We start from the raw sequence: 55,209 nt of genomic DNA, 5'->3' as shown, positions 1-55,209 counted from the left end.
CCGCGCGTGCCGAGGCGGAAAGCACCGCCGCGGAGGCTCTGGCCGCGCGCAGCCGGTTCCTGGCCACGGTGAACCACGAATTGCGCACGCCGCTCAACGCGATTCTCGGCTTCTCCGACCTGATGCGCGGCCTGCCCGAGCGCAGCCTCGACGCGCGGCGGGTCGGCGACTACGCCACATTGATCCACCAGTCGGGCCGACACCTGCTGACACTCGTCGACGACATGCTCGACATGGCGCGCCTCGAGGGCGGAGCGATGAGCATCGCGCCGGAAGCCTTCGACCTGCGCACCTGCCTGGAAAGCTGCCGTCGCATGATGGAGCCGGAGGCCGCGCGCCTCGGTGTGACGCTGACCGCCGACCTGCCGCTGGGCATCGGCGAGATCAGCGCCGACCCGCGCGCCTGCCGGCAGATCGCGCTCAACCTCATGTCGAACGCGCTGAAGTTCACGCCCTCTGGCGGCCGTGCGGTGGTCTTCGCGCGCAAGGAAGGAAGCGGCGTCGTCTTCGGCGTGCATGATACCGGGATCGGTATCGCCGATCGCGACCGGGAGCGCATCCTGCTTCCCTTCGTCCGTCTGCCGGTCGATCCGCCGCGCGAGGGCGCCGGCATCGGCCTGTCGGTGGTCAAGGGGCTGGCCGAACTTCATGGCGGCCGGGTCGAGATCGAGAGCCGGCCGGGCGAGGGCGCCTGTGTGAGCGTGCGCCTGCCGCGTCGTGCCATGGCCGCGCGTGATACAGGGCAGGCCGGTGCCGGCGCGACCGCCGAACCGATCCGCGAACCGGGTCCCGCCGCGAAGCTCGCGGAAGTCGCGGCGACGGTGGCGGAGGATGCGCGTGCGGCCGGTCTCGCGGCCCGCCCCTTCGCCCGCAAGCCGGAGGCAACCCGCGCGCCGGCCCGGCTGAGCGCGTGAGGAGGCGAGTGTCATGAGCCGCAATCGATCCTCGGCCCCACCGGCGCGCGGCCAGCGCGCCACCGGCAAGAGCCGCAAGGCCGCGCCACCCGAGCCGGAGCACGGGTCGGGCGGTCTCGGCGCGGCCGCGCTGGACAACCCCGTTGCCGCCGGCGGCTCTCTGGTGATGGCGCTGACGGCCTCGCTGATCGTGGCGAACGCAACCTTTTTCCAGACAACGCCGCATCCGGCGCCGCTGATGGAGACGCGTCAGGACGCTGGCGGTCCGGCCGGAACCACGGAGGAACGGCCGGATCCGGCCGCCCTTCGTCGGCAGAAGCTGGTGCTCGACGCGCAGGTCGAACTGCGCCGCCTCGGCATGTACGAAGGCTCCCTCGACGGGCTGACCGGTCCGGCGACGGAACGCGCCGTCAGGGCGTGGGAGCGCGCGCGGGGCCTCGCCGAGACCGGCGTCGTCGACGAGAAGCTGCTTGGCCGTCTCGCCATGGACCGGGGCGGAGCGCTTTACGGCGTGCCGGTGCCGCCTCCCTCTCCCGTGTCGCCCGATACGGGTTCTGTCACGCCTCGCGCGACCGCCGGCGTTCCGGCTCCGGCCACGGCACCGCGTCCGCCCACGAGCGCGCCGACGCCCGCGCGAAACACGTCAAGCGCCGGCATCGGCGATCTGATCGCGCGCGAAACGGGCATCCCGGTGCCGCCTGCCGACGTCGGCGGATCATCCGTGGACCGCGCGCGCGTTCGCGCCATCCAGGCGGGCCTCAGGGACCTCGGCTACGGCCCCATCGACGTGGACGGACTGATGGGCGAACAGACCGCCAATGCGGTCCGTCGCTTCGAGCTCGATCGCGGCCTTGCCATTACCGGCGAAATTTCCGACACCGTGTTGCAGGAAATCGACCGCGCCCTGCGCCGCTGACGCGTCTCCTCAAGGTGCCGCGCGCCAGTGTCTGGCCGGGCGGGAGAGGGAGCGATCCATGCGTCTCACATCGGAATTCTGGGTGGCCGCGCTCGTGCGCCGCTGTTTCGGCGAAAACGCCTTCGCGGCCGTCGTGTCGAAGGGCTCGGAACAGGCGGGAGCGATCTATATCGTTCTCGACCGGCTCGACGGCACCCTCGACCTTTTCGGCCCCGCCCCGCAGAGCGCCTTCGACGACGACAACGCCGGTACGCGTCTTTTCGAGCGACTGCTCGAGCGCGTCGAGCGCGAGGCCATCCAGGCGCGCCTCGCCTCCGAAGCGCGCATGGATCCCGACATCTGGGTGGTGGAGATCGAGGACCGTGAGGCGCGGATCTTCTGGGATCTCGCCGAGGACTGATATTTTCTGCATTCTGTGAAGGGATATATTGTCAGGAATTACTATTATAGTTGTTATTTACAGTAGGTCTGACTGCGTATCATCGATGAAATAAAGAATAGATCATGTATAGATTCAGTCCGCATTAACCGGCGAAGGTCAGCTTCCGTAGAGGTCCTTTTGGGTGTGGAGTGATCTCAATGAACGTACGGATGCGAATTTGGGCGGGTTTCGCCGCTGTTGCCGCGCTGACCGCGCTGCTTGGAGCTTTCTCGGTTGCCGGGTTCATGTCGTCGTCGAAGGCGCTGAACGAACTCGCCGAAATGAACGGCGACGCGCAGCTCGCCGCTGAAATCAACGCCGACATGGCCAAGGCGATGGCGGCGACCAATCTCTATCTTGCCTCGCGGGACCCGTCCCAGGTTGCCGAGGCACAGCGCTGGCTTGGCCAGGTGGATGAGGATCTCGGCATTGCAAGGCGCGAGATCGAAAACCCTGCAAGGGTTGCCAATCGCGAGGTCATCGAGGCCGGCGCGGGGGTCTTCTCCGGCGCGCTTGCCGATGTGGTTGGTCTCTACAAGGAGCGGGATGCGTTGGTGAAGGACTCGCTCTATGTCATCGGGTCGGATGTGCGCAAGATCCTGACCGAGGTCAACCGCAAGGCCACCGCCGACGGTGCCTACCAGGTCGCCAACAATGCGGCTCAGGCGCAGGAGTTCCTGCTGCTGGGGCGCCTTCGCATGATGAAGTTCCTCAGTGACAACCAGGCCGCGGACTTCGCGGAGGTCGAGGCGAACCTGAGCCGCTTCGAGGCAAAGGTCGGTGAGCTGCGCGAGGAAATCGAGGACCCGAACCTCAAAAAGCTCATCGGTGAGATCGGACCCCTTGCCACGACCTACATCGGGAATGCCCGGCGCGTGCGCGATATCATCGGTGAGCGCAACGTCCTGCGCGACGAGAAGCTCATCGGGAACGGGCTGACGATCGTCGATGAAGCGGGGGAGATGAAGAACAGCGCCGGCGACGATGCCAGGGAGTTGAGCAAGGCGACGGTCGCGGCCATGTCCAAAACCATCCTGGGGTCCATCGGGGCGTCGGTGGTTGCGCTTGTCCTTGCAGCCCTTTGCGGCTTCCTGATCGCGCGGGGGATTACCGGGCCGCTCGCGCGCCTTGTGGCCGACGCCGAGGAACTGGCGGAGGGAAACACCTCGGTTGCCTTTGCCGAGGCGGAGCGCAAGGACGAGATCGGCGACGTGGCCCGCTCCGTGGCGGGCTTCCGTGACGGTGTCGTGGAGCGTCAGCGGCTGGAGGCTGAACAGAAGGCGGAAACCTCCAGGCGAGAGGCGCGCAACACGCGTGTCGCGGCCGCCCTCAAGGAGTTCGAGACGGACGTGCAGCGTTCCCTGTCCGAGGTGTCGTCCGCCGCGCAGAACCTGCAGTCCACGGCGACGATGCTGACCGAGACCGCCCGCGACACCAACCATCAGTCGACCACGGTCGCAACCGCCTCAGAGCAGGCGTCCGCGAACGTGCAGACCGTCGCGGCGGCCACCGAGGAGCTTGCGGCCTCGCTTCAGGAGGTCAGCTCGCAGGTTACCCATTCGGCGACCATCGCGGGCAGTGCCGCCACCGAGGCCTCGCGCACCAACACCCAGATCTCGGGTCTGGCGAGCGTGGCCGAGGATATCGGCGAGGTCATCGCTCTGATCTCCAGCATTGCGGAGCAGACGAACCTGCTGGCGCTCAACGCCACCATCGAGGCGGCGCGTGCCGGCGAGGCCGGCAAGGGCTTCGCGGTCGTGGCGGCCGAGGTGAAGGAACTCGCCAGCCAGACCTCCAAGGCGACCGAGGAAATCTCGACCAAGATCTCCGCGATCCAGAACGAGACCCGGGAAGCGGTCGGCGGAATCCAGTCCATCTCCAGGATCGTGGAGGAGATGAACGCGGTTTCGTCGGCAATCGCCTCTTCGGTGGAGGAGCAGACGGCGGCCACGTCCGAGATCTCGACCAACGTGGACCAGGCGTCCCAGGGGACGGCGGATGTGAGCCGGTCGATCATCCGCGTGTCGGCGGCTGCCGGCGAGACGGATCAGGCGGCGACCTCGGTCGTCGGCGCGGCCGAGCAGCTTACCGCCCAGGCGGAAACCATGCGGCGGCTGGTCGAAGGCTTCCTTGGCGAGGTGCGTGCGGCCTGACCCGGCTGCCAACCTGGCTGGCGGATCGTTCGTGAACCGTGAGGGCGGCGCCATGCGCCGCCCTTGGCCTATCCGCAGCGCGACCTTTTCCTTCGTTCCGCAACTGCAGGTATGCGCCTGACGCGGGAGTATACGCAGTTTTCGTGACCTGAACGCTTCGGAACCTCGTAAGTCTATGTTCATAAATCCCTGTAAAATTCGCCTAGTATCTGGCCTCCTTTTGGCGTTGACCTGCTCGTAAAATTTCTTGCGCGATCGAACGCGGGGCTCCGGGTTGGTGTGTTCCGGGAGAAGAGCGGGCTGGCTTGTGGCGACCGCGTCAGCGGAAACAGGGAAGACGTTATGTTCAAGCGCATGAAGTCCAGGAGCGACGAGCTCATCGAGGTTTTGGGAAATTTCTGCGGTGTCGGTCTGTGGGACGCCGTTCTCGTCGATGAAGATGCGCTCCACCCGCGAAGCCAGTGGACCTGGACGAACGAGTTCCGCCGCCTGGTGGGCTATACCTCCGAAGCGGACTTCCCCAACAAGTGCCAGAGCTGGTCGGACAAGCTCCATCCGGACGATGTGGCATCGACCTTCGCCGCCTTCGGCGAGGCGCTGAAGAAGAAGCCCGGCCAGAAGTCGTTCTATGACGTCACCTACCGCCTGAAGTGTGCCGACGGTGCCTACCGCTGGTTCCGGGCCACGGGCGGCGTCGTTCACGATGCCGCCGGCAAGGCGGTTCGCGCCTGCGGCTCCCTGGTCGATGTGCACGAGGCGACCATCGCCGCCGAGGCCACCAGGGAGCGCGCGAGCGAACTGGCGCGCATCAGCGCCGAGTTCAACAGCCAGATGGAAGACCTGACCGGGGCGCTGTCGGGGGCCGCCGGCGAACTGGAGAACACCGCGCGCCAGCTCACCGATTCCGCGACGCTCACCTCCAGCCGTTCGGAAGCGGCCGCGAATGCCGCCGAAGAGGCGAGCGACAACGTGACCTCCGTGTCCAGCGCCTCCGAGGAACTCAGCCAGTCGATCTCGGAGATCGGCCGGCAGGTGCACCAGTCCGCCGATCTTTCCAAGGGCGCCGTGCGCGAGGCGGAGACCACCGCCGGCATCGTGTCGGACCTGAGCAACTTTGCCGCGTCCATCGGCGGGGTCGTGGAACTGATCTCCGGTCTTGCGGCCCAGACAAACCTTCTTGCGCTCAACGCCACCATCGAGGCGGCGCGCGCCGGCGAGGCCGGCAAGGGGTTCGCCGTCGTTGCCGCCGAGGTGAAGCAGCTTGCGGACCAGACCGCGCGCGCGACGGCCGACATCTCCGACAAGGTCGCGGCCATCCAGAACTCCACCGAGCGCGCCGTGGAGGTGATCGGCGGAATTTCCGAGACCATCCGGCACATCGACGAGTCCTCGTCCTCGATCTCCTCCGCCGTTGAGCAGCAGACCGCCTCGACCCGCGAGATCGCCACCGCCGTGGCGCGGGCCTCGTCCAGCACGGGCGAGGTGGCGACGAACATTTCCGACATGACGCGGGTTGCCGCCGATACGGGCGAGGCGGCCGGCAAGGTGCTGACCGCTTCCGGCGACGTCGCGGCGCAGGCCGCGCGGATGCGGGACCAGGTCTCGCAGTTCGTGCAGCGCGTCAGCGCGGCCTGAGCCGGGGCAGCCGGACCGACAGGCAACAGGAACAGACGCAACAGAAAAGGGGCGGTGCCATGCACCGCCCCTTTTGCCGTTCAGCTGTTTCAGCGGCGCGTCAGGGTGAGAAGGGGGCGCCCGCCACGCCCGGTGAAGGTCACCGTGTTGCCCCGCCGTTCGACCCGGTTGGCGTTGGAGAGAGCGGTCAGGACATTCGCCTCCGCCACCTGCTGGGCCCGCACCCGGCAGAACATCTTGGTGCTCATGCCGGGGCCGCGCTGGTTCACCCGGCTGTCGCGGATCGCCAGCTGGCTGGAAAGCCTGTTGCAGCCGACCGTGGCGCTGACGCGGCCCGAGCGGTCGAGCGAGAAGCTGGCCTGACGGGCGAGATCGCGGCCAAGGCGCACCAGATAGCCGTTGTCGGCGGCCACATGGGTGATGCGGTACTGTCCGGCGATGTCGGCGGCGTCGATGCCGCCGGGCCGCTGCTGTCCGCCCTGGTGGGACCCGGGGCGCCCGCCGGAGGGAGGCGTGTTCACCCGCGCCGGCAGGATGCGGAACTCCGTGGCCGCGCCCGGACGTTCGGCACGGGCCGCGAGACGGGCCTTGCGGCCCTGGTTGACCCGCACGTACTTGCCGTTCTGGACCGAGCGCAGCGCGATCTTGTCGCCGCGCAACCGGATCTGCTCGAAGGTTTCCCAGCCCCGGATATGCGGGCTTGCAACCGACAGAAGCGTCTTCTCGCCGACACCGGCGCGCAGGAAGCGACCGCTGCGGGGATCGCGGAAGGCGACCCGGCCGCGCTGCAGCTTCACCGTATCGAGCCGCACCGCACGCCTCACGTCGGGGGTGGCGGCGGCCAGAACGCCGCCGACCTCGGTGACGTAGAGACCGTTTTGCGCCGACTGGAGGTAAACCTCGCGGGTGAAGGCGACGGATGACAGCGAGGTCAGCGCGACGAGCGCGCAGGCCGCGCCAATGGCAACGCGTCGCAGGCGGGGAAGGGCGGAAACGGAAGGGATCAGGCGAAGCATGGTCGGACCTCTTAAGGGTTGCCGTGAAAAGCGTTTCGATGGGAAAGGCTTAGCGAACCGCCGCTGATCGGGTCTTGAACGCGGCGTTCAGGAGGCGTTCATGTGGCCCGGGCAAGGCGCGCGTCGAACCACGCCGCCCGCGCCTCGGCGATGAGTCGCGCGTCGAAAGCGCTGGCGCGGGCCTTCACCTCCAGATAGGCGCTGACCGCGCGGACCTGGGCGTCATCCAGCATGGACAGGCGGTGGCGGGCATTGTCGCCCCAGGTGCGCTCGCCGTAGAGGCGGGGATTGATCCGCCGCTCCCGATTCTCGTCGGTGAGCCCGTCGACGATGTTGTAAAGCGGCAGCGCGTGGGAAAGCTCCCCGCGCAGGTCGGCGATCAGGAAGGCTGGGAGGTAGAAGCGCCAGGCGGCATCCGAAAGAAAGGAGAGGGCGGAACCCTGGCCGTCCGGTGCACGGTCGAGAAAGGCGCTGTCGAGCGTGCGCCAGTCGGTCTTGTCGGCGAAGACCTCGGCCACCCGGCGCGGCTCGTCGGTGACGGGCCCGCCGGCCGAAAGGGTCCAGTGTCCGGGAAAGGCGACGTCGGCAAAGGCATAGCGGATCAGCGCTTCCGCCCCTGCGGCGTCTATGCCGTCCGCCCGGGGAAGCGGATCCCCGTTGTCGTCATAGGCCTCCCACCACCTGTCCTGCGTCATGATCGCTCCCTGTCGCCGAAAGCGGCATCATGCACCCCGGATCGTCCCGGGCCTGTGTCGCGGATTACGGATCGTGCCTGTCACTTCTGCGGAGGTGGACGCTCGGTGCCCCAGTTGGAATAGATGCGGGACCGTCTGGCCGGAGCGTCCTGGTCGTAGCGGTTGCCGTCCTGGCAGCCCTTCTCCAGGGCGACCACCTCGGCGGCCAGCCGCTTCCAGGCGACGTTGGCGTCCCACACCCGGTTGTGCGACGGGGTCTCGATCTCCAGCTTGTCGATCGCTTCGCGGTAGGACACCAGCCGGTAGCGCAAGGCCTGCCCGGCCCAGTCGATGTAACGCCGGTTTTCCCAGACCCGCGCCTGTGCGCCGGCGAGATCCTCCTCGGAGGAGATGTCGCGCCGCCCGAGCGCGCGCAGCCGCTCGGTGTCCGCCGCGCTCACCCGCTCCGCCACCTCGCAGAAGGGCTCGACAAGGGCCGCGTCCGCCAGCGCATCGGCGGCGACGCGGTCGTAGCGCGCCTCGCTTGAGCGGTAGCGGTCGGAACTCAGATAGGCGTAGTAGCGTCCCGGATCGGCGGACCCGGCCTCGGGCAGGATGCGCGTGCGCATCAGTTCGGTGCGCGTGCCCTCGATCCAGTCCTGCGACGACGGCGGGCGGATCAGCGTCCAGCCCCGGTCGCGCAGTTCGCGCTCGTCGTCCGTCAGGTTGAAGCGCGAGACGGGTTCGCCACGGTTCGCGGCGAGTTCCGCGCCGGCTGCCGGCATCACCTTGTCGTGGATCACGGAGGGCGCGGCCCGTCCGAAATCGCCCGTCGGGCGCTGGCACGCGGCGGCGAGCGCGGTCACGAGCACCAGTCCGGCGAGCGACGCGAGGCGCGTGCCGGTCCTGCGCCCGATGCGCGGACGCGCGTGACAGGGGCGAGAGGCGATGATCACCCGTCGGTCTTTCCGGTCAGGGCCCGTGTCGAACGCCGGCCGGCATGGCCGGACGCCGCGCGGGCGGGAAGAGCCGCCTTGCGCGATGCGGATCCTGGGGGGCGAACGGTGTCAGTGACGCCGGCCCGGCTTCGGATCCACGCCGCAATAGGGCGACCCATCCTGTTTGCGCCCGATTCGTGCGGCCAGATCAAGGCCGCAGGCGCTCTCGCCGTGGCGTTCGATGCGCACGCCGGGAAAGATGACGATCTCGCCCCAGGTGCCCGAGCGTGCCGCGCCGGCGCGCATGTGCGGGCGGACAGGGCGATTGCCGCGATGGAAGTCCAGAACCGTACCCATTGCATCCTCCTTGGATCGCGGGGAGGGGGATCGCTTCCGATCCCGTTCCCCCAACCCGGACAGGCGACGCCATACAAATGCTGCCGTAGGGTTAGCTGAACCCTGAGTAGGAACGAGTCACAGTTAACAAGTCGCTAACGCTTTTCTGCCAATTTGAGCAAACGTGCCGGCCCGCGCTCCGGCGCGCGTGTATCCTGCGTAACGCGTGACAAGTCCGGCCGTGTCGAACCAACCGAAGAACCATCCCGCCGTGCCTCAGGCCGGCACCCCGAGACCTCAGATGGATGGCGTCGTGGATCTTCCCCTGGAACCCGATCGCGAGCGCAAGGCGCATGTGCTGCTCGCCGCCAGCGAGCTCTATGTCGCGCGCGGGTACCATGATGCGGGCGAGGCACGCATCTTCGAGGAATTGTTCCGCCAGCTTCTGCCCGAGACACCCGCCTCCCAGCGGCTCGCCATCGCGCGCCTTCTCGCGGCCTACGAGCATCCGCCCGAGGGCTGCCTGGAGACGCTCGCCGCGGACAGCGACGAGGCGGTCGCGGCCGCAGCCCTCGCCGGCCCCGCGCCGCTTTGCGAGGCCGCGCTCATCGCGGCCGTCGGCCGGGGGCCGGAACGCGCGCGCGCGGCCGTTGCGGCGCGCGCGGACCTTGCCGCGCCCGTGCGTCTCGCACTTGCCCGTCACGCCGCGCCCTCGACCCTCAAGCGTCTGCTCGCGATGGCGCCGTCCGGGCCCGACGACGATGTTCTGGATGTGCTGTTTACCCGCCCCGAGGTGATTGGCGAACTAGCCGTTCCGCTGGCACGGCGTCACGTGCTGCCGGCCTCGCTGCTCTTCGCGCTGTTCCTCGATCTCGACGAGGCGGGACGCATGGAGGCGCTTGCGGCGGCCGAAACCAGGGCACTTGCCGATTTCGCGCGACGCGGCGATCCGCGCGTGCTGCACGCCTCCTTCAAGCCGGACGTGCTGAAGCACCTTGTCGATGCGGCGCTGTCCGGCGGCGCGGCGGCCTTTGCCGCCCACCTCGCCTACACGCTGGATCTGGACGGCGAGACGGCGGCGCGCATCGTGGAAGACCGGGGCGGCGAGGCGCTCATGGTGGCCCTGCGCGCGCTCGGCACCAGCGATACCGAAAGCGGACGCATCGCCGTGCGCCTGCTCGGCCAGCGCCTGCCGCTGGAACGGCTGCGCGCGCTGCTCGCGCTGCATGACCGCATCACGCCCCATGCCACCCATCACCTGATACGCGGGCTCTCCGCCGGGCTCGCGGCCGCCCTTCGCGAGGCGCGTGAGGCCGCGAGCGTGCGGGCGGTCGCGGGAGAAACACTGCCGCTGGCAGCCGGTGGCGAGGGGCAGCACCACATGCCGCTGTTCTCCGGCCAGGCGCGCGGCGAGGCCCGGGCGTCGGACCCGCGCGGCACGGATGCGCAGCGCCAGCCAGCGGCCCGTCCGCTGCCGAGACGCGACCGCGACGCGGGCTAGTCCCCTAAACGAGACGTGGTTTATGGGTCCACACCCTAGCCTTGGCCGTCCGAATCGAGCGGCCGGCAGGTGGCCGCGTCCATGGCCTCCACGAGCGCCTGATGGGCCAGCGGGTCACCGTCGAAGGCACGCAGAAGGGCGTAGCCGCTCGTCTCGTCCGTCTCGATCACGATCATGTCCTCGAGCCCGATCGGCGGGTTCTCGCGCAGGATGGCAAGCTGCTCGCTGGAGAGCACCAGCGCCTCGAGCCGTCCGCCGTTGCCGGACGTGCGGTCATTGAGCGAATAGATCGCCTCGCCCTTGGCATTGAAAAGCGCGAACGACCAGAACGGAGGCGGCAGCGCGGCCTCGATCATCAAGGGACCGTCGGCGAGGGCGAAGCGGCAGGTGGCATGAAGCATGGTCGGGTCGAGCATGGGCAGGGGCTCGGCACCGGCCCGCGAGGCGGGCAGCATGTTGAACCGCCCGTCCGGCCCGAAGGCGGCGATCCGCGCGTGCGCCGACTGCGGCACCTGCCCGGGGATTCCCATCACCGTCGCGATATGGATGATGCCGCCGAGGAACAGGCCGGCCAGCATCACGAGCGCGAACCGGGACAGATGCAGGGTCTTGAGCCTCGCGCGGATCATCGGCATTGCCCCCGCGTGATCTCGGGCATGGGCACGTTGGCGACCCCCGTGCCGGTGGTCAGCGGCGTGTCGTAGAGCCTGAGTGCCAGCACCAGACCGTTGGCATCGCGCGAGGTCGGCAGCCAGTTGCCCGGGCGCGCCCGGGCCGCCGCGGTCGCGACGAAGGATCCGTCCGGACGGCGCAGGATCTGGCGGCTGGAAAGCCCCTGGCGAGCATCGCCCGTCTCGACCAGACGCAGCCCGGAGTCGAGGGGAACCAGCGTCCACATGCGCGCCGGCGCGGCCTGGCCCGAGATCGTGTAGTCGCAGGCCGGCGAGAGTGAACGTCCGAGCGAATCCGTGTCGGCGAGGAAAAGAAGACCCTCGCCGCCGGCCAGCGGAACCCGGCCCGTGCGCGCATGGGTGGCGGCGGAATAGGGATCGGCCTCGCGTGTGCCCTCGCTTGGCCGCGCCTCCCAGACGCCGAGCCGGAGATGGTCGAACCCCGGCCCCCGTTCCACCGCGAGATAGGCGGTGGTGAAACCGGATACGGCGCCGATGAGCACGACAAGGAACACGGTCAGCCAGAGACTGCCGCGCCGGTCCGACAGGATCGCCGGCACCTTGTCGGGAAACTGGCCGTCCGTCTCCGGATTGACGACATGACTGGCGGTCACGCGCATACCCCGATCACTCGACTGCCCTTGTCATTCGGTTGCCCCGTCACTCGGCTGTCCTGTCACTCGGCTGTCCCGTCACTCGATCGATCCGGTCGCGCCATCGGCGGGCGCCAGGGCCGCACGCTTGCCGATCGCCTCGAGCCGCGCCCCGATCCCGGTGAGAACCTCCATCGACGGTTCGCGCAGCAGGCGTGGCCTGTCCCCGCTGCGGGTCGCGCCGGCCACGAGGGCGGGGTCGGTGCCGCCGGGCGCCGCGTCGACACCGGGCATCGGCTTCAGCTCGATGCCGTTGTGGGCATATTCCATGATCGACTGCCAGGTCATGGCCGGAAGGCTGCCGCCGGTCATGCGGCCGGTGGAGGTGAAATCGTCGTTGCCGAACCAGACGGCGGCCGCGTAGTTGCCCGTGTAGCCCACGAACCATGCATCGCGATAGGCTTGGGTCGTGCCCGTCTTGCCGGCCGCCGTGACACCGGGCACGCGGGCCCGGCGGCCGGTGCCGTGCTCGATCACGTTGACGAGGACATCGTTCATCTCCTCGGACGCCTCCCTGGTGATGACGCGCTCGGGCACCGGGCGATCGCGGGAGAGGTCGTAGATCGTCTCGCCGTTGGAATCGCGCACCTCGAGGATCGGCGTGGGCGGCACCCGCAGGCCGTCGTTGGCGAAGACCGAATAGGCGGACGCCATGTCCAGCACGCGCACCTCGGCGACGCCGAGCGGCAGCGCGCGGGTGATCGGCAGCTCGGAGGTAAGGCCCATGTGATGGGCATTGTCGACGATCTTGTCGCGTCCCAGTGCCTGGGCGAGGCGCACCGGCACCGTGTTGATCGACTTTGTGAGCGCCGTCTTCAGCGTGACCGCGCCGGCGTAGCTGCGTCCGTAGTTGCGCGGGCTCCATCCGCCGATGGTGATCGGGGCGTCTGGCACCACGGAGGAGGGCTTGTAGCCGTTCATGAAGGCGGTGATGTAGACGAAGGGCTTGAAGGACGAGCCGGGCTGGCGCAGGGCGTCGACGGCACGGTTGAACTGGCTGGCGCCGTAGTCCTTTCCGCCGACCATGGCCCGCACGGCGCCCGTTTCCGGCACGACAACGGCAACCGCGGCCTCCTCCACCCGATAGCGCGCGCCGTACTGGCGCAGCGTGTCCAGCGTCGCGCGCTCGGCCTGGCGCTGCAGGCCGGGGTCGAGCGTGGTGCGCACGGTCACGATCCGGTCGTTGGCAAGGCGCGGATGCGTGCGTGCCAGCTCCTTGAGCTGGTTGAAGGCATAGTCGAGGAAATAGTCGGGCGACCGCTCCTTGGACCGGTCGATGGCGACCGCCGGGTTGCGTCTGGCGCCGATAACCTGGCCCTCGGTCATGAAGCCGGCCTGCACCATGTTGGTGAGCACCTCGTTGGCGCGCGCCCGGGCCGCCGGAAGATTGACGTGCGGGGCGTATTTCGTCGGAGCCTTGAAGAGGCCCGCAAGCATCGCCGCCTCGGCAAGGGACAGCTCGCGCACGTTCTTTCCGAAGTAGAATTCGGACGCCGCCGCGACGCCGAAGGTGCCGCCGCCCATGTAGGCGCGGTCGAGATAGAGTTTCAGGATCTCGCGCTTGGACAGGTTCATCTCCAGCCACAGCGCGAGAAACGCCTCGTTGATCTTGCGTTTCAGCGTCCGCTCGTTGGACAGGAACAGGTTCTTGGCGAGCTGCTGGGTGAGGGAGGAGCCGCCCTGCACGACCGTGCGCGCGCGCAGGTTCTCCACCATGGCGCGGAAGGTGCCCATCACGTCGATGCCGAAATGGGAGAAGAAGCGTCGGTCCTCGGTCGCAAGCGTCGCCTTGACCAGATAGTCGGGGATCTCCTCGAGCGGCACGGTGTCGTTGAGCAGGATGCCGCGATGGCCGACCTCGTTGCCGAACCGGTCGAGGAAGGTGACGGAAAAGTCCTCGGTCGTGCGCCAGTCGGCGCGCTCCGTCTGCTCGAAGGCGTCCTGGGCGAGCACCAGCATCAGCACGAGGCCGACAAGCCCGAAGGTCAGTCCGTCCGAGCCGAGTTCGGCCGCCACGCGCCCGAAACCGCGTGCCCGGAAGCGCCTCAGCCAGGCGGAATATCCCTCAAGGCCCGTGCGCAGGCCGGTGAGGCCCCGCCACAGCATGGTATCGACCCAGGCATCGACGGACAGCATCCATGCCCGGATCCTGCCGTGCCGGGGCGCGCTGTCGTGCCGCGTGGAAACGGTGTCGTCCCTGTCGCCGTCGCCGGATCGCTGGTTCACCTTGGCCGTCCGTTTTGGTATGCCCGGTCCGTGGTGCGGGTGCACCGCTGGCGGGTCATGCCGCCGCGTTTCCTTTTACCCCTGATCGCGCCGCCGTTTCAAGAAACGCGAACGGCCCGCGCGCCCGAGAACCGGCAAGGCCAGATGACCATCTCCGACAAGGATGCAGCTCCCGGCGCGGCAGCGACGGAAACCGGGGCGGATGCGCCGTTCTGGCGCGTGAAGGGCCTCGGCGAGTTGAGTACCCGCGAGTGGGAGTCGCTTTGCGACGGCTGCGGGCGCTGTTGCCTCAACAAGCTGGAGGACTGGGACACCGGCGAGATCGTCTGGACGTCGCTTGCCTGCACGCTGTTCGACGGCGAAAGCTGCCGTTGCCGCGACTATCCCAACCGCTTCGCCACCGTGCCCGACTGCCTGCCGCTGACGCCGGAGACCGTGCCGGGCCTGACCTGGCTGCCGCCGACCTGCGGCTATCGCCTGATCGCCGAGGGGCGCGACCTCTACTGGTGGCATCCGCTCGTCTCCGGCGATCCCGACACGGTGCACCAGGCCGGCATTTCCGTGCGCGGGCGCTGTCTGTCCGAGGATGGCGTGGAACTTGAGGAATACGAGCATTTCCTCGTCGACTGGCCGGGCGAGAACCCGATGGAGGAAAAGCCTCCGGTGGGCTTCATCAGCTTTCCGCGCAAGGATGACGCCTGACGGTCTCGTGCCCGGGGCCGGGTCACTCGGCCGGACTGACGACCTCGGCCTTCTCGCGGCGCGCGTCCTCGGCGAAGGCGACATAATACTTGTAGATGTTGCCGACGTAGCGCACCGGCTCGCGGCTGACGCGCGCGCGAACGATCCACTCCACGTTGCCGAACCACTCGTTGGGATCGTAGCCCTTCGTCTCCGCCTCCTTGCGCAGCCGCGCGAAGCGGCTCGGCCCCGCGTTGTAGGCGGCGAGCGCGAAGAACGCCTGGTTCACCGGATCGTCCGCCAGATCCTGGAAATAGCTGTCCGCGAGAAAGCGCAGGTATTTCACGCCGGCTTCCACGTTGCGGTCCGGGCTCTCGGCAACCCCCTTGATGCCGACGTTCGGATCGGCCGCCGTGGACGGCTTGATCTGCATGAGGCCGACCGCGCCGGCCCGGCTGCGCACGGACTGGTCCCAGCGGCTTTCCTGGAACGACTGCGCGGAGACCAGAAGCCAGTCGATGTCATAGGACCCGCCGTAGCGGGCGAAGAGCTCGCGCACGGCCTCGTGGCGCCGGACGTGCTCGGGATCGTCCAGCTTTTCCAGGTACGTCGTGTCCTTGAGGTAGCGCTTGAGGATCACGTTGCCGATGAGCGTGCCCTGCCGCGCCGTCTTCACGAAGGCATTGAGCTCGGCGGCAAGCTTCGGCGCGTCCTTGCGCAGCGCGATGGCGATCTCGCCGCCCTCGCGCAAGGGAGCCTTGTCGTGAACCCGGAGGCCGTCGAGCACGCCCGCCCAGAAGGCCGCCTTGTGGCTGTCCATGACGATGAGGTCGATGCCGCCGGCGGCGACGATTTCGGCAAGATCCTCGTCCTCGAGCGCGTCGTCCACCTCGACGATCTCCACCAGCGGGCGTCCCGCCTTCGCGAGGCGCTCGTTCAGGGCGCTCAGGCTGGAGAAGTAGCTGGAGGAGCGGCGCACGTGGACGGTGCGGCCCGAAAGCGCCTCGGCGCTCTCGAGCGCCGGCATGTCCGTGCGGCTGACCGGCACCTCGGAGATGCCGGTGTAGAGCGGATCGCTGAAGGCCGTAAGCGCCTTGCGGTCGTCGGTGACGGTCAGATTGCCCATGGCGATGTCGCCCCGTCCGGCCGCGAGATCCGAAAACAGCCGCTCGCGCGGGGTCGGCAGGAAGACGATGTGCCCGTCCCGGGCCGCCTTGCCGTGCCGCTTGACCAGGAACTTGCCGAACTCGCCCATCATGTCGACCGTGGTGCCGCGCTGGGTGCCGCCGTCGATGAAGTAGAAGGTGCGCGAGAAGGGCACGAGCACGCGCAGGAAGCCACGCTCCAGGATCGCGTCGAAATCGCCCTTGAACGGCGCGCGCATCGTCTCGCTGAGCCGGTCCGAGAGGTCCGGTGTCATGGCGCGTGCCATCGGGGAGGCGGCGAGCAGGAGCAGCACCGGCAGGACGACTGCAACGAGGCGGGGAAAGCGTCGGGAAGCGTTCATGTTCGGGTCCGGGACGGGAGGCGTTCGGCGCGCAGTTTGCGCATCTTCGCCGTGCGTCGCAAGGCGGAAGCCCCGGATATGCGCGACAGTGTCGCGGGAGGTCGGCCGAACCAGCCATTTTGAAAAAGAGAAAGCGTTCACAAGGTGTTGGAAGGTCGAGCCGTGTCGCGGACCGTCACACGGATGAGACATGTCTCTGGAAAGAGACGGGCTCACGCATTCCGCGAGAGGTTCCCATGACATCCTTCACGAGACGCCGTTTCCTGTCTTCCGCCGCGAGCCTTGGCGCGCTGGCGGCCCTGTCGCCGGTGCTGGTGCGCCGCGCCAACGCCCGGCCCGGCGCGGGCGAGTTGCAGATGGTCTCCGTCACGCCCAATCCCGCCGGCTCCGCCGAGCGCGTCTTCCTGCTCAAGGGGGATCCGCTCGCCGGTCCCGTGACGACCATCGTCGCCGAGGACGGCGCGCCGGTGCCCGAGCGCCGTCTTGCCGACGGCGAGCGCCACGTGCTGCGGCTGATGCATTTCAACGACATGCACAACCACATGACGGACATGCACCCCAGGCGCGGCGACACCCACCGCATGGCCCAGATGGTCAAGCGGGTGAAGGAGACGCGCGCGGCCGCCGGCGACGACGAGACTGTGCTGCTGCTGTCGGGCGGCGACGACCACACCGGCTCGATCTTCGACGAGCTGCTCGGCTGGAACGAGGCCGAATACGTGGTCGACGCCGGCTACAGGGCGGCTTCGGCCGCCGGCGTCGACATCGCCGTGCTCGGCAACCACGAGTTCGACCGCGGCGCGGCCCAGCTCAGGCTCGGCATCGAGCGGGACGCGGCCTTTCCCGTGCTCTCGGCGAATGTGGCGGAGTCCGCCCATCTCGCCCGCGACCGCGACTATGTGGCGGCGGCGGTCATCGAGGCCAACCGGCTGCGCGTCGGCGTGATCGGCCTGACCACCAACGTCGACATCCGCACCGGCATGAAGGCGGATCCGTCCATGCGGGTCGCCAGCCCGGTCGAGGCGGTGACCAACGTCTACAAGGCGGTGGAGGCCGTGTCCGACGTGGTCGTGGTGCTCTCCCACTGCGGCTACGGCAAGGGAATGCACAAGTCCGGCAAGGCCGGCTCCCTGCGCGAGATCGGCGAGGGCGACTTCACCATCGCCGAGGCGGTCGGTCCGCTGGCCGAGAAGCCGGTCGTCCTGATCGGTGGCCATTCGCACACCGAGCTCAACACGGACGGCATCGATCCGGACAACATGGTCTCGGGCGTGCTGCTCACCCAGGCCAAGGCCAATGGCGCCTTCCTCGGCGAGATCGCCATGTCGATCGCCGCCGGCGAGGGCCGCGACAAGTGGTTCTCCAGCGTGTCGCTGCATCCGGTGAAGAAGCGGGACGACACGGTTGCCGCAGGGGCGGAAGGCTATGACGCGCTCGAGCACGAGGGCGATTACGACGCGGCCTTCGAGACCGAGGTCATGGTGCCGATGATCGCGGCCCTCGACGACAAGCTGGCCGAGGTGATCGGCGATGTCGCGGCCGATGCGCCGGTGTCGACGGAAGAGACCCGGGCGACCCGCTACATCGGCGAGACCGCGCTTGCCAACTTCATGAACGACACGCTGGTGCGCCAGTCGGCGACCTTCCCCGGCGGGGCGGTCGATTTCGCCCTGTTCAACGCGACGGGCCTTGCGAAGGGCATCGCACCGGGTGAGCCGCTGAGCTTCCGTGCCTGGTTCGACGTCATGCCTTATGCGGACCAGGTCGAGATCGCGACCATGACCGGCGCGCAGATCCGCGACATGCTGACCTCCAACGCCAAGCGCCTGCTGCGCCCGGACGAGGTCGCCTCCACGGACCTGTCGGCGTTCGTGTCGCGCGGGCTGCTGCATTTCTCCTCCGGCATCCGCTACCGGATCGAGCTGGGCGAGACGGCGGCCGACGCGCGCGCGGTCGACATCACGCTCGCCGGCAAGCCGGTGGAAGAGGTGCTCGACGCGCCCTTCCGCTTCGCCTTCAACACCTATGTGATGCTGGGCGCCTTCTCGGAAGCCTGGAACGGCAAGGCGATCGGCGGCGGCGTGGCTGGCGACATCGCAACGCCGGACCTGCGCAAGCTGCCGTTCGAGAATACCGGCCTCGTCTACCGCAACGAACTCATCAGCGCGATCCGCGAGATGGGCACCGTGACCCGGGCCGGGGGCGCGGACCTCGACGGCCGCCTTGTTGTCACGGGGTGAGGGCAGGGTCTGGAAAATAGTCCTAGGAAAAAAATCCTTGACAGCGTGACGCTGGTTCGCTAGTGTTCGGTCATGGTCGCAGAGTTGCGGCTGAACGGCGGCGGGTCGAAAGGCCCTGCCGCCGTTTGCGTTTCAGGTGCCGTGTCATTGCCGCCCCCTCCGGGGCCTCTCCATCCCGGCCGAGATTGCCAATGGGCCCCGGGTCGCGGGCTTGCGCCCTTGCCCGGGGTGACGGCGGAGGGTGGGGCGACGACGGGGGGCAGCAGGCACGGCGCGCGCACTCTTGTTTTTGTCGCACCAGTCGGCAACTCTCGGGTGTGGAGTTCTTTGTCTACATTCTCGCGAACCGAACGCGCGGAACACTCTATGTGGGTGTGACCAACGACCTCGCGCGGCGGGTTTTCGAACACCGTTGCGGAAAGGCGGCGGGGTTCACGCAGAGGCATGGCGCGACGAGACTGGTCTACTACGAGACGTTGGCGTCCATCGTCGATGCCATCGCGCGCGAGAAGCAACTGAAGCGCTGGCACCGCAGCTGGAAAATTCAGGCAATCGAGGCGTTCAATCCCGACTGGAGGGATCTCTACGAAGATCTCAATCAGTAACACCGGCCTTTGGGACGGCCTTTTCTATGCCGCATCCTCCGGGGCCTCACCGTCCCGGCCGAGGTTGCCAATGGGCCCCGGGTCGCGGGCTTGCGCCCTTGCCCGGGGTGACGGCGGAGGGTGGGGTGATGTTGGAGTGCGTGGGCTGGCGATGTGCCGAGGAGGGCGATGTGATGTGCCGAGGAGGCAGGGTCCTCCTTCGGCGTCACCCCGGACGAGCCCCGCAGGGGCGATGATCCGGGGCCCAATCCACGTATCCTCTCGAGACACCGGTCCTTGGGACGACCGTTTCTCTGCCGGTCCCTCCGGGGCCTTTCCGTCCCGACCGGGGTTGCCAATGGGCCCCGGGTCGCGGGCTGGCGCCCTTGCCCGGGGTGACGGCGGAGAGTGGGGTGATGGTGGAGTGGGCGGGCTGGCGATGTGCTGAAGAGGGGGATGTGATGTGCCGAGGCGGTGCGATCCTCCTTCGGCGTCACCCCGGACGAGCCCCGCAGGGGTGATGATCCGGTGCCCAGTCCACGTATCCAGGCGCGACGCCGATCCTTGGGACGACCGTTTCTCTGCCGCATCCTCGGGGGCCTCACCGTCCCGGCCAAGGTTGCCAATGGGCCCCGGGTCGCGGGCTGATGCCCTTGCCCGGGGTGAGGGTGGAGAGTGGGCGAGCGGACAGTCACGCAAAAGGAGATCCGTATGACCGGGGCAAGCGGGCAACCGGACAGGCAAGCCCTGTCCGGGGCGCGGGCCGTGCCGGCGCGCAAGCAGCCGGTCCATCTGGGGACCGATGCCTGGCGCGAGGCGCGCCACCTGTATGAGGAAGGGGGCTGCGGAGCGGAGGAACTCGGCCAACGGTTCGGCGTCACGCGCCAGACCGTCGAACGGCGCATCCGCGTCGAGGGCTGGGTCCGTCAGGGGCATCTGCGCGAACTGATGGAAAAGGGCGACACGCGCGGTCTCGCCCGCATGGTCGCCCGGCTGATCGCCGCCTTCGAGGCGCAGATCCGTGCGGTCGAGGCGCAGTTTCTCGGCGGCGATGCGGTGGAAATCGCCACCGATCCCACGTCGGTGGAGCGCAACGCGCGAACCCTCGGCAGCCTGGCAAAGACGCTCGACATTCTCATCGAGCTGCGGGGCGGGCTTTCGGGCAGCGAGACACAGGCGGAAAGGGATGCCGATGGCCTCAGGCGAGAGCTTGAAAAGCGCCTTGAGCGCCTGTGCCGGGAAGCGCCTGCTGCCGCAGTTCCTGGCGGCACTCGGACCGGGCGAACTTGAGTTCCTGCGTCACGACTGGGACCTGTGGGCCCACGATCACCAGCGCCCGCCTCCCGGCGACTGGCGGGTGTGGATGCTGCTCGGAGGACGCGGCGCGGGAAAGACGCGGGCGGGCTCCGAATGGCTGCGGGCCCGCACCGGCGGACAAGGACCACGAGCCGGGCGCATCGCGCTGGTGGGCGAGACGCTGCAGGACGCGCGCGAGGTGATGGTGGAGGGTGTTTCGGGCCTTCTGGCGGTGTATCCGCCACGCGACAGGCCCCAGTGGCTGCCCTCGCGGCGGCGGCTGGAATGGCAGAATGGCGCGGTGGCGCAGGTGTTCTCCTCCGAGGACCCGGACGCGCTGCGCGGTCCCCAGTTCGATCTCGCCTGGTGCGATGAACTCGCCAAATGGCGGCACCCGCAGGAGACCTGGGACATGCTGCAGTTCGCGCTGCGCCTGGGCGACAGCCCGCGCCAGCTCGTGACAACGACACCGCGCCCGATTCCGCTGGTGAAACGCCTGCTCGCGGACCCGGAAACGCGCGTCGTTCGCGCGGCGACGGAGGCCAATGCCGCTCACCTGGCCAGGGGCTTCGTCAGCGCGATCCGCGCCCGCTACGCGGGAACGCGGCTCGGACGGCAGGAACTCGACGGCGAACTCGTCGACGACCGGCCGGGCGCGCTGTGGACCCGCGAGATGATCGAGAGCGCCAGGGCGGAGCGGATGCCGGAGCTTGAACGCATCGTCATCGCGATCGATCCGCCGGCCTCCTCCGGCAGGCGGTCCGACGCCTGCGGCATCGTGGTGGCGGGGCTCTCGGGCGAGGGCATCGCCTATGTGCTCGCCGACGCGAGCATGGAGCGGGCCCGTCCGGCGGACTGGGCGGCGCGGGCGGCGCGTCTCTGGCACACCCACGAGGCCGACTGCCTGGTGGCGGAGGTGAACCAGGGTGGCGAGATGGTCAGCGCGGTGATCGGTGGCGTCGATCCCGGCATTCCGGTGAAGGCGGTGCACGCTTCGCGCGGCAAGCTCGCCCGCGCCGAGCCGGTGGCGCTTTTCTATGAGCAAGGCCGGGTGCGGCACGCGGGCGCGTTTCCCGAACTCGAGGACGAGATGGCCGACTTCGGCCCCGGCGGGCTCTCGAGCGGCCGGTCGCCTGACCGGCTCGACGCGCTGGTCTGGGCGTTGGGCGAACTGCTTCTGGCCCGGCGCGGCGAGCCGCGACTGCGCAACCTGTGAGGCGGTGACCCCGGTGCGGAGCGCTTCCGGCGGCGCGGGATAATTCAGCGTGTGAAGAGCTTGAATCACTGTCTCAAGACGGACGAAAAGGTGTTTCCGATCATGGCATTGAGAGGGTTTCTCGAATCGGTTCGCAAGGGCTTCCGCCCGGCCGAGGCGAAGGCGTCGCGCACCGGTCCGCTGATCGCGCTGTCGGGCAGCGGGCGCCCGGTCTGGACCCCGCGCGACTATGCGGCCCTGGCCCGCGAGGGCTATGCACGCAATCCGGTGGTGCACCGGGCGGTGCGTATGATCGCGGAAGCCGCGGCAAGCGTTCCCTTCACCCTGTTCGACGGTGAACGCGAGCTCGACCGTCATCCGCTGCTCGCGCTGCTGGCGCGGCCCAACCCCGGGGCTTCGGGCAAGGGCTTCCTGGAAGAGGTCTACGGTCACCTTCTGGTGGCGGGAAACGCTTATGTGGAGATGGTGTCGATCGAGGGCGAGCCGCGCGAGCTGTTCGCCCTGCGGCCCGATCGGGTCCGGGTGGTGCCGGGCCGTGACGGCTGGCCCGAGGCGCATGACTACACCGTCGCCGGGCGCACGGTGCGCCTTGCCGCGCGCGAACCCGGCGGTCGCCCGCCCGTGCTGCATCTGAAGATCTTCCACCCGCTCGACGACCACTACGGCTTCGCGCCCATCGAGGCGGCGCAGGTGAGCCTCGACCTGCACAATGCGGCGGGCGCCTGGAACAAGGCCCTGCTCGACAACTCCGCAAGGCCCTCCGGCGCGCTGGTCTATGGCGCCGACGGGGCGAACCTGTCGGAGGAGCAGTTCGACCGGCTGAAGGCCGAACTCGAGGAGGGATACCAGGGCGCGCGCAACGCCGGGCGGCCGCTGCTTCTGGAAGGCGGGCTCGACTGGAAGCCCATGGGGCTGACCCCGAAGGACATGGATTTCGTCGGCGCGAAGAACCAGGCGGCGCGCGAGATCGCGCTCGCCTTCGGCGTGCCGCCCATGCTGCTGGCCATTCCCGGCGACAACACCTTCGCCAACTATCAGGAAGCCAACCGGGCCTTCTGGCGCCAGACCGTTCTGCCGCTGGCCGCGCGCACGGGAGAGGCTCTGGCGCGCTTTCTCGCGCCAGGCTTCGCGACGGAGGGGCGGGAGGCATCCCTGCGGCTCGAGCCCGACGGCGATGCGGTCGAGGCGCTGTCGAGCGAACGGGCCGCCCTCTGGCAGCGGGTCGAGGGGGCGAGCTTCCTGACGCGGGACGAAAAGCGTGCCGCCGTCGGCTATGGCGCGGGCGACGACGCCGGGGAGGGGGAGGCCTCGTGATGGTCGACCCGCACATGCTGGAGCCACACATGCTCGAACCCATGGCCCGCATCCTCGGCGGTGCGGGCGATCTTGCCCATCTCGTGCTCTTTCTCTGGGCGAGTTCCGCGACCAGCCTGCTTGTCTGGTCCCTGCGCGAGATGGCCCGCGCCAACAGGCGCTTCGACGACTTCGTCGCGGCCATCGCCCGGCTGAACCGCATCTTCGCGGATTTCGACGACGACTGACCGCTTTCCGGTCCGCTTCCACAAGGCAACGGAGACCTTCATGACGCGATCCCGACATCCGGGCCCGTGCGCGACCGTGCGCGCGTGGCCACCCCGTTCGTCCGGCGGCGGGCGTGACGCGCAGGGCTGCCACCGCGTGGTGTTTCGCCGTTTCGCGAACCGCCTCGGGCATCTGCTCACGCGCCGGCGCGCGGCGGACGCGCCCGCATGAGCGCGGTGACCCTGGCCCCCGGGCGCAATCCGGGCGAGGGCGCGCGCATCTCCGGCTACGCCAGCGTGTTCGGCATTCCCGACGAGGCGCATGACGTGGTGGTGCGTGGCGCCTTCCGCCGCTCGCTGAAGGAGCGCGGCGCGGCAGGTATCCGGATGCTCTGGCAGCACGACCCGGGAAAGCCCATCGGCATCTGGGACGAAGCGCATGAGGACCGGCTGGGCCTGCGGCTCGCCGGACGGCTGCTGACCGCCACGGCGGCGGGGCGCGAGGCGGCGCTTCTGGTCGCCGCCGGGGCGCTCGACGGCCTCTCCATCGGCTTTCGCGCCCGTTCCGCCCGTCGCGATCCGGCAAGCGGCATGAGGCGGATCTTCGACATCGACCTCTGGGAGGTCTCGCTCGTGACCTTCCCCCTGCATCCCGCCGCCCGCCTCGACGCCATCGCCGGGGCCGCGCCGCGCGCGACGTCTCGCTGAGGCGTTCCCTCCCTTCCCACGACGGCCCGAGGGCCGAAACCCTGGAGACTGCCCATGACCAGATCCGCCTGCGAACAGCGTTCTGCCGCCGATCCGCGCGAGCATGCCGCCCCGGCCAGCGGGGCGCCCGAAACCAAGGCGCCGGCTCCCCCCGCGACGCCGAGGCCCGCGCCCGAAACCAAGTCCGGGTCCGCCGGCGAGGGCCATGCCGACACCCGGCGCGAGCTCGACGACATGCGCGCCACCTTCGCCGCCTACCGGGAGGTGAACGAGGAGCGGCTTGGCGAGCTTGAAACGCGCGGCAACGCCGATCCGCTGGTGTCGGAGAAGCTGGCGCGCATCGATGCCGCCCTCGATCGCCAGCAGGCGCGTCTCGACCAGATGGCGCTGAAGGCGGCCCGTCCGGCACGTGAGCCCGCCGCATCGGGCCGTCACGGGACAGGGGCGGCCGATCCGGCGGTGCTCGAGCACCGCGAGGCGTTTTCCGGCTACATGCGCAAGGGCCATGAGGAGGGCCTGCGCACCATCGAGCAGAAGGCGCTTTCGGTCGGGTCCGACCCCGACGGCGGCTATCTGGTGCCCGAGCAGACCGAGAGCGAAATCCTGACCCGCATGGCGTCGGTCTCGCCGATCCGTGCCATCGCCGGATCGCGCCAGGTCACGGCGAGCGTCTTCAAGAAGCCGTTCTCCGTGACCGGTCCGCAGTCGGGCTGGGTGGCGGAGACTTCGGCACGCCCGCAGACCGGCGCTCCGACGCTGGCCGAACTCGCCTTCCCGACCATGGAGCTCTACGCCATGCCGGCGGCGACGCCCTCGCTTCTGGAGGATGCCGCCGTCGACGTGGAGGCATGGATCGCCGGCGAGGTGGAGATGGCCTTCGCCGAGCAGGAGGGCGCGGCCTTCGTGAACGGCGACGGGACCAACCGGCCGCGCGGGTTCCTCGACTATCCGCGGGTGGCCGAAGCCTCGTGGAGCTGGGGCAGCCTCGGCAAGCTGGCGAGTGGCGTCGACGGAGCCTTTCCGGCGAGCGCGCCCGCCGACGTGCTGATCGATCTCGTCCATGCGCTGAAGGCCGGCTATCGCCAGAACGCCCGCTTCGTCATGAACCGGCGCACGCAGGCGGTGGTGCGCAAGATGAAGGACGCGGACGGCAACTATCTCTGGCAGCCGCCGGCCTCCGTCGGCGCGCCGGCGACCCTGATGAGCTTCCCGCTCACCGAGGCCGAGGACATGCCCGACATCGGCATCGAGGCGGCGGCGATTGCCTTCGGCGACTTCCGCCGGGGCTACCTTGTGGTCGACCGGGCCGGCGTGCGCATCCTGCGCGATCCCTATTCCGCCAAGCCCTACGTGCTCTTCTACACCACCAAGCGCGTCGGCGGCGGGGTGCAGGATTTCGACGCGATCAAGCTGCTCTCCTTCGAGGCCTGACGGCTGGACAGCCGGTCGGTGGCGCGGGCAGGACCGCGCCGCCGGAACGCCTCTCCCCGACAAGGAAACCCGCATGACCGCACTCGTGACCTCGCCGCCGGCGCTGGAGCCGGTGACGCTGGCGGAGGCGCGCGCCCATCTGCGCGTGACCGCGACCGCCGAGGATGCCCTGATCGAACGCCTTGTCGCCGCCGCGCGCGCCGAGGTGGAACGCCTGACCCGCCGTGCGCTGATCCGCCAGGGCTGGCGGCTGTATCTCGACGGATGGCCGCCGGGGCGGGCGGTGCGCTTTCCCGTCGCGCCCGTGGTCTCGGTGGAAAGTCTCACCGTCTACGACGACGACGGGATGCCCGTCGTGCTGCCCGTGGGCGCCTACACGCAGCGCCTGAACAGCGAGCCGCCCGGCCTTTCGGTCGCGGTGGGCGCCGGCGGTCTCGCGCCCAACGGCATCGAGATCGATTTCACTGCCGGCTACGGCGCGGCGGCGGACGACGTGCCGGAACCCTTGCGCCAGGCGGTGCTGCTGCTTGCCGGCTTCTGGTTCGAGCGTCGCGAGGGGCTGGCGGAGGCGGGATCGCCGCAAGGGCTCGGCCTGCCGGGCGCGCTTGCCGCGCTGATTTCCGGATACCGCAGGGTGCGGCTGTGACGGGCGGCGGAGCGGGTGGGCTCGACCGCGTGATGCGGCTCGAACGGCCCGACCGGATCGTTGCCGTCAACGGCGAGACGGTCACGCAGTTCGCCGACGAGGGATCCCATTTCGTGGCGCTCGCGCCCGCCTCCCTGGCCGAACGGGTGGCGGGCGAACGCCTGGGCGGCACGGCCACCCACAAGGCGCGGCTGCGTGCGCCGAACCCGGTTCGCGCGGGGTTTCGTCTCGTGGACGAGGACGAGCGCGTCTTCCGCGTGCTCGGTGTCGATGACAGCGCCAGGCGGAGCGGCTTTCTCACCTGCCTGCTGGAGGAGGAGGCATGACGGACGCAAGTCTTGCCTTGCGCGGAGCGGCCTTCGCCCTTCTGTCCGGCGATGCGGACCTTGCCGCACTGGCCGGAGCGCAGCGGATCCACGATGGCGCCCCGCGCGGCGCGCCGTTCCCCCACCTCGTCATCGGGGCGATCGAAAGCCGCCCGCTCCTCGCTCTGGCGGAGGACGGCGAGGAGCACCGGCTGGACCTGGCGGTCTTCTCGCGCGCGGACTCCCGTGACGAGGCGGGCCGGATCCTGTCGCGCGCCGTCACCCTGCTTGCCGACAGGGCGGGCGTTGTGGCCGCGTTGGCCGCACAGGCGTCCGGCCAGACCCTCGTCGCAACGCGTCTCGTCGAGCGGCGAACCGAACGGCTGCCGCAGGCGCGCCTGTGGCGGGCACGCGCAAGGCTGCGGCTCGTCACCGAACCGCTCGGCTGACGGCCGAACCCTCTGAAACCCAAGGAGACCCGAAATGGCGGCCCAGGCTGGCAAGGACCTTCTTCTCAAATGCGACACCGCCGCAGCGGGCAGCTTCGTCACCGTGGCGGGCCTGCGTGCCCGGCGCATCGCCCTCAACCAGGCAAGTGTCGATGTAACCGACGCGGAGAGCGTCGGGCGCTGGCGCGAGCTGCTGGAGGGCGCGGGTACCCGTTCGGCCAGCCTGTCCGGCAGCGGCCTTTTCAAGGACGCGGCGGCGGACGAAAGCGTGCGCGGGCTGTTCTTCGACGGGCTGATCCGGCCCTGGCAGGTGGTGATTCCCGATTTCGGCACGATCATCGGGCCGTTCCAGATCACCGGCCTCGACTACGCGGGCAATCACGATGGCGAGGTGACCTACGAGTTGGCGCTGGAATCGGCCGGCGCGCTTGTCTTCGCCGCAAGCTGAGGAGAAACGGCATGGTCAACCGGCACCGTGGCGAAGTGGGTGCGGTCCTGGATGGCAGGCCGCGCGTTCTGGTGTTGACGCTGGGCGCGCTCGCCGAGCTGGAGGCGGCCTTCGGCGTGGGGGATCTCGCGGGGCTCGCCGCGCGCTTCGAGCGCGGACGGCTGTCGGCCCATGACCTGTCGCGCATTCTGGGCGCTGGCCTGCGTGGAGCGGGTGAAACGGTCTCGGACGCGGAGGTCGCGGGTTTCGCGATGGAAGGCGGGGTGCCGGCCATGGCCCGGCTCGTCGCCGATCTGCTGGCCGTGACCTTCGCACCGGAGACGGGCGACGAGCGCGGGGAGGGCGCGGGCGAACCTGCCGGCCCTTTCCCTGGCGGCTCGTGATCCACCTCTGTCTTGCCCGGCTCGGATGGTCGCCGGAAACCCTGTGGCGGGCGACCCCCCGGGAGGTCGCGCTTGCCCTTGGTCCGCCACCGGGCACCGGCGCGGCCGGACCGCTTGGCCGTCAACGGCTGGGCGAGCTGATGCGCCGGTTTCCCGATTGAACCCATGACAGGAGATGCAAGGCATGGCGGATGAACGCGGTGGTGAGACGGCCGGCGGGCTGGACGGGGGGTTGGACGGCGGACTGGCTGAGGGATTGGGAGACGCACGCGCGGAGGCGGCCGAACTGGACCGGCTGATGCGCGGCGTCGGCGTGAGTGCGCGGGCGGTCTCCTCCTCCCTTTCGGGAGGCCTGAAACGCGCGCTGGTCGACGGGCGCTCGCTGGAGCAGGTGTTTCGCCAGATCGCCCTGTCGCTGTCGAGCCGGGCGCTTTCGGCAGCGCTTGCCCCGCTGGAAGCGGGCATTGCCGGCGGGATCACGCAGCTTGTCGGCGGCCTGACGACCGGTTTGGCATCCGGTCTGTCGGGAGGTCTTGGCGGCGGGCCGGTGAGGGCCTTCGCCAAGGGGGGCGTCGTGGCATCGCCGAGCTATTTTCCGCTTGGCGGCGGCACGGGACTGATGGGGGAGGCGGGGGCGGAAGCGATCCTGCCGCTGGCACGCGATGCACGCGGGCGGCTCGGCGTTGCCGCAGGCGGCACGGGCGAAGCGGGTGTTCCGGCGGTCGTCTTCAATGTGCAGGCGAGGGATGCGGAAAGTTTCGCCCGATCCGAAACCCAGATCGCGACGATGGTAGCCCGCGCCGTCGGACGGGGACGGCGCGGGCTCTGACGTCGGGCCTGAAGAGGAGGGGCTCAGGCACCGGCGCTTCTGTCTCCGGCGGGCCGGAGAAGCAGGTCAGTCGGCTGCGAGAATGGCCGCGATCTGGTCCTTGAGCTGGAGCCGGGTCTTCTTGAGCTCCTCCAGCGCCTCATCGGAAGCGGGGGCGACCTCGGTCTCGATGCGGTGAATCTCGCGGTTCACCTCGTGATACTCGTCTGCAAGCTTTGCGAAGTGGGCATTGCTGGTCTTCAGCGCGTGCAGCGCGTCCGCCTTCCCGGGGAATTCCTCGTGAAGCTCGTGCGGAACATGGCTCATGTCTTGGCGTCCTCCGTTTGTTGTCCCGACCATGCGCGAGGCCGGAGCGTCGCGCCTTGAGGGAAATCAAACCGACGGCGTCTTCGCGTCTCCCGCGTCGCTTTTTCACCTCTCCCTGTCGATGTCCTGTTCTGGAGGCCCGCATGGCGGCAAGCTTCATCGAGGAGCGGTTTCCGCTCTCCGTTTCCTTCGGCGCCAGCGGAGGTCCCGAGTGGCGGACGGAAGTCGTCACGCTCGCCTCCGGCGCCGAGGCGCGAAACGCGCGCTGGGCGCGGGCGCGCCGCCGCTATGACGCGGGAACGGGCGTGCGCTCGCTGGCCGATCTCGCCGCCGTCGCCGCCTTCTTCGAACGCATGGGCGGACGGCTCACGGGGTTCCGCTTCCGCGACCCCTTCGACAACACGTCGGCCCCTCCCGGCGCGGAGGTGTCCCCGCTCGACCGGGAAATCGGCGAGGGCGACGGGACACGCACGGCCTTCCGCCTCGTTCGTGCCGCCGGCGCGGGGCGTATGCGCGAGATCACCAAGCCCGTGGCCGGAACGGTGCGCATTGCCGTCGGCGGCGAGGAACAGGATGAAGGGGCGGGCTTTTCGCTCGATGCGACGACCGGGCTCGTGACCCTGGCCGCGCCGCCCGGCCCGGGTGTTCCGGTCACGGCGGGCTTTCGCTTCGACGTTCCCGTGCGCTTCGACACCGACCGGCTCGACATGAGCCTGACCCACTTCGAGGCCGGGCGTGTGCCGACGATCCCGCTCATCGAGATCGATCCGGCTACCTGACGGGCAGGCCGGCCCCCTTGCGGAGGTTTTCATGAAGACAATCGATCCGGATACGCTGGCGCGTCTTGGCGCGCCGGCGGCGACCAGTGCGACCTGCTGGAAGGTGACCCGCCGCGATGGGGCCGTCATCGGCTTCACGGATCACGATCGCGCGCTTGCCTTCGATGGCGTCACCTTCGCCCCCGATCTGGGACTGGAGACCAGTGTCACCACGCTGGAGCCGGAGTTCGCCTCGGGAAGCGCCGAGACCGCCGGTATCCTGTCCTCCAAGGCGGTCGCTGAGGCGGACCTCGCGGCGGGGCTTTGGGACGGCGCCGAGGTCGAGATCCATGCGGTGGACTGGGAGGATCCGGCCCACCGGGTGCTGATACGGCGTGCGGTCATCGGCGAGGTCACGCGGGCGGGGGCAGCCTTTCGCGCGGAACTGCGCGGGCTCGCCCATCTGCTCGACGTGCCGCAGGGGCGTGTCTTCTCCCACCTGTGTGACGCCGTGCTCGGCGACGTGCGCTGCCGGGTCGATCTCGTCGCTGGCGGCTTTCAGGCAAGTGCGAGCGTGGTCGAGGCGGGCGCCGCCGACCGTCTTGTCGTGGACGGCGTGCCGGACCACCCGGCGGAATGGTTCTCCGGCGGCCGGCTCGAGGTGCTCTCGGGCCCCTTGTCGGGGGCGGTCGGCGACATCGTCTCGGACCGCAAGGATCGGGACATGCGCCGCCTTGCCCTGCGCGATCCGCTGGGTGGCATTCCGGTGGCGGAAACGGTGCTGCGCCTGTCGGCGGGATGCGACAAGCGGTTTGCGACCTGCCGGGCGAAATTCGCCAATGCGCTGAACTTCCAGGGCTTCCCGCACATGCCGGGCGCGGATCACGCGCTTGCCTACCCGAGCCGCGGGGCCGCCGAGAACGACGGCGGCGCGCTGGTCGGCTGAGGCGGGCTTCGAAGAGGAACTCCATGGTCACGCGAAACGACATTCTCGCCGAGGCGCGGGGCTGGATCGGCACGCCCTATCGCCATCAGGCAAGCTGCAGGGGCGCGGGCGCCGATTGCCTGGGCTTGGTGCGCGGCGTCTGGCGCGCGCTTTACGGCGTCGAGCCCGAACCCCTGCCGCCCTATACCCGCGACTGGGCCGAAGCCGGGGCCGGCGAGACGCTGCTCTCCGCCGCGCGCCGGCACATGCGCGAGGTCGCCCCGGAGCGGGCCGGGCCGGGCGACCTGCTGCTCTTCCGCTGGCGGGACGGCGCGCCGGTCAAGCACGCGGGGCTTCTCGGAACGGTCTTCGCCGAGCGCTGCCCGAGTTTCATTCATGCCTATGAGGGGCTGTCGGTCACCGAAAGCCCGCTCATCGCGCCCTGGCGCCGCCGGATCGCGGCGGCCTTCCTCTTTCCCGGGATCGATCCATGGCAACCCTGATCCTCGCCGCCGCCGGAAAGGCGCTCGGCGCGGCCGCTTTCGGCGGGTTCGGCGCGATTTTCGGTCAGGCCGCCGGCGCAATCGCGGGTTCGCTCGTCGACCAGCGGCTCTTCGGCGGCAGCCGGACCGTGGAGGGGCACCGGCTCGGTGACCTCTCCGTCCAGTCCTCGACGGAAGGCGCCGCGCTGCCACGGGTCTACGGACGCGTGCGCCTTGCCGGCCAGGTCATCTGGGCGACCCGCTTCGAGGAGGAGGTGCGCGAGGAAAGCGCAGGCGGCAAGGGCGGCGGGGGCGGCGGCACCACCGTACGCAGCTATGCCTATTTCGCCAGCTTCGCCGTGGCGCTGGCCGAAGGACCTGTGGCGCGCATCGGCGCGGTCTGGGCGGATGGCAAGCCGATGGATCTCGACGGCGTCACCTGGCGCATTCACCACGGCACCGCCGACCAGCTTCCCGACCCGCTGATCCTCGCGCGCCAGGACGATGCGCCCGCCTATCGTGGCACGGCCTATGTCGTTTTCGAGCGCCTGCCGCTGGCCGCGTTCGGCGATCGCCTGCCGCAGCTCACCTTCGAGGTGATCCGCCCGGTCGAGCCGCTGGAGGAAATGGTGAGCGCGGTGACCGTTATTCCGGGCGCGGGGGAGTTCGTCTACCACACCCGCCCGGTCACCTGGACTGTGCGCCCGGGCGTGTCGGAGACCGCGAACCGGCAGGTCTCCCATGCGGCCAGCAATTTCACCGCCGCGATGGACGAATTGCAGGCGCTGTGCCCGAACCTGGAACAGGTGGCGCTCGTCGTCGGCTGGTTCGGCGACAGTCTCGACTGTTCGGCGTGCACGATCCGGCCGAAGGTGGAAACACGTGGCCGGCAGACCGCCGGCGCGCAATGGGCCGTCTCGGGTCTGAACGTCTCCAGCGCCGGGGAGGTCTCGCGCCACGAGGGGCGCCCGGCCTACGGCGGCACACCGTCCGACGAGAGCGTGCTCGCCGCCATCGCCGACCTCAAGGCGCGCGGTCTCAAGGTTGCGCTCTATCCCTTCCTCATGATGGACGTTCCGGCGGACAACACCCTCGTCGATCCGTATTCGGGCGCGACCGGCCAGCCGCCCTATCCCTGGCGCGGGCGCATCACGGCATCGCGTGCGCCGGGCGTTCCCGGGTCGCCCGACGGAACGGCAGCGGCGACGGCGGAGGTCGTTTCATTCCTCGGCGCGGCGGTGCCGGCGCAGTTCGTCACCTTCGGGACCAGAATTCTCTACACCGGCCCGTCCGAGTGGAGCTATCGCCGCTTCATCCTTCATCATGCAAGGCTTGCCGAGGCCGCCGGTGGGGTGGACGCGTTTCTCCTCGGCTCGGAGATGCGCGGGCTGACGCGCCTTTATGATGAGACGGCGGCCGCGCCCTTCGTCGCGGGGCTGAGGCAACTGGCGGGCGAGGTGCGCGCGATGTTGCCGGGCGCGGCGCTCACCTATGCCGCCGACTGGTCCGAATATGGCGCGCATCAGCGCGGGGAGGGCGAGTTGCGCTTTCCCCTCGATCCGCTGTGGGCCGATCCGGCCATCGATGCGGTGGGGATCGACGCGTATTTTCCGCTCGCCGACCAGCGCGAGGACGGCGATCCGGACGGCAACGCCAATCCCTACGCGCTTGCTCCCCTGGCAGAGGCCGTCGCCGGGGGTGAGGATTTCGACTGGTACTACGCGAGCGAGGAGGACCGGCGCGCGGGTTTTCGCACGCCGATCACCGATGGCGCATATGCCAAGCCGTTCGTCTACCGCGCCAAGGATCTCGCCGGATGGTGGGGCAATGTCCATGTGGAACGCGTGGGTGGGGCGGAGCTTGAGGCGCAAAGCCCCTGGGTGCCGGCGTCAAAGCCTGTCTGGCTGACCGAACTCGGGGTTCCGGCGGTCACGTTCGGGGCCAACGAGCCCAATGTCTTCGTGGACGCGAAGTCGGCTGAAAGTCGCATTCCGCGTTTTTCGGACGGCGCGCGCGACGATCTGGTCCAGCGGCGCGCGCTGGAGGCGGTGCTTGGATACTGGTCGGGCGAGCATCCGCATCTGGAGCAGGGGGAAAACCCGGTCTCGCCGGTCTATGGCGGGCCGATGCTCGATCCGGGCCGCGTCCATCTGTGGGCGTGGGACGCGCGGCCGTTTCCGGCCTTTCCCGCTCATGAGGACCTTTGGTCGGATGGGGCCAACTGGCACAGGGGGCACTGGCTGAACGGCCGGCTGGGCAGCGTTTCGCTGGCCGGCCTCGTTGACGCGCTTGCCCGCGACTTCGACCTTCCCGAGGGCGTGCTCGAGCGCGCGGAGCTTGGTGGCACGCTGGACGGGATCGCTCTTGGCGGGCCAATCACGCTGCGTGCGGTGCTGGAGCCCCTGCTTGCCGCGCACGGCATTGTCGCCGTGGACCGGGGAACGGCGGTCGCGCTTCGCCCCGCATGGTCGGAACCGGTCGCCGATCTCGATGCGGATGCCATCGCCGTTTCCGCGCCCGAACAGGCCGCCGTCTCGATCCGCCGGACGCAGGAGGCCGACCTTCCAGCCGAGGTGCGCATCGCCGTGCGGGACACCATGCGCGATCACCGGCGCACGCTCGCCGCCGCGCGCCTTTCGTCTCACTCCGCCGGCAACCGGGTGGAAGAGCTGGACCTGGGGGCGAGCCTCGCCCCCTCCCTCGCGGCGACGCTTGCGGACCGGCTTCTGCTCAGGCGCTGGAACGAGCGCGAGGAGGCCGGCTTCGAGCTTCCCGCCGGGCGGCTGGAACTGGAGGCGGGCGATGTGTTGCGGCTTCTCGCCGACGGGCGCATCGGCGGTGAGGAGGAGCGCTTTTGCCGTATCGAAGCGATCGAGGACGGCGAGACCCGCCGTATCACGGGTCGCCTGCTGCGCCGGCCGGTGCCGGTCGCGGCGCGCATGTCCGGTGGCGGGGCACGCCCGCGCGCGGTAACCGGGGCGACGGGTGCCCCGGACGCGATCCTTCTCGACCTGCCGCCCTTGCCCGGCATCGGTGAGCCCGAACGCCCCCGCCTTGCCGCCTTCGCACGTCCGTGGCCGGGCGCGTTCCAGATCTACCGGGCGCGCGAAGGGGGAGGCCTCGCGGCCCTCGCGCTGGTGGAAAGCCCGGCGCTCCTTGGCACTCTGACCGCGCCGCTTGCCGCCGGTCCGGCGGCGGTGTGGGACCGGGGCGGACGGCTTTCGGTGGAGATTTCCGGCGGCACGCTGTCGTCCGCCACAGAAGCGGACGTTCTGGCCGGCGCCAACGCGCTCTGCCTTCTTGCGCCCGGAGGCACGCTGGAGATCGTCCAGTTCGCGCGGGCGGAGCTGACCGGACCGCGCCGCTACGATCTGACCATGCTGTTGCGCGGCCTGGGCGGAACGGAGGCCGCTGCCGCCCGGGAAACGCCGGCGGGATCCCGCATGGTGGTGCTTGACCGGAGTCTGGTCCCCCTGCCGCTGGCGCTGGACGAGATCGGCACGGCCTTCACCCATGCGCTGGTGCCGGCCGGCGCGCCGCTCGACAGTCCCGCCCGAGTTGACCTCGACCATGTGGCGAGCGCGCGCGGGCTGATCCCTTTCGCGCCGGTGCACCTGCGGCTTTCGCGCCCGCCGTCGGGCGATCTCGCCTTCACCTGGATCCGCCGCACCCGCATCGGCGGCGATGCCTGGCGGGAAACCGAGGTGCCGCTTTCCGAGGAGCGGGAGGCCTATCTCGCCGAACTGCTGGACGAGGAGGGCGAGGTGCGGCTGTCCCGCGAGACGGAGACGCCCGCGCTCGTCGTGAGTGCGGGCGAGGTGCTCGCCGCCTTCGGGTCGCCGTCAACGCACATGCGCCTGCGGATGCGCCAGATCTCGGCCATCGCGGGCGCGGGTCTTGCCGGCGAGGCGACCTTCGCCCTGTGAACCTTCCTGTCATTTCACGGCACCTTGAGGAGAGACCCATGCGGCTCAGCGAAAGGGGGGCGGCGTTCATCGCCCGCCACGAAGGCTTTGTCGATCATGCCTATCGCGACCCGGTCGGCGTGCTGACCATCGGCTTCGGCTTCACCATGCGCTCGGCGGTCTTCGCCGAGAGATGGCAGGCCCGGCACGGTCGCGATCTCTCCCCCGGCGACCGGATTTCCCGTGCCGAGGCGGAAACGCTTCTTTGCGAGCTGGTCGACCGGGAATACGGCGCAGCCGTCACGCGCGAACTCGGCCCCATGCCGCAGCACCGGCATGATGCCTGCTGCTCGGCGGTCTTCAACCTGGGGCCGCGTGCGCTCGCCTGGCGCTGGGCGCGCGCCTTGAAGGAGGGGGACGTGGCGCGTGCCGCCGACATTCTCGCCGCCAACTACAACACGGCCGGCGGCCGCAGGCTCAAGGGGCTGGTGCGGCGGCGCGAGGAGGAGGCGCGCCTGCTGCGTTCGGGCGACTACGGCGACGGCCGTCCGCCCGCGCTCGATACGCGCGGCCTGGACGAGGCAGCGGAGCCCGAGGGGCTTCTGAAGATGCTCGTCGCCTTCCTGAAGCGGCTCCTCAACCGCTGAGGACCCGGATTTTCCAACCAACGACACAGGAGTGGCTCATGCAGGGCTGGCGAACCTTCTTGCTCAACGCGCTCGCGGCGGCGAGCATCATCGTGCTGGAAATCGTGACGATGCTGGCCGGTGTCGACTGGCAGGCGCATCTGCCGCGCGAGATGGCCATCTGGATCGTGGTGGCGGTCAACATCGCCAACATCGTGCTGAGGCATGTCACGAGCGGACCCGCCGGCTGGCGCAACGGCGCGGCGCCTGGAAAGGAGCCGTCATGAGCGCGCTCCTGTCCTTCCTCGCGGGGCCGCTTCTGGCCGCGCTCCTGCGGCTGGCCGAGGCGCGGCTGAAGAACACGGGCGCGCGCGAGAGCGAGGCGGCCGGACTTGCCCGCGAGGCGATCCGTGCCGAGGTCGCCGCCCGGGCGGAGGCCCGTGCGCTGCTCGTTGCCGAGGGGGAGCATTTTTTTTCCGCCGCCCGGCTGGGACGGCTCCTGTTCGTGTTGCCGCTGGGGCTGTGGTGGGGCGCCGTGATGGCGGATTCCGTCTTCGCCTGCTCCTGGAACGTGGCGGCGCTTCCCGCTCCGCTCGACGACTGGGCCGGAGCCATTCTGGCCTCGCTGTTCCTCGTCGACGGCATGAAGGGGGTGGCGCGGGCATGGCGCGTGCCGGGCGCGCGGGAGAACGGCGGATAAGCGTCATATTCATGTGCCATTCAGCCGGGGCGCGCTAGTGTGGCCCACATGAGCAGGGACCATATTCGATTCACCAGCGGGGCACGTCGCCGGCAGCGGCGAGGGCGGTGGCTTGCGGCCGGATGTCTGGCCGTGGCGCTTGCCTTCTCCGCGACCACTGTAGCCGAGGCGGCCTGCCTCAGCCAGAGCGAGGCCCGCGCGGCCGTGAGCTCCGGCGAGGCCAGACCGCTCGGCAGCATTGCCGGAGCCGTGTCCGGAGAGATCGTTCGCGCCGACCTGTGTCGGGAAGGCGGACGGCTCGTCTACGTGCTCTCCGTGTTGACCGGCGGGCGTGTCGCCAACATGGTGGTCGATGCCCGCAGCGGACGCGTGCTGCGCTAGGGTGTGGACCCATACCCTGGGGTGTAAACCCCTCATTTCAGGACCGAATGATTCCATGCGACTTCTTGTTGTCGAAGACGATGCAGACCTGAACCGCCAGCTCAAGGAGGCGCTTGGCGAGGCGGGCTATGTGGTCGATACCGCTTTTGATGGCGAGGAAGGACATTTTCTCGGCGATACGGAGCCCTATGACGCGGTGGTGCTCGACATCGGCCTGCCGCTGATGGACGGGCTCAGCGTGCTGGAGCGCTGGCGCCGCGAAGGGCGGGCCATGCCGGTGCTTATCCTCACCGCCCGCGACCGCTGGTCGGACAAGGTGGCCGGCATCGACGCCGGCGCCGACGACTACGTGGCCAAGCCCTTCCACATGGAGGAAGTGGTGGCCCGCATTCGCGCGCTGCTGCGTCGCGCGGCCGGGCATGCCAGCAACGAGATTTCGGTTGGGGACCTGCGCCTCGACATTCGCGCCGGCAAGGTGACCCAGGACGGGACCTCGGTGAAGCTCACCTCGCACGAGTTCCGCCTGCTGTCCTATCTCATGCACCACAAGGGGCGCATCGTCTCGCGCACGGAACTGATCGAGCATCTGTACGATCAGGACTTCGACCGTGATTCCAATACCATCGAGGTTTTCGTGGGACGCCTGCGCAAGAAGCTCGACGGCGACCTGATCGAGACCGTGCGCGGTCTCGGCTACCGGCTCGGCGAGAGCGAGGCGTGAGCAGCGACAAGACGGACGAGAAGGAGGCCGCGCCGGTCCGCCGCCGGGCGAAACGGTCTTTGTCCAGACGGCTCGTCATCGTCGCCGCCGTGTGGTCCACCGTGGCCTTGGTGGCCGCGGCCCTCGTTCTCGTGGCGTTGTACCGGGAGGCGGCGGAACGCGAGTTCGACGCCCGGCTGGATGTCTACCTGCGGGCGATCATCGGCGAGATGGCCGGCGGAACGCCCGAGGAGCCGGCCGCTCCGGGAAATCTCGGCGAACCGCGCTTCGACCTGCCTGCTTCGGGGTGGTACTGGATGGTCACCCGCGAGACGACCGGCAAGGTGGTCTTCGCCTCCGCCTCCCTTTTCGGCGACCAGCTCGACCTGCCCGCGCCCGCTCCCGGGGCGGTTATGCGATCCTCGATCACCGGACCGCGCGGTCTGGAACTGCGCGTGGTGCAAAGGACCATCATCTTCGGTGAGGCGGCCGCCTACCGTATCGCGGTTGCCGGAGCCACGGACGAATTGCGCTCCCGCGAGGCCGACTTCGCGGGGCAGGTCGCGCTCACGCTCATCGTGCTGGGGCTGGGGCTGGTCGGCGCGATCGTGCTGCAGGTGAGGATCGGCATGAAGCCGCTGGTCGCGTTGCGCGCCTCCCTTTCCGACGTGCGTCGTGGCGACGCCGAGGCCGTCGACGAGGACCTTCCCCCCGAACTGGCCCCGCTCGCCCAGGAACTCAACGCGCTGGTGCGCTCCAATCGCGAGGTGGTCGAGCGCGCGCGCACCGATGTCGGCAATCTCGCACATGCGCTCAAGACCCCGCTCAGCGTGATCCTGAACGAATTGCGCGGCCGCGACGATCCGGTCGCCGCCAAGGTCAGCGAACAGGCGGAACTGATGCGCTCGCAGGTCCAGCACCATCTGGAACGCGCCCGCATGGCGGCACAGCGGCGGGTGATCGGTGTCTCGAGCGATGTGGAGCCGGTGCTCGACCGTCTCGTGCGGGCCATGGCCAAGATCCATCGTGGCCGGGGCATCGACGTGGCCTTCGAGGGCGGCGAGGGCATCCGCTTTCGCGGCGAGGCGCAGGATCTGGAGGAAATGGCCGGAAACCTGCTCGACAACGCCTGCAAGTGGGCGCGCTCCAGCGTCGATGTGCGCGTTGCCCGCATGGAAAGTGACCGGGGCGGGCCACGCTTCACGGTGACCGTCACGGATGATGGCCCTGGCCTCTCCCCCGATGAGATGGACGAGGCGGTCAAGCGCGGTCGCCGTCTCGACGAGACCGTGCCCGGCACCGGGCTGGGGCTTTCGATCGTCGTCGATCTCGCGAAACTCTATGGCGGCGACCTCAAGCTCGCCCGCGATTCGGACGGCGGTCTGGCGGCCCGTCTGACCTTGCCCTGCCTTTGACGGGCATCCTTCCGAACTGTCGAAAGTGCCTAGGCCGCTCGCGGTTGTCCCGTGATTCCGGCAAGGGAACGTCGCGAGGAGGCGGCATTTTGTCGGGCTTTGTCTTGTGTGTGTGGAACCGGAAGCCCATCCTCGCGTTCTGAACAATGTGCCGTGCCGTGGCCTTGGCGCGGTCCTGCCGCCTCCGGGTGGCAACGCGACAGGCTTCTGACACGCAAGGGGGGCGTTTCATGCAATTCATCGAGAGCTTCTTCGCCGTCATCGGCGATCTCACGTGGGGATGGGCGCTTATCCCGATCCTCGTCGTGCTGGGCGTGTTCATCACGCTGCTCACCGGGTTCGTGCAGCTTCGCTACTTCAAGCGCATGTTCCGCGTCCTGTCGTCGAGCAACCAGTCCGGCGACCCGAATGCGATTTCCGCGCGCGCGGCGCTTCTGGTGTCCGTCGGCGGACGGGTCGGCGGTGGCAACATCGCCGGTGTCGCCGTGGCGATCACGCTCGGCGGGCCGGGCGCGGTCTTCTGGATGTGGATGGTGGCGCTGCTCGGCATGGCGACCAGCCTCGTGGAATGTTCGCTCGCCCAGCTCTACAAGCGGCGCGAGGAGGACGGCACCTTCCGCGGCGGTCCCGCCTATTCGATCATTCACGGGCTCGGCACCGATTTCCGCTGGCTCGCCGTGCTTTACGCGCTGTGCCTGATCGCGGCCTTCGGTCTGGGGTTCAACGCCTTCCAGGGCAACACGGTCGCCGGCGCAGCGGAGGAAAGCCTCGGCATTTCGCGCCTTTGGTCGGGCCTTGGCCTGACGATCGTCGCCGGCTTCATCGTCTTTGGCGGCATTCACCGTATCGCCAAGGCGGCCGATGTGGTGGTGCCGGTCATGGCCGCCGCCTATCTGCTCATGGCGATTGTCGTGATCGTGCTGCACGCTGCGGAGATCCCGGGCGTTCTGGCCTCCATCGTGCGCAACGCCTTCGGCTTCGAACAGGCGGTCGGTGGCGGCATGGGCGCCGCCCTGGCGCAGGGGCTGCGGCGCGGGCTGTTTTCCAACGAGGCCGGGCTCGGCTCGGCCCCCAACGTGGCGGCGACGGCGGACGTGCGTCATCCGATCAGCCAGGGCATCACCCAGTCGTTCTCCGTCTTCATCGACACGATGGTGATCTGCACCTGCACGGCGTTCATCATCCTGCTCGGCAACGTCTACCAGCCGGGAGCTGAGAACATCGACGGCGTGGTGCTGACCCAGCTTTCGCTGGCCTCGCACCTGGGCGACTGGACGCAGTATTTCCTCACCTTCATCCTGCTGCTCTTCGCCTTCTCGTCGATCATCTACAACTACTATCTCGGCGAGAACGCATTGGCGGTGATGACGGAAAACCCCATCGCCATCAACGTGTTCCGGATTGTCGTCATGGCGATCGTCTTCGCCGGCGCCGCCGCGCCGGGGGCGACGGCGGTGTTCTTCTTCTCCGACCCGCTGATGGGCCTGCTGGCGCTGGTCAACCTGATCGCCATCATGATGCTGCTGCCGGTGTGTCTGCGGCTGCTGCGCGACTTCCGTGGCCAGCTTGCCGCCGGCGTCGAGCGTCCGGTGCTCAACCCGGACGACTATCCCGATCTCGACCTCGACCGCACGGCCTGGACGGGCAAGGTCAGCGAGGAAAGCGCGCGCTGACGTGCCGGCTTGCAACAGGTGTGGCCGGGATGCACAACCGACGCAATCCGGCCACAAATCCGTGGCGAGATCGGCTACAAGGGACGGGGGAACCGATGGCAGGGTCGAAGGACCCGGATCCCCTTGCGGACTTCGCGGGTGGCGTGGCGCATGGCGCTGCTCCTCGCGGAAAAATCGGCGGGCGGCCCGGGGGCGGGGACGCGAAACGCCTGAACTTTCGGGACGTATTGGCGGTATGAAGCGAATGACGAGCCTCGGTCGCAATCTTGCCTGCGGGCTGGCACTGCTTGCGGGAGCGTGCAGCACCGGCGGAACGGTGGACACCGGACCTGTCGTGGTCGGGGGAAGCCTGTTCGGCAGCGCGTTCAGCTCAAGCGCGGTGCCCCAGTCGGAAGCCGACGTGGTGCTGGCGGATCTCCTGCGCACCGATGCGGGCAAGGACCTGTCCACCGGCGATCGCCGTGCGGCGGCGACGGCCCTTCGCGACGCGTTGGCGGCGGACCGCACCGGCACGACCGTGCGCTGGGAGAACCGCTCCAGCGGCAGCCAGGGGCGGGTCGTCACCGGCCCCGCCTATCAGGTCAACAACATCGTCTGCCGCGATTACACCCACGTCATCGAGGCGGGGAACGGGGAGCGGTCCATGCGCGGTTCCGCCTGCCGTTCGGCCGAAGGCGCCTGGCAGCCGATCGTCTGATCCGGCTGGCGGCTTCGCGCGGCTGCGGACGCGCCGTCCGCCAACCTTCGATTAAGTGTTTTCTGGCAAGGTCATCGGGTTCGAAACGCCCGATGAAGCCGAGCTCACAAAGATGACGGACAGGCGATTCCTGACCGCCAAGATCAGAAGCTACCTCGACGAGTTGTCGCCGCGCGCCGTGCAGACCCTTCTGCGCAGCCTCGAGACCGCGCGCGACCGTGGCTCGGACGATCCCAACCTGGATTTGATTCTCGACGCCTGCCTGCGCGTTGTGCGTCGCTCCGACAGCCTCGTGGCCGAGATCGAACCGCGCGACAACTGGTTGCAGCGGCTGTTCTTCACGCCCGTGGAGGACCTGCTCGTCGACGAGATCCTGCCCGGGCCGGACCGGGGCCGCATCAAGCGCACGAGCCTGGACCTCATCTGGAGCTGGCTGCATCGCGATGTCGCGCCCGACCGGGTTCGCGAGGCGATGGAGATCGCGCAGCGGCTCGAGACCGATCCCGACGATATCGCCCGCCTCGCCAACGACCTGCGCGACGAGGTCGAACCCATCGTGCGCAACTTCATCGGCGATGCGCATGAGAACGACCGGGCCCGCCAGAAGCTCGTCATGCTGGTGGGCGGCGAGCGGGCCATGCGCGACCTGGAGACGGTGTTCGACGCGTTCCGCGCCCGAAGCTGGCTCGACGGTCTGCGTGAAAGCCTGCCCGAACGACTGACCGAATGGGACTTCAAGGCCGGAAGTCCGTCGCTGAAACGCATCAAGTCGGTGACCGACCGGCACGCGGACATGGCCCATCTGGTCGCGGCGGTGGTCGTGCGCCGGGTGGACGCGGCCGAGTCCATGATGTCTCTCGCCTGCGGGCTCGCCGGTGCGACGACCATCAAGAAGATCGCGGCGTCTCCCTATGCGGCCTTCGCCGAAATGGCGCTGTCCGAGGCCGAACGCTATGCCGTGATCGCCTGCGGCGACTGCCCGACCTCCGTCCTGTCCGATGCTCTCAACGCCTATTGCAGTCTGGTGCGGGTGCTCGACCGGCAGTTCGAGCTTCCGGACAAGCCCGACTGGATGCGCCGCATCGCCCAGACCCGGCGGATGCTGTCCGGCCTCGTCACGCGTGAGCTCGAAGCCACGCTTGGCCATATCCGCCGGCTGCTGAGCGTGCCGCAGTCCCGCGACGGCATGGAGCCCATGCTCGAACCCGGTCTGATGGCCGAGGGATTGCGCGGTGTCATGCTCGTCATCAAGATGCGCGACTTCGCCGAAAGCCTTGCCGTCAACGAGATCACGGCGCGCACCCGCCAGGCGCTGGAGCAGTCGCTGGAGATCAAGACGCGTGCGCTCCTGTCCGGTCTCGCGGAGGCAAAGGGGGGAGAATCGCGCAAGGCGCACCTGGTGGCGGTGGATGCAGCCATCGAGTTGTGCGAGGCCTACTTCGGCAAGGACTACGCCGACCAGCTCCGTCGCAGCCGCAAGGCGGCGTTGACCGCCAATGCGCCACTTGCGGAGAAGATCGCGCTGTAGGCCCTGTCTGCGAGGACCGCATCCCGGCACCCGCGTAGGGCTTCCACCTTACGGGATTTCGCGACGCGCGACCCCCTGTCACACCGGTCGAAATCACGCCGGTTTTCCTTGCGAAAGCCCTAAAGTCACGGTCTATATGCCCCATGAGCATATGGATCGTCTTTGCCGTGCTGACCGCGCTTGCCGCGCTCGCCGTGCTGGTGCCCCTGATGCGCGCGCGACGGCGCGCCGCCTCCGCCGCGCTTCACGACGTGGAGGTCTACAAGGCCCAGCTTGGCGAGGTGGAGCGCGATCTCGAGCGTGGCCTGGTGACGCCCGAGGCCGCCGAGGCCGCGCGCACGGAAATCGCCCGCCGTCTGCTTGCCGCGAACCGCGAGGCGGAGCGCGGCGCGTCCGGCACCGTTTCGGCCAGTGGCTCCGGTCCCTTGCGCGCGGTGCAACTGGTGGCGATTGTCGGCGTGCCAGCCCTTGCACTGGGAGCCTATCTGGCCACCGGCTCGCCCGATCTTCCCGACCAGCCGCTGCAGGCGCGCCTCGAGGCACCCGCGACCGGGCGCTCGCTTGAGGAACTGGTGGCGCGCGTCGAGCATCAGCTTTCGCGCAACCCGTCCGACGGGCGCGGCTGGGCGGTGCTTGCTCCGGTCTACATGCGCATGGGCCGCGCCGAGGATGCGGCTGCGGCCTATGCCTCCGCGATCCGCCTGCTCGGGTCCTCGCCCGAGCGCGAGACGGACATGGGCGAGGCTCTGGTCATCGCCAACAAGGGCATCGTGAGCGCCGAGGCGCGCGCCGCCTTCGAGCGGGCCGTGAAGCTCGACCCCGAAGCGGTCAAGCCACGCTTCTTCCTGGCGCTTGCGCTCACGCAGGAAAACCGCAAGGACGAGGCCATCGACGCATGGCAGGCACTGCTTGCCGAAGCGAAGGGAGACGAGCCCTGGGCCGAGGCCGTGCGTGGCCAGCTTGCCGGCCTTGGGGTCGAAACCCGGGTCGCGAGCGCGCAGCCCGGACCGACCCGCGAGGATGTCGAGGCGGCGGCCGGGCTTTCGGATGCCGGGCGCGCGCGGATGATCCGTGGCATGGTCGACCAGCTCGACACCCGTCTCGCGGAGGAGGGAGGCTCGCCCGAAGAGTGGCTGCGGCTGATGCAGGCGCTTTCGGTGCTTGGCGACACGCAGCGTCTGGACGCGGCCGTAAAGCGGGCACGCCTTGCCTTGAAGGACGACCCGGAAGGGCTCGCGCGCATCGATGCGGCGGCGCGTGATCTGGGCGCGGGCTCTTGAACGCGGGTTGGGGAAATCGGGGCAGGGGGCTGCCGCAGCGGGGGAACGCCCCCGACCGGAATGGTGACGTGAGGACGAAATGACCCGGAAACAGAGGCGCATGACCATGATCGCGGCCGCCGGCGGCGTGCTTGCCGTGGCGCTGGGCCTGATCCTGTTCGCGCTCAACGACCAGATCGCCTTCTTCCAGAGCCCGAGCGACATCGCGGGCAAGCAGTTGCCCGATGGCCAGCGCATCCGCCTCGGCGGACTGGTCGAGGAGGGAACGGTGGAGCGCGGCCGCGATGCGGAAGTGCGCTTTCAGGTCACGGACACGGTGGAGAGCGTCAAGGTCGTTTACGTCGGCCTGTTGCCTGACCTGTTCCGGGAAGGGCAGGGTGTGGTCGCGGAAGGCGTGATGCGCCCGGACGGTTGGTTTCACGCCGACAAGGTGCTCGCCAAGCATGACGAGAACTACATGCCCAAGGAAGTCGCGGACGCGCTGAAGGACAAGGGCGTCTGGCAGGGCCAGGAAACGAACTGAGCCGCCGGACCGGGTTCGGCACGACCCGGAAGTCTGTCGTCCGGGCGAAGGAGGGAAGCCCCAAATGATCGTCGAGATCGGCCATTTCGCACTGATTCTGGCGCTCGTCCTGTCGCTGGTGCAGTCGGTCGTGCCCGTGTGGGGCGCCATGACCCGCGACACGCGCCTGATGGCGGTGGCGCCACCCGTCGCCGGTGTCATGTTCCTGTTCGTGGGCATCGCCTTTGCCGCGCTGACCCATGCCTACATGACCTCGGACTTCTCGGTTCTCAACGTCATCGAGAACTCCCATTCCGCCAAGCCGCTGCTCTACAAGCTCACCGGCGTATGGGGCAATCACGAGGGCTCGGTGCTCCTGTGGGTGCTGATCCTGGTGCTTTTCGGTGCATTGGTCGCGGCGTTCGGACGCAACATTCCCGCCGAGTTGCGTGCGGCCACGCTGGGTGTGCAGGGCTGGGTGACGGCCGCCTTCCTCATCTTCATCCTGGCGACGTCCAACCCCTTTCTGCGCGTTTCGCCCGCACCGATGGAGGGGCAGGACCTCAATCCGATCCTGCAGGACGTCGGTCTGGCGATCCATCCCCCGCTTCTCTACGTGGGCTACGTGGGGTTCTCGATCGTCTTTTCCTTCGCCATCGCGGCCCTGCTGCTCGGGCGCGTCGACGCCGCCTGGGCGCGCTGGGTTCGCCCCTGGACGCTGCTTGCCTGGATGTTCCTGACCCTTGGCATCGCCATGGGATCCTACTGGGCCTACTACGAGCTCGGATGGGGCGGGTACTGGTTCTGGGATCCGGTCGAGAACGCCTCCTTCATGCCCTGGCTGACGGGCACGGCGCTCCTGCATTCGGCCATCGTGATGGAAAAGCGCGGCGCGCTGAAGGTCTGGACGGTGCTGCTCGCCATCCTGACCTTCTCCCTCTCGCTGCTTGGCACCTTCCTGGTGCGTTCCGGCGTGCTCACCAGCGTGCACGCCTTTGCGACGGACCCCCTGCGCGGCACGTTCATCCTCGGCATCCTGGTCGTCTTCATCGGCGGGTCCCTGGCGCTTTACGCGTGGCGGGCGCCGATGCTCAAGCAGGGAGGCCTGTTCGCCCCGGTCAGCCGGGAGGGCGCGCTCGTTCTCAACAACCTGCTGCTGACGGTCGCGGCGGCGGCGGTCTTCGTCGGCACGCTCTATCCGCTGGCCCTCGAGGCCCTTGGCGGCGACAAGATCTCCGTCGGTCCGCCGTTCTTCAATCTGACGTTCGGCCCGCTGATGATCCCGCTTCTGGTGGCGATGCCGTTCGGTCCGCTTCTGGCGTGGAAGCGCGGTGATCTGGCCGGCGTCTCCCAGCGCCTCTACGCGGCGCTCGGCCTGTCGGTCGCGGCGACCCTGGTGGTGGCCTGGATGCAGGGCACGCAGAGCATTCTCGCCGCCCTCGGCTTCGGCCTCGCCGTGTGGGTCATCGCCGGTGCGATTTCCGAGATCGTGTCCCGGGCCCGTTTCACGGACGTGGGGCTGTCCAGGGGCATTTCACGCCTCGTCGGCCTTCCAGGCTCGGCCTGGGGCACCGCGCTCGGGCATCTGGGCATTGGCGTGACGCTGCTCGGCATCGTTGCCGTGACCGCCCTGCAGGAAGAACGGGTGCTGACGGTGCACCCGGGCGAGCAGTTCGAGATCGGCGGATACGAACTGACCTTCGGCGGGCTCGCGCGCCGCACCGGTCCCAACTACGTCGATGACGTCGGTCATTTCGACATTTCCCGTGGCGGGGTGAAGGTGGCCGAGGCCGATCCGGCCAAGCGTCTCTACCTCGCCCGGCGGATGCCGACGACCGAGGCCGGTATCGTCACCTTCGGTCTGTCGCAGGTGTATATCTCCATCGGCGAGGTCCATGGCGACGGTTCGGCGGACGTGCGCACCTTCCACAAACCTCTCGTGACGCTGATCTGGATCGGCTGCCTGGTCATGGCGCTGGGGGCCACCCTGTCACTGGCCGATCGCCGGCTTCGTGTCGGCGCGCCCAAGCCCGCGCGCGGGCGCATGGTGGCAGCCGAATGACCCGGCTGGATCTCATGATTGCAAATCTGGCCTCGTGCGTTGGACGGCTTGCCGCCGTTCTGGCGCTCGTCGTGGCAACGGCTCTGCCCGCGTTGGCGGTGGCGCCGGACGAGATCCTCGACGATCCGAAACTGGAGGCACGCGCCCGGGATCTGTCCGCCGGCCTGCGCTGCATGGTCTGCCAGAACCAGTCCATCGACGACAGCGACGCGCCGCTTGCCAAGGATTTGCGCATTCTCGTGCGTGAGCGGCTCAAGGCGGGCGACAGCGACGAGGAGGTGATTGCATTCCTTGTCGATCGTTATGGCGAGTTCGTCCTGCTCAAGCCGCGCCTGTCCCTGCATACCATCGTGCTCTGGGGGCTGGCGCCCGCGGTCCTGCTGATCGGCGGCGCGGTGCTCCTGTTCAACGCGCGCGGAAGGGCCGGTCGGGAAAAGGTGGCCGCCGCCGCGCCCGAGGCCCGGTTGAGCACGGATGAAAAGGCGGAGCTCGACCGCATTCTGGCAAGCGAGACCTCCGGCGGGCCGGAAACGGACGCGGACACGCCAAGGGGCTGACCCCGAGCCGTGTCCGTTCGCGCCGAAAGGACGAACCACGTGAGGCCCGCACGGCTGGACGAGAGGGGCGAGGGATGGCGCAACCGGTCAGGTTGAACTTCAAGGGGCACGACGGCGCGGAGCTTGCCGCGCGGCTGGACGTTCCCGCCGGCGAGGTGCGGGCCTATGCGCTCTTTGCCCACTGCTTCACCTGCTCCAAGGACGTCACGGCGGCGCGGCGGCTCGCCGAGGCGCTGACGGGAGCGGGCATCGCGGTGCTGCGCTTCGATTTTACAGGCCTTGGCGGATCGGGCGGCGATTTCGCCTCGACGAACTTTTCCTCGAACATCGCCGATCTTGTGAAGGCGGCCGATTTCCTGCGCGCGCACTACGAGGCGCCGAGGATCCTCATCGGCCATTCGCTGGGTGGTGCCGCGGTCCTGGCCGCAGCCCACGACGTTCCCGAGGCCGTGGCGGTGGCGACCATCGGCGCTCCGGCGGACGCGGAGCATGTGGTGAGGAATTTCGGGGCTGACCTGGACACCATCCGCGAGGACGGGCGCGCGCGGATCACGCTGGCCGGACGCGAGTTCACCATCGAGCGGCAGTTTCTGGACGATGTGGAGGGGCACACGCTTTCCGACCGCATCGGCCATCTGAAGAAGGCGCTCCTCGTGCTTCACGCCCCGCGTGACGAGGTCGTTGGCATCGACGACGCCACGCGGCTCTTCGTAGCCGCGCGTCATCCCAAGAGCTTCGTGTCGCTGGACGATGCCGATCACCTGTTGTCCGATCCGCGCGATGCAGCCTACGCGGCTCAGGTGATCGCGGCCTGGGCCGGGCGCTATCTGGACGAGGCGCGCCTGCGGCAGCCGGACGTGGTGGAGGACGGCGTCACCGTGACCGAAACCGGTCTCGGCAGCTTTCAGGCGATGGTGCGTTCCGGGGCGCACCGGTTCCTGGCCGATGAGCCGGAGAGCGTCGGCGGCCTCGACAGCGGCCCGTCGCCCTATGACCTTCTGTCGGCGGCACTCGGTGCCTGCACCGTCATGACCCTGCGCATGTACGCCGATCGCAAGGACATCGACGCGCCACGGTTTTCCGTGACCGTGACCCACGGCAAGGTTCACGCCCGGGACTGCGAGGAATGCTCGAAGGAGCGGAAAGAGAACGGCGGGCGGATCGACCGCTTCGAGAGGGTGGTCACCATCGAGGGCGACGTGGACGAGGCCACGCGCGCGCGCCTTCTCGAGATCGCGGACAAGTGCCCTGTTCACCGCACGCTGGAAGCGGGAGCGGTGGTCGTGACCCGCGAGGAACGCGAGGCCCGGGACACGGGGCGGGAAAGCGCGGACTGAATCGGCGCTTCCTGCCGCCGTTTCGTCTCAGACGCCGAGGTAGGCCTCGCGCACGCGCTCGTCGGTGAGGAGCCCCTTGCCGTCGCCTTCCATGGCGATCTCGCCCGTCTCGATGACATAGCCGCGATTGGCGATGGACAGGGCCGCGAAGGCGTTCTGCTCCACGAGGAAGATCGTCACGCCGTTCTCGTCGCGCAGCCGCGTCACGATCTCGAAAACCTGGTCCACGAGCACGGGCGCGAGGCCCATGGACGGCTCGTCGAGAAGCAGCAGCTTCGGCCGGCTCATGAGCGCGCGGCCGATGGCGAGCATCTGCTGCTGCCCGCCGGACAGGCCGCCGGCCGGGTTGCGCCGGCGCTCCTTCAGGACCGGGAAGAGATCGTAGACATGATCGAGATCGTCGGCGATTTCCGTGTCCTTGCGCAGGTAGGCGCCAAGACGCAGATTGTCCTCGATGGCGAGCGGGGCGAAGATCTGCCGGCCTTCCGGCACCTGCGCGATGCCGGCCGCCACGCGTGCGTGCGGCGACAGGCGCGAGATGTCGCGTCCCTCGAAGCGGATCTCGCCGCCGGTCACGGGCTGCACGCCGGACAGGGAGCGCAGGAGCGTGGTCTTCCCGGCGCCGTTGCCGCCCACCAGAGCGACGATTTCGCCCGCGTGGACCGAGACGGAGACGCCGTGCAGCGCCTCGATGCGCCCGTAGGCGGAGCGCAGGCCGGAAACGTCGAGAAGCGGATCAGTCGAGGGCAAGGTTCGCCTCCCGGGTGCCGTGGGTTCCAAGATAGGCTTCGATGACCTTCGGGTTGGTGCGGATTTGCTCGCCTGTTCCCTCGGCCAGCATACGGCCCTGGTCGAGAACCAGGATCTTGTCCGAGATGCGCATCACGAGCTTCATGTCGTGCTCGACGAGCACCATCGCGACACCCTCGTCGGCAATGGCGCGCACCAGCTTCTCGATCTCCTCGGTTTCGACGGCATTGCAACCGGCCGCCGGTTCGTCGAGCAGGAGAACCTCCGGCTCGGCGGCAAGCGCGCGGGCGATCTCGAGCCGCTTCAACGCGCCGTAGGGCATGCTCGCAGCCGGCGTGTCGGCATAGTCCGAGAGCCCGACACGGGCGAGAAGGCGGTCCGCGACCTCCGCGCTCTCCCGGTTCTGCCGTCCCGTCGAGGGCAGGGCGAGCAGGTGGGAGAGAAGGCCGCGCCGCTCCTTCAGGTGCCGTCCGACCATCACGTTTTCCCGCGCGGTCATGCGGAAGAAGACCTGCAAATTTTGGAACGTTCGCGACAGCCCGCGCGTGGCGAGCCGGTCGGGCGACAGGCCGGTCACGGCTTCATCGCCAAGGGTCACCTTGCCGGCCTTGGGCTGATAGACACCCGAGACCAGGTTGAAGAGCGTGGTCTTTCCGGCGCCGTTCGGCCCGATAATGGAAAGCACCTCGCCGGTCCGGGCGGTGAAGGACACTCCGTCGACGGCTTTCACGCCACCGAAGGAGATGCCGATATCCTCGACCGTGAGGCGTGCGGGCGCTGCCTGCACCGACCGGGAGAGGGGGGCGGGTGAAGCGGTCATGGGCGCCTCCGCGAAACGAGTGCGGCGAGGCTCGGCACGATGCCGGCGCGCAGCACGATCATGATGACCATCATCAACAGGCCAAGCAGCATGTGCTCATAGTCGTGGAAGCTTGTGAGCACCTGCGGCAGGACGACCAGAATGGCCGCTCCGGCGAGGGACCCGAGGATCGAGCCCATGCCGCCGAGCACCACCATGGTCACCAGTTCGATGGAGTGCATGAAGTTGGCGCTGTCGGGGGTCACGAAGCCGTTGACCAGCGCAAGGGTCGCGCCCCCCACCGCGGCGTAAACGGCGGAAATGACGAAGACGGTCAGCTTGGCGCGCGCCACGTCGATGCCTGCGACGCGTGCCGCGACTTCCGAATCGTGCAGGGCCCGGAGTGCTCGGCCCGTTGGACTCGCAACGAGATTGACCGCGATCCAGGCACCGATGACCAGCAGCGCGCCGGAGATCCAGTACCAGGTATCCGCACCGCGCACGCGCCAGCCGAAGAGCGTCATGCGCGAAACGGGCATGCCGTCAGGGCCGCCCGTGAGCCAGGCCTCGTTGGAGATCGCCATGGCGACGAGGATGCCGAAACCGAGTGTCGCGACGGCGAGGTAGTGGCCCTTCAGCCTGAGGATCGGCCGCCCGACCAGGAAGGCGACCGCGCCCGCGATGATCGCGCCGGCAAGGGCTGCAAGCAGCGGGTGAACGCCGAACTGGGCGGGCAGCACGGCGACCGCATAGGCGCCGATGCCGAAGAAGCCCGCGTGCCCGAGACTGACCTGCCCCGCATAACCCATGAGCAGGTTGAGTCCGATGACCGTCAGTGCGGAGATCCACACCAGCGCGGCGACGCGGAGATAGAAGTTGGAAGGAAGGACGAAGGCGAGCGCCACCACGATGAGGGCGATCAGCACCGGAACCGCGAGGCGGTGAGACATGAGGGAGCCGCCCATCACACGCGCTCCACGCTGGCCCGGCCGAACAGGCCGCCGGGCAGGAAGAACAGCACCGCGAGGATGACGATGAAGGCGATGGCATCCTTGTAGGTGGACGACAGGTAGCCCGCGCCGAACGCCTCGAGAAGTCCGACGGTCAGGCCGCCGACGACCGCGCCGAGCGGGTTGCCCATGCCACCGAGCATCGCCGCCGCGAAGCCTTTCAGCGCCAGCAGCGTCCCGACGTCGTAGCTCGTCAGCGTGATCGGCGTGACGAGAATGCCCGCAACGGCGCCGATTCCGGCCGAAACCACGAAGGAGAAGCCGACGACAAAGGACGTGTTGATGCCCACGAGCCGTGCCGCAAGCCGGTTCGCGGCGGTTGCAAGCACCGCCTTGCCCAGCAGGGTGCGGTTGAAGAAGGCCCACAGGGCCACCACGATCACTGCGGCTCCGCCGAGAACCCAGAAGCTCTGCGGCAGGATCGACGCACCCGCGAAGCGGATCGGCGTGTCGCCGGAGAAGGCCGGCAGCGAGTGGAACTGCTTGTCGAACACCACCTGGGCCGCGCCCCGCAAAAAGATCGAGGCTCCGATGGTGATGATGATCAGCGTCACGGGCGAGGCGCCGCGTGCCGGTTCGATGGCGAGCCGGTGAAGCAGCAGTCCGACGCCCATGGTGATGACCACCGCGATCAGTGCCGCCAGCGGCAGCGGAACGCCGGCGGCCGAGGCGAAGACCGTGGTCATGCCGCCAAGCATGACGAACTCGCCCTGGGCGAAGTTCACCACGTCGGAGGCGTTGTAGATGATGGTGAAGCCAAGGGCGACCAGCGCGTAGACCGCGCCGACCGTCAGGCCGGAAATGCAGAATTGCAGCAACTCGGGCATGGGGCTCGGGCCTTGAACGTTCCTGTCGTGCCGTGATCGCGTGAGGGTGATCGCGCGTCCGCGCTCCGGCACGCGGCCGGGGAGCGGGATCCCGCCGGCGCGAACGCCGGCGGGCCGTCGGTTGGAAAGGCTCAGTCGGCGAGGGTCCAGTCGCCGCCCTTGATCTCGAGCATGCGGAACGCCGTCAGGTCGAGGCCGAGGTGATCGTCGGCGGACATGTTGACGACACCGGCGGTGCCCATGAAGCCCGAGGTCTCCTCGATCGCGTCGCGGATCGCCTGGGGCTCCTCGGAACCGGCGCGCTTGATGGCGTCGACCAGGATCATGAGGCCGTCATAGGCATGACCGCCGAAGGTCGACACCGGCTGGCCGGTGGCTTCCTCGTAGGTGGTCTTGTAGTCGACCACGACCTTCTTCTGCGGATCGTCGTCCGGCAGCTTGTCGGCGACGAGCAGCGCTGACGCCGGCAGGCGCACGCCTTCGGCCGCGTCACCGGCAAGATCGATGAAGGACTTCGAGGCAACGCCGTGGCTCTGGTAGAGCGGCACCTCGATGCCGAGCTGGCGGTAGTTGCGCGTCACGATCGCCGGGCCCTGGCCGAAGCCCGGGTTCGCCACGGCCTGGATGCCTTCGGCGTTCTTGATGTTCGTGAGCTGCGGCGTCATGTCGGAATCCTTGGGACCATAGGATTCGTCCGCCACGACCTCAATGCCGTAGTCGCCCACCACCGACATGCACTGCTGTCGCATGGACTTTCCGAAGCCGCCCGTGCCGGAGATCATGCCGATCTTGGCGATGCCCTTGGCCTGCATGTCCTCGAAGATCTTCTCGCATGCCATCTTGTCGGTGTGCGGCGTCTTGAAGGTGTACTCCTTCACCGGGTCGATGACGACCACGGCGCCAGCCAGCGAGATGAAGGGAATGCCGGCGTCCTCGAACACCGGGATCATGGCCATGGTGGTGCCGGTGGTCGAACCGCCGACCACGGCCACCACGCCGTCGTCTTCCACCAGGCGGGTGGCGAAGGTGCGGGCCTTGTTGGCGTCACCGCTGTCGTCATAGACGACGAGTTCCAGGTCCTTGCCGTTCACGCCTCCGGCCTCGTTGATCTGCTTGACGTAGATCTCGAGCGTCTTGGCTTCCGGATCGCCCAGGAAGGACGCAGGGCCGGTGACCGAGAGCGGGGCACCGATCTTGATGGTTTCGGCAACCGCCGGAGCGGCCGCGAAGGCAGTGGCGCCGGCGGCGATCATCGTGCCGGCAAGCAGGGTCGTGTGAATGCGCATGTGTTCCTCCCATTGCACTTCAAGGCAGTCGACCGGCCCCTCCTCCAAGGGGCCGGCTGGTGCCGTCCGGTCGTCAGGCTGCGACCGGGCGGCGCATGGCCGCCACTCGGAACCGGTTCGCGACAAAGGCACTGTCGCACAGACAGGCGTTGCCGGCCGGGTTCGCTCCGGTGACGTGGTAATCGGAATAGGCGGCGGACTGGTTCACGAAGATGCCGCCGGTCAGGTTGACCGAGAGCGCGACACCGGCGTCGGCGAAGGCATCCGCTGCCTTGTCGACCAGGGTTTCATCCGTCGCATAGAGCGCGGCGGTGATGGCGCCGCGCGACTTCGCCGAGGCCGCGGCACGTGCGATGGCCTCATCCGCGTCGTCCGTGGCGATGATAAAGCTGATCGGGCCGAAGCGTTCCTCGAGATAGGCATCCTCGTCCTTGGCATCGACCGCGAGGATGAGCGGCGTGGCGGACCGCGCCCCGTCCATGCCCTCGACGCTGGTGCTGTCGCGCAGGATCTTGCCAAGGCCGCGCGCCGCATCGATCCGCTCCAGCGTTGCCTGGCTCTGGACCGCGCCGAGCACGCCGGCCGCGCGGGCCGGATCGCCGAGCAGCTTGTCGACGGCGGTCGCGATAGCGGCCGCGACCTCGTCGAAGGACTTGTGTCCCTCGTCGGTCTCGATGCCGCCGCGCGGCACGTAGATGTTCTGCGGCGCGGTGCACATCTGGCCGGAGTAGAGCGACAGCGAGAAACCGATGTTGCCGGCCATCCCGCGCAGGGAGTCGGTGCCGGTCACGACGATCGAGTTGACGCCGGCTTCCTCCGTGTAGACGAGCTTGTCGCCGGCGTTCTCGCGCACCCACTTGCCGAAGGCCGGCGAGCCGGTGAAGTCGATGATCGCGATGTCGGGATGGGTGACGAAATCCTTGGTCAGCGGTGCCTCGACCGTGTCGGCGGCGAGCTGGAGGACGTTCGGATCGAAACCGGCCTCGGAGAGCACTTCACGCCCCATCTTCACCGTGATGGCAAGCGGCAGGATGGCGCCCGGGTGCGGCTTGACGATGACCGGGTTGCCGGTCGCCAGGCTCGCGAACAGTCCGGGGTAGGAGTTCCAGGTCGGGAACGTGGCGCAGCCGATCACGAGGGCGGGACCGCGCGGCACGATGCGAAACACCTTGTCGAGCACGAGCGGATCCTTGGGACCCTGAGGCTTTTCCCAGCGCACCTGGCCCGGAATGCGGCTCATCTCGTCATAGGCGTAGGCGACAGCCTCGAGGGCGCGGTCCTGCGCGTGCGGGCCTCCTGCCTGGAAGGCCATGACGAAGGCCTGGCCGGACGTGTGCATCACCGCGTTGGCGAAGAGGAAGCTCTGCGCGTTGATGCGTGACAGAAGCTCCAGCAGCACGCCGGCGCGCGCGTCGGCGCTCGCGGACGACCAGCCCTTCATGGCCTCGCGCGCGGCGGCGACCGCGAGATCGGGCGTCGTGGCGGGATAGGTGACGGCGAGATCAAGGCCGAACGGGCTCACCTCGTGACCGACACGGTCGCCGGTCGTCGGCTGATCAAGCTCGAAGGGTTTGCCCAGAAGGGCCTTGAAGGCATCTTCCTGGTCGGCTTTCGCCGTTTCGCCGTAGATCTTGCCCGACGGCATTTCCGGGTAGGCGGACCAGTAGCCGCGGCCGTGGATGGTCTCGACAGCCTTGTCGAGCGTCGCCTTGTGCTTGTCGAAGAATGCAGCCATCCCCGTCTCCCTTGTGCCCCGCGTCTTGTCCGGATCCGGCGCCGGGGAGCGGAAACCGCGCTCTTCACCAGGCCACCCGTTGCAGGGTCGTGTTGTGTTTCGTCTCGTTCGCGGAGCTGATTGACAGCGCCCGATTGAGGGTCATAATAATTTACCGACCGGTTGGTCAGTCAAGTTAAAAATCCGCGATCCGCTTCCCTGGCCCACGGGCGGGTGAGGGCTCCGTCAGGGAGCGGACCGAGAGCGGAAAAGGACGTTCAAGGGAGGTCTCATGGACCAGTCAGACACCACCGCGCCCGTTCTCACGGCACGGGACGGCGGCGTGCTCGTCGTTACGCTGAACCGGCCGGACAAGCTCAATTCCTTCAATGAGGCAATGCATGCCGGAGTGCGTGAGGCACTCGACGTGGCCGAGAACGATGCCTCGGTACGCTGCGTGCTGCTGACCGGCGCGGGGCGCGGCTTTTGCGCGGGGCAGGATCTCTCCGACCGCATGAGCACACCCGATGCGCCGCCGCCCGATCTCACGCGTACCATCGAATCCAACTACAACCCGCTGGTGCGCCGCCTGAAGGCTCTGCCGAAGCCGGTCGTTTGCGCCGTCAACGGCGTTGCCGCCGGCGCGGGAGCCAATATCGCGCTCGCCTGCGATATCGTCCTGGCGGCCGAGA

At 68.8% G+C, this 55,209-nt stretch carries 56 protein-coding genes (2 of these 56 only partly in view); 41 read left to right on the top strand and 15 right to left on the bottom strand.

Annotated elements, in window-relative coordinates; translation table 11 throughout:
* The 5 genes from ACYX4S_RS11765 to ACYX4S_RS11745 form a co-directional block, all read left to right on the top strand.
* On the top strand, positions 1–914 hold the final stretch of the coding sequence (locus ACYX4S_RS11765) for a sensor histidine kinase (protein ID WP_476360308.1). Its footprint begins 1,042 nt before the window's first position; the window shows 914 of its 1,956 coding nt (coding positions 1,043–1,956); the start codon falls outside the window, past its left edge; it ends in the stop codon at positions 912–914.
* A gap of 13 nt (positions 915–927) precedes the next feature.
* Complete coding sequence (locus tag ACYX4S_RS11760; protein ID WP_476360307.1) at positions 928–1,830, top strand: peptidoglycan-binding domain-containing protein; 903 nt, start codon at positions 928–930, stop codon at positions 1,828–1,830.
* Positions 1,831–1,888: 58 nt separating this feature from the next.
* Positions 1,889–2,230: a DUF1491 family protein gene (locus ACYX4S_RS11755; protein WP_476360306.1), complete on the top strand. Its 342-nt coding sequence runs from the start codon at positions 1,889–1,891 to the stop codon at positions 2,228–2,230.
* Positions 2,231–2,421: 191 nt separating this feature from the next.
* The gene (locus ACYX4S_RS11750) at positions 2,422–4,404 is read left to right on the top strand and encodes a methyl-accepting chemotaxis protein (protein WP_476360305.1); all 1,983 of its coding nucleotides are present in this window, start codon (positions 2,422–2,424) and stop codon (positions 4,402–4,404) included.
* Positions 4,405–4,746: 342 nt separating this feature from the next.
* Positions 4,747–6,039, top strand: a complete 1,293-nt coding sequence (locus tag ACYX4S_RS11745) for a methyl-accepting chemotaxis protein (protein WP_476360304.1) — start codon at positions 4,747–4,749, stop codon at positions 6,037–6,039.
* 89 nt (positions 6,040–6,128) lie between these two features.
* On the opposite strand, the gene ACYX4S_RS11740 is transcribed toward ACYX4S_RS11745, so the two are convergent.
* The 4 genes from ACYX4S_RS11740 to ACYX4S_RS11725 all read right to left on the bottom strand — a co-directional run bounded on the left by ACYX4S_RS11740 (position 6,129) and on the right by ACYX4S_RS11725 (position 9,024).
* Positions 6,129–7,055: an META domain-containing protein gene (locus ACYX4S_RS11740; protein ID WP_476360303.1), complete on the bottom strand. Its 927-nt coding sequence runs from the start codon at positions 7,053–7,055 to the stop codon at positions 6,129–6,131.
* Between the two features lie 98 nt (positions 7,056–7,153).
* Complete coding sequence (locus ACYX4S_RS11735) at positions 7,154–7,750, bottom strand: DUF6714 family protein (RefSeq protein ID WP_476360302.1); 597 nt, start codon at positions 7,748–7,750, stop codon at positions 7,154–7,156.
* An 80-nt stretch (positions 7,751–7,830) separates the two neighbouring features.
* Positions 7,831–8,685 carry a hypothetical protein gene (locus tag ACYX4S_RS11730; protein WP_293724290.1) on the bottom strand — a complete coding sequence of 285 codons (855 nt, stop codon included), beginning with the start codon at positions 8,683–8,685 and terminating at the stop codon, positions 7,831–7,833.
* Between the two features lie 111 nt (positions 8,686–8,796).
* A complete protein-coding gene (locus tag ACYX4S_RS11725) occupies positions 8,797–9,024 on the bottom strand; it encodes a hypothetical protein (protein ID WP_293724288.1) in 228 nt (75 codons plus the stop codon).
* A 280-nt stretch (positions 9,025–9,304) separates the two neighbouring features.
* On the opposite strand from ACYX4S_RS11725, the gene ACYX4S_RS11720 reads away from it, so the two are divergent.
* Positions 9,305–10,504, top strand: a complete 1,200-nt coding sequence (locus tag ACYX4S_RS11720) for a DUF2336 domain-containing protein (RefSeq protein ID WP_476360301.1) — start codon at positions 9,305–9,307, stop codon at positions 10,502–10,504.
* Positions 10,505–10,539: 35 nt separating this feature from the next.
* Here the strand turns inward: ACYX4S_RS11720 and ACYX4S_RS11715 are convergent, their stop codons facing one another.
* The 3 genes from ACYX4S_RS11715 to ACYX4S_RS11705 form a co-directional block, all read right to left on the bottom strand.
* Entirely contained in the window at positions 10,540–11,133 is a 594-nt protein-coding gene (locus ACYX4S_RS11715; protein WP_476360300.1) for a DUF1254 domain-containing protein, read from the bottom strand.
* Positions 11,130–11,789 (bottom strand): DUF1214 domain-containing protein, encoded by a 660-nt coding sequence (locus ACYX4S_RS11710; protein ID WP_476360299.1) that lies wholly within the window; start codon positions 11,787–11,789, stop codon positions 11,130–11,132. The genes ACYX4S_RS11715 and ACYX4S_RS11710 overlap by 4 nt, the downstream gene beginning before the upstream one ends.
* A gap of 78 nt (positions 11,790–11,867) precedes the next feature.
* Positions 11,868–14,054 carry a transglycosylase domain-containing protein gene (locus tag ACYX4S_RS11705; protein WP_476360298.1) on the bottom strand — a complete coding sequence of 729 codons (2,187 nt, stop codon included), beginning with the start codon at positions 14,052–14,054 and terminating at the stop codon, positions 11,868–11,870.
* A gap of 144 nt (positions 14,055–14,198) precedes the next feature.
* Here ACYX4S_RS11705 and ACYX4S_RS11700 point away from each other — a divergent pair, with 144 nt between their 5' ends.
* The gene (locus ACYX4S_RS11700; RefSeq protein WP_293724280.1) at positions 14,199–14,756 is read left to right on the top strand and encodes a YcgN family cysteine cluster protein; all 558 of its coding nucleotides are present in this window, start codon (positions 14,199–14,201) and stop codon (positions 14,754–14,756) included.
* Between the two features lie 22 nt (positions 14,757–14,778).
* On the opposite strand, the gene ACYX4S_RS11695 is transcribed toward ACYX4S_RS11700, so the two are convergent.
* Positions 14,779–16,242 (bottom strand): MltF family protein, encoded by a 1,464-nt coding sequence (locus ACYX4S_RS11695; RefSeq protein WP_476360297.1) that lies wholly within the window; start codon positions 16,240–16,242, stop codon positions 14,779–14,781.
* A 236-nt stretch (positions 16,243–16,478) separates the two neighbouring features.
* Between ACYX4S_RS11695 and ACYX4S_RS11690 the strand changes: the two genes are divergently transcribed.
* The 15 genes from ACYX4S_RS11690 (at position 16,479) to ACYX4S_RS11620 (ending at position 28,297) form a co-directional block, all read left to right on the top strand.
* Positions 16,479–18,482, top strand: coding sequence for a bifunctional metallophosphatase/5'-nucleotidase (locus ACYX4S_RS11690; RefSeq protein ID WP_476360296.1), 2,004 nt, complete (start codon positions 16,479–16,481; stop codon positions 18,480–18,482).
* A gap of 317 nt (positions 18,483–18,799) precedes the next feature.
* On the top strand, positions 18,800–19,087 hold the full coding sequence (locus tag ACYX4S_RS11685; protein WP_476360295.1) for a GIY-YIG nuclease family protein: 288 nt from the start codon (positions 18,800–18,802) through the stop codon (positions 19,085–19,087).
* 690 nt (positions 19,088–19,777) lie between these two features.
* Positions 19,778–20,356: a hypothetical protein gene (locus ACYX4S_RS11680; protein WP_476360294.1), complete on the top strand. Its 579-nt coding sequence runs from the start codon at positions 19,778–19,780 to the stop codon at positions 20,354–20,356.
* Positions 20,259–21,578, top strand: a complete 1,320-nt coding sequence (locus ACYX4S_RS11675; protein ID WP_476360293.1) for a DNA-packaging protein — start codon at positions 20,259–20,261, stop codon at positions 21,576–21,578. Before ACYX4S_RS11680 ends, ACYX4S_RS11675 begins: the two co-directional genes overlap by 98 nt.
* A 102-nt stretch (positions 21,579–21,680) precedes the next feature.
* Positions 21,681–22,892: a phage portal protein gene (locus ACYX4S_RS11670; RefSeq protein WP_476362859.1), complete on the top strand. Its 1,212-nt coding sequence runs from the start codon at positions 21,681–21,683 to the stop codon at positions 22,890–22,892.
* Positions 22,892–23,119 carry a hypothetical protein gene (locus tag ACYX4S_RS11665; protein ID WP_422068301.1) on the top strand — a complete coding sequence of 76 codons (228 nt, stop codon included), beginning with the start codon at positions 22,892–22,894 and terminating at the stop codon, positions 23,117–23,119. The genes ACYX4S_RS11670 and ACYX4S_RS11665 overlap by 1 nt, the downstream gene beginning before the upstream one ends.
* Positions 23,120–23,326: 207 nt before the next feature.
* Positions 23,327–23,806: an HK97 family phage prohead protease gene (locus ACYX4S_RS11660; protein ID WP_422068302.1), complete on the top strand. Its 480-nt coding sequence runs from the start codon at positions 23,327–23,329 to the stop codon at positions 23,804–23,806.
* 54 nt (positions 23,807–23,860) lie between these two features.
* On the top strand, positions 23,861–25,237 hold the full coding sequence (locus ACYX4S_RS11655) for a phage major capsid protein (protein ID WP_476360292.1): 1,377 nt from the start codon (positions 23,861–23,863) through the stop codon (positions 25,235–25,237).
* A 73-nt stretch (positions 25,238–25,310) separates the two neighbouring features.
* Positions 25,311–25,883 (top strand): head-tail connector protein, encoded by a 573-nt coding sequence (locus tag ACYX4S_RS11650; RefSeq protein ID WP_476360291.1) that lies wholly within the window; start codon positions 25,311–25,313, stop codon positions 25,881–25,883.
* Complete coding sequence (locus tag ACYX4S_RS11645; RefSeq protein WP_476360290.1) at positions 25,880–26,209, top strand: head-tail adaptor protein; 330 nt, start codon at positions 25,880–25,882, stop codon at positions 26,207–26,209. The genes ACYX4S_RS11650 and ACYX4S_RS11645 overlap by 4 nt, the downstream gene beginning before the upstream one ends.
* The gene (locus ACYX4S_RS11640) at positions 26,206–26,637 is read left to right on the top strand and encodes a DUF3168 domain-containing protein (protein ID WP_476360289.1); all 432 of its coding nucleotides are present in this window, start codon (positions 26,206–26,208) and stop codon (positions 26,635–26,637) included. The genes ACYX4S_RS11645 and ACYX4S_RS11640 overlap by 4 nt, the downstream gene beginning before the upstream one ends.
* A 34-nt stretch (positions 26,638–26,671) precedes the next feature.
* Positions 26,672–27,085: a phage major tail protein, TP901-1 family gene (locus tag ACYX4S_RS11635; protein WP_476360288.1), complete on the top strand. Its 414-nt coding sequence runs from the start codon at positions 26,672–26,674 to the stop codon at positions 27,083–27,085.
* Positions 27,086–27,096: 11 nt separating this feature from the next.
* A complete protein-coding gene (locus ACYX4S_RS11630; protein WP_476360287.1) occupies positions 27,097–27,468 on the top strand; it encodes a gene transfer agent family protein in 372 nt (123 codons plus the stop codon).
* Complete coding sequence (locus tag ACYX4S_RS11625) at positions 27,465–27,629, top strand: phage tail assembly chaperone (RefSeq protein WP_476360286.1); 165 nt, start codon at positions 27,465–27,467, stop codon at positions 27,627–27,629. The genes ACYX4S_RS11630 and ACYX4S_RS11625 overlap by 4 nt, the downstream gene beginning before the upstream one ends.
* A gap of 23 nt (positions 27,630–27,652) precedes the next feature.
* A complete protein-coding gene (locus ACYX4S_RS11620) occupies positions 27,653–28,297 on the top strand; it encodes a phage tail tape measure protein (protein ID WP_476360285.1) in 645 nt (214 codons plus the stop codon).
* A gap of 66 nt (positions 28,298–28,363) precedes the next feature.
* On the opposite strand, the gene ACYX4S_RS11615 is transcribed toward ACYX4S_RS11620, so the two are convergent.
* Complete coding sequence (locus ACYX4S_RS11615; RefSeq protein ID WP_476360284.1) at positions 28,364–28,603, bottom strand: HP1242/YdcH family protein; 240 nt, start codon at positions 28,601–28,603, stop codon at positions 28,364–28,366.
* A 143-nt stretch (positions 28,604–28,746) separates the two neighbouring features.
* On the opposite strand from ACYX4S_RS11615, the gene ACYX4S_RS11610 reads away from it, so the two are divergent.
* The 18 genes from ACYX4S_RS11610 (at position 28,747) to ACYX4S_RS11525 (ending at position 48,131) form a co-directional block, all read left to right on the top strand.
* The gene (locus ACYX4S_RS11610; protein WP_476360283.1) at positions 28,747–29,382 is read left to right on the top strand and encodes a phage distal tail protein, Rcc01695 family; all 636 of its coding nucleotides are present in this window, start codon (positions 28,747–28,749) and stop codon (positions 29,380–29,382) included.
* 31 nt (positions 29,383–29,413) lie between these two features.
* Positions 29,414–30,307, top strand: a complete 894-nt coding sequence (locus ACYX4S_RS11605) for a DUF2163 domain-containing protein (protein ID WP_476360282.1) — start codon at positions 29,414–29,416, stop codon at positions 30,305–30,307.
* Between the two features lie 23 nt (positions 30,308–30,330).
* Positions 30,331–30,789, top strand: a complete 459-nt coding sequence (locus ACYX4S_RS11600) for an NlpC/P60 family protein (RefSeq protein WP_476360281.1) — start codon at positions 30,331–30,333, stop codon at positions 30,787–30,789.
* The gene (locus ACYX4S_RS11595; RefSeq protein ID WP_476360280.1) at positions 30,777–34,694 is read left to right on the top strand and encodes a baseplate multidomain protein megatron; all 3,918 of its coding nucleotides are present in this window, start codon (positions 30,777–30,779) and stop codon (positions 34,692–34,694) included. Before ACYX4S_RS11600 ends, ACYX4S_RS11595 begins: the two co-directional genes overlap by 13 nt.
* A 38-nt stretch (positions 34,695–34,732) precedes the next feature.
* Positions 34,733–35,320 carry a lysozyme gene (locus tag ACYX4S_RS11590; RefSeq protein WP_476360279.1) on the top strand — a complete coding sequence of 196 codons (588 nt, stop codon included), beginning with the start codon at positions 34,733–34,735 and terminating at the stop codon, positions 35,318–35,320.
* 38 nt (positions 35,321–35,358) lie between these two features.
* Positions 35,359–35,586 (top strand): hypothetical protein, encoded by a 228-nt coding sequence (locus ACYX4S_RS11585; protein ID WP_476360278.1) that lies wholly within the window; start codon positions 35,359–35,361, stop codon positions 35,584–35,586.
* Positions 35,583–35,999, top strand: a complete 417-nt coding sequence (locus ACYX4S_RS11580; RefSeq protein ID WP_476360277.1) for a hypothetical protein — start codon at positions 35,583–35,585, stop codon at positions 35,997–35,999. The genes ACYX4S_RS11585 and ACYX4S_RS11580 overlap by 4 nt, the downstream gene beginning before the upstream one ends.
* A 132-nt stretch (positions 36,000–36,131) precedes the next feature.
* The gene (locus tag ACYX4S_RS11575; RefSeq protein WP_476360276.1) at positions 36,132–36,380 is read left to right on the top strand and encodes a PepSY domain-containing protein; all 249 of its coding nucleotides are present in this window, start codon (positions 36,132–36,134) and stop codon (positions 36,378–36,380) included.
* Positions 36,381–36,435: 55 nt separating this feature from the next.
* A complete protein-coding gene (locus tag ACYX4S_RS11570; protein ID WP_476360275.1) occupies positions 36,436–37,101 on the top strand; it encodes a response regulator transcription factor in 666 nt (221 codons plus the stop codon).
* Positions 37,098–38,495 (top strand): ATP-binding protein, encoded by a 1,398-nt coding sequence (locus ACYX4S_RS11565; protein ID WP_476360274.1) that lies wholly within the window; start codon positions 37,098–37,100, stop codon positions 38,493–38,495. The genes ACYX4S_RS11570 and ACYX4S_RS11565 overlap by 4 nt, the downstream gene beginning before the upstream one ends.
* Positions 38,496–38,725: 230 nt before the next feature.
* On the top strand, positions 38,726–40,168 hold the full coding sequence (locus tag ACYX4S_RS11560) for an alanine/glycine:cation symporter family protein (RefSeq protein ID WP_476360273.1): 1,443 nt from the start codon (positions 38,726–38,728) through the stop codon (positions 40,166–40,168).
* Between the two features lie 235 nt (positions 40,169–40,403).
* Entirely contained in the window at positions 40,404–40,865 is a 462-nt protein-coding gene (locus ACYX4S_RS11555; RefSeq protein ID WP_422068320.1) for an RT0821/Lpp0805 family surface protein, read from the top strand.
* Between the two features lie 112 nt (positions 40,866–40,977).
* Positions 40,978–42,393, top strand: coding sequence for a hypothetical protein (locus ACYX4S_RS11550; protein WP_476360272.1), 1,416 nt, complete (start codon positions 40,978–40,980; stop codon positions 42,391–42,393).
* Positions 42,394–42,536: 143 nt separating this feature from the next.
* Positions 42,537–43,673, top strand: a complete 1,137-nt coding sequence (ccmI, locus tag ACYX4S_RS11545; RefSeq protein WP_476360271.1) for a c-type cytochrome biogenesis protein CcmI — start codon at positions 42,537–42,539, stop codon at positions 43,671–43,673.
* A gap of 79 nt (positions 43,674–43,752) precedes the next feature.
* Complete coding sequence (gene ccmE, locus ACYX4S_RS11540) at positions 43,753–44,196, top strand: cytochrome c maturation protein CcmE (protein WP_293724225.1); 444 nt, start codon at positions 43,753–43,755, stop codon at positions 44,194–44,196.
* Between the two features lie 64 nt (positions 44,197–44,260).
* The gene (locus ACYX4S_RS11535) at positions 44,261–46,237 is read left to right on the top strand and encodes a heme lyase CcmF/NrfE family subunit (RefSeq protein ID WP_476360270.1); all 1,977 of its coding nucleotides are present in this window, start codon (positions 44,261–44,263) and stop codon (positions 46,235–46,237) included.
* The gene (locus ACYX4S_RS11530; RefSeq protein ID WP_476360269.1) at positions 46,234–46,794 is read left to right on the top strand and encodes a cytochrome c-type biogenesis protein; all 561 of its coding nucleotides are present in this window, start codon (positions 46,234–46,236) and stop codon (positions 46,792–46,794) included. Before ACYX4S_RS11535 ends, ACYX4S_RS11530 begins: the two co-directional genes overlap by 4 nt.
* 74 nt (positions 46,795–46,868) lie before the next feature.
* The gene (locus ACYX4S_RS11525) at positions 46,869–48,131 is read left to right on the top strand and encodes a bifunctional alpha/beta hydrolase/OsmC family protein (RefSeq protein WP_476360268.1); all 1,263 of its coding nucleotides are present in this window, start codon (positions 46,869–46,871) and stop codon (positions 48,129–48,131) included.
* 27 nt (positions 48,132–48,158) lie between these two features.
* Here the strand turns inward: ACYX4S_RS11525 and ACYX4S_RS11520 are convergent, their stop codons facing one another.
* The 6 genes from ACYX4S_RS11520 to paaN form a co-directional block, all read right to left on the bottom strand.
* The gene (locus tag ACYX4S_RS11520) at positions 48,159–48,881 is read right to left on the bottom strand and encodes an ABC transporter ATP-binding protein (RefSeq protein WP_422068325.1); all 723 of its coding nucleotides are present in this window, start codon (positions 48,879–48,881) and stop codon (positions 48,159–48,161) included.
* Positions 48,868–49,701 (bottom strand): ABC transporter ATP-binding protein, encoded by an 834-nt coding sequence (locus tag ACYX4S_RS11515; RefSeq protein ID WP_293724217.1) that lies wholly within the window; start codon positions 49,699–49,701, stop codon positions 48,868–48,870. The genes ACYX4S_RS11520 and ACYX4S_RS11515 overlap by 14 nt, the downstream gene beginning before the upstream one ends.
* Positions 49,698–50,645, bottom strand: a complete 948-nt coding sequence (locus ACYX4S_RS11510) for a branched-chain amino acid ABC transporter permease (protein ID WP_476360267.1) — start codon at positions 50,643–50,645, stop codon at positions 49,698–49,700. The genes ACYX4S_RS11515 and ACYX4S_RS11510 overlap by 4 nt, the downstream gene beginning before the upstream one ends.
* Positions 50,645–51,517 carry a branched-chain amino acid ABC transporter permease gene (locus ACYX4S_RS11505; protein WP_293724213.1) on the bottom strand — a complete coding sequence of 291 codons (873 nt, stop codon included), beginning with the start codon at positions 51,515–51,517 and terminating at the stop codon, positions 50,645–50,647. The genes ACYX4S_RS11510 and ACYX4S_RS11505 overlap by 1 nt, the downstream gene beginning before the upstream one ends.
* A gap of 131 nt (positions 51,518–51,648) precedes the next feature.
* Positions 51,649–52,803, bottom strand: a complete 1,155-nt coding sequence (locus ACYX4S_RS11500; protein WP_422068328.1) for an ABC transporter substrate-binding protein — start codon at positions 52,801–52,803, stop codon at positions 51,649–51,651.
* A gap of 73 nt (positions 52,804–52,876) precedes the next feature.
* Positions 52,877–54,538: a phenylacetic acid degradation protein PaaN gene (gene paaN / locus ACYX4S_RS11495; protein WP_422068329.1), complete on the bottom strand. Its 1,662-nt coding sequence runs from the start codon at positions 54,536–54,538 to the stop codon at positions 52,877–52,879.
* A 271-nt stretch (positions 54,539–54,809) separates the two neighbouring features.
* Here paaN and paaG point away from each other — a divergent pair, with 271 nt between their 5' ends.
* A protein-coding gene (paaG, locus tag ACYX4S_RS11490; protein ID WP_476360266.1) for a 2-(1,2-epoxy-1,2-dihydrophenyl)acetyl-CoA isomerase PaaG crosses the window boundary here: on the top strand, positions 54,810–55,209 show its start. It continues 428 nt past the right edge of the window; only the first 400 of its 828 coding nucleotides appear in the window; its start codon is at positions 54,810–54,812; its stop codon lies beyond the right edge, outside the window.

It is taken from the genome of Stappia sp. ABD4_338, assembly GCF_056312175.1.
Note: the sequence above shows the minus strand (reverse complement) of the source record. Positions and strands in the feature narration are given on the sequence as shown.

Excerpts from the sequence above, each read along its gene's own strand:
- ACYX4S_RS11760 (WP_476360307.1), top strand. The coding sequence starts at position 928 with ATGAGCCGCAATCGATCCTCGGCCCCACCGGCGCGCGGCCAGCGCGCC.
- ACYX4S_RS11755 (WP_476360306.1), top strand. The coding sequence starts at position 1,889 with ATGCGTCTCACATCGGAATTCTGGGTGGCCGCGCTCGTGCGCCGCTGT.
- ACYX4S_RS11750 (WP_476360305.1), top strand. The coding sequence starts at position 2,422 with ATGCGAATTTGGGCGGGTTTCGCCGCTGTTGCCGCGCTGACCGCGCTG.
- ACYX4S_RS11745 (WP_476360304.1), top strand. The coding sequence starts at position 4,747 with ATGTTCAAGCGCATGAAGTCCAGGAGCGACGAGCTCATCGAGGTTTTG.
- ACYX4S_RS11740 (WP_476360303.1), bottom strand. The coding sequence starts at position 7,055 with ATGCTTCGCCTGATCCCTTCCGTTTCCGCCCTTCCCCGCCTGCGACGC.
- ACYX4S_RS11735 (WP_476360302.1), bottom strand. The coding sequence starts at position 7,750 with ATGACGCAGGACAGGTGGTGGGAGGCCTATGACGACAACGGGGATCCG.
- ACYX4S_RS11725 (WP_293724288.1), bottom strand. The coding sequence starts at position 9,024 with ATGGGTACGGTTCTGGACTTCCATCGCGGCAATCGCCCTGTCCGCCCG.
- ACYX4S_RS11720 (WP_476360301.1), top strand. The coding sequence starts at position 9,305 with ATGGATGGCGTCGTGGATCTTCCCCTGGAACCCGATCGCGAGCGCAAG.
- ACYX4S_RS11715 (WP_476360300.1), bottom strand. The coding sequence starts at position 11,133 with ATGATCCGCGCGAGGCTCAAGACCCTGCATCTGTCCCGGTTCGCGCTC.
- ACYX4S_RS11700 (WP_293724280.1), top strand. The coding sequence starts at position 14,199 with ATGACCATCTCCGACAAGGATGCAGCTCCCGGCGCGGCAGCGACGGAA.
- ACYX4S_RS11695 (WP_476360297.1), bottom strand. The coding sequence starts at position 16,242 with ATGAACGCTTCCCGACGCTTTCCCCGCCTCGTTGCAGTCGTCCTGCCG.
- ACYX4S_RS11690 (WP_476360296.1), top strand. The coding sequence starts at position 16,479 with ATGACATCCTTCACGAGACGCCGTTTCCTGTCTTCCGCCGCGAGCCTT.
- ACYX4S_RS11680 (WP_476360294.1), top strand. The coding sequence starts at position 19,778 with ATGACCGGGGCAAGCGGGCAACCGGACAGGCAAGCCCTGTCCGGGGCG.
- ACYX4S_RS11675 (WP_476360293.1), top strand. The coding sequence starts at position 20,259 with ATGGCCTCAGGCGAGAGCTTGAAAAGCGCCTTGAGCGCCTGTGCCGGG.
- ACYX4S_RS11670 (WP_476362859.1), top strand. The coding sequence starts at position 21,681 with ATGGCATTGAGAGGGTTTCTCGAATCGGTTCGCAAGGGCTTCCGCCCG.
- ACYX4S_RS11665 (WP_422068301.1), top strand. The coding sequence starts at position 22,892 with ATGGTCGACCCGCACATGCTGGAGCCACACATGCTCGAACCCATGGCC.
- ACYX4S_RS11660 (WP_422068302.1), top strand. The coding sequence starts at position 23,327 with ATGAGCGCGGTGACCCTGGCCCCCGGGCGCAATCCGGGCGAGGGCGCG.
- ACYX4S_RS11655 (WP_476360292.1), top strand. The coding sequence starts at position 23,861 with ATGACCAGATCCGCCTGCGAACAGCGTTCTGCCGCCGATCCGCGCGAG.
- ACYX4S_RS11650 (WP_476360291.1), top strand. The coding sequence starts at position 25,311 with ATGACCGCACTCGTGACCTCGCCGCCGGCGCTGGAGCCGGTGACGCTG.
- ACYX4S_RS11640 (WP_476360289.1), top strand. The coding sequence starts at position 26,206 with ATGACGGACGCAAGTCTTGCCTTGCGCGGAGCGGCCTTCGCCCTTCTG.
- ACYX4S_RS11635 (WP_476360288.1), top strand. The coding sequence starts at position 26,672 with ATGGCGGCCCAGGCTGGCAAGGACCTTCTTCTCAAATGCGACACCGCC.
- ACYX4S_RS11630 (WP_476360287.1), top strand. The coding sequence starts at position 27,097 with ATGGTCAACCGGCACCGTGGCGAAGTGGGTGCGGTCCTGGATGGCAGG.
- ACYX4S_RS11620 (WP_476360285.1), top strand. The coding sequence starts at position 27,653 with ATGGCGGATGAACGCGGTGGTGAGACGGCCGGCGGGCTGGACGGGGGG.
- ACYX4S_RS11615 (WP_476360284.1), bottom strand. The coding sequence starts at position 28,603 with ATGAGCCATGTTCCGCACGAGCTTCACGAGGAATTCCCCGGGAAGGCG.
- ACYX4S_RS11610 (WP_476360283.1), top strand. The coding sequence starts at position 28,747 with ATGGCGGCAAGCTTCATCGAGGAGCGGTTTCCGCTCTCCGTTTCCTTC.
- ACYX4S_RS11605 (WP_476360282.1), top strand. The coding sequence starts at position 29,414 with ATGAAGACAATCGATCCGGATACGCTGGCGCGTCTTGGCGCGCCGGCG.
- ACYX4S_RS11600 (WP_476360281.1), top strand. The coding sequence starts at position 30,331 with ATGGTCACGCGAAACGACATTCTCGCCGAGGCGCGGGGCTGGATCGGC.
- ACYX4S_RS11595 (WP_476360280.1), top strand. The coding sequence starts at position 30,777 with ATGGCAACCCTGATCCTCGCCGCCGCCGGAAAGGCGCTCGGCGCGGCC.
- ACYX4S_RS11590 (WP_476360279.1), top strand. The coding sequence starts at position 34,733 with ATGCGGCTCAGCGAAAGGGGGGCGGCGTTCATCGCCCGCCACGAAGGC.
- ACYX4S_RS11585 (WP_476360278.1), top strand. The coding sequence starts at position 35,359 with ATGCAGGGCTGGCGAACCTTCTTGCTCAACGCGCTCGCGGCGGCGAGC.
- ACYX4S_RS11580 (WP_476360277.1), top strand. The coding sequence starts at position 35,583 with ATGAGCGCGCTCCTGTCCTTCCTCGCGGGGCCGCTTCTGGCCGCGCTC.
- ACYX4S_RS11570 (WP_476360275.1), top strand. The coding sequence starts at position 36,436 with ATGCGACTTCTTGTTGTCGAAGACGATGCAGACCTGAACCGCCAGCTC.
- ACYX4S_RS11560 (WP_476360273.1), top strand. The coding sequence starts at position 38,726 with ATGCAATTCATCGAGAGCTTCTTCGCCGTCATCGGCGATCTCACGTGG.
- ACYX4S_RS11555 (WP_422068320.1), top strand. The coding sequence starts at position 40,404 with ATGAAGCGAATGACGAGCCTCGGTCGCAATCTTGCCTGCGGGCTGGCA.
- ACYX4S_RS11550 (WP_476360272.1), top strand. The coding sequence starts at position 40,978 with ATGACGGACAGGCGATTCCTGACCGCCAAGATCAGAAGCTACCTCGAC.
- ccmI (WP_476360271.1), top strand. The coding sequence starts at position 42,537 with ATGAGCATATGGATCGTCTTTGCCGTGCTGACCGCGCTTGCCGCGCTC.
- ccmE (WP_293724225.1), top strand. The coding sequence starts at position 43,753 with ATGACCCGGAAACAGAGGCGCATGACCATGATCGCGGCCGCCGGCGGC.
- ACYX4S_RS11535 (WP_476360270.1), top strand. The coding sequence starts at position 44,261 with ATGATCGTCGAGATCGGCCATTTCGCACTGATTCTGGCGCTCGTCCTG.
- ACYX4S_RS11530 (WP_476360269.1), top strand. The coding sequence starts at position 46,234 with ATGACCCGGCTGGATCTCATGATTGCAAATCTGGCCTCGTGCGTTGGA.
- ACYX4S_RS11525 (WP_476360268.1), top strand. The coding sequence starts at position 46,869 with ATGGCGCAACCGGTCAGGTTGAACTTCAAGGGGCACGACGGCGCGGAG.
- ACYX4S_RS11515 (WP_293724217.1), bottom strand. The coding sequence starts at position 49,701 with ATGACCGCTTCACCCGCCCCCCTCTCCCGGTCGGTGCAGGCAGCGCCC.
- ACYX4S_RS11510 (WP_476360267.1), bottom strand. The coding sequence starts at position 50,645 with ATGGGCGGCTCCCTCATGTCTCACCGCCTCGCGGTTCCGGTGCTGATC.
- ACYX4S_RS11505 (WP_293724213.1), bottom strand. The coding sequence starts at position 51,517 with ATGCCCGAGTTGCTGCAATTCTGCATTTCCGGCCTGACGGTCGGCGCG.
- ACYX4S_RS11500 (WP_422068328.1), bottom strand. The coding sequence starts at position 52,803 with ATGCGCATTCACACGACCCTGCTTGCCGGCACGATGATCGCCGCCGGC.
- paaN (WP_422068329.1), bottom strand. The coding sequence starts at position 54,538 with ATGGCTGCATTCTTCGACAAGCACAAGGCGACGCTCGACAAGGCTGTC.